This window comes from Curtobacterium sp. PhB146 (assembly GCF_004342995.1).
In the GTDB taxonomy this organism is placed as follows: Bacteria; Actinomycetota; Actinomycetes; order Actinomycetales; family Microbacteriaceae; genus Curtobacterium.
Genome location: NZ_SMBN01000003.1, coordinates 422706 through 478109 on the forward strand (window position 1 = coordinate 422706; position 55404 = coordinate 478109).

The 55404-nt window shown below is 70.3% G+C and carries 55 protein-coding genes; 23 read left to right on the forward strand and 32 right to left on the reverse strand.

What is annotated here, in order from left to right; translation table 11 throughout:
• Positions 1–463: 463 nt before the first annotated feature.
• Complete coding sequence (locus tag EDF33_RS14060) at positions 464–2857, forward strand: excinuclease ABC subunit UvrA (RefSeq protein WP_131880139.1); 2394 nt, start codon at positions 464–466, stop codon at positions 2855–2857.
• Between the two features lie 119 nt (positions 2858–2976).
• The gene (locus EDF33_RS14065; RefSeq protein ID WP_123294405.1) at positions 2977–3243 is read left to right on the forward strand and encodes a hypothetical protein; all 267 of its coding nucleotides are present in this window, start codon (positions 2977–2979) and stop codon (positions 3241–3243) included.
• 93 nt (positions 3244–3336) lie between these two features.
• On the opposite strand, the gene EDF33_RS14070 is transcribed toward EDF33_RS14065, so the two are convergent.
• On the reverse strand, positions 3337–4236 hold the full coding sequence (locus EDF33_RS14070) for a shikimate dehydrogenase (protein WP_131880137.1): 900 nt from the start codon (positions 4234–4236) through the stop codon (positions 3337–3339).
• Positions 4237–4331: 95 nt separating this feature from the next.
• Between EDF33_RS14070 and EDF33_RS20215 the strand changes: the two genes are divergently transcribed.
• The gene (locus EDF33_RS20215; protein WP_159571359.1) at positions 4332–4487 is read left to right on the forward strand and encodes a hypothetical protein; all 156 of its coding nucleotides are present in this window, start codon (positions 4332–4334) and stop codon (positions 4485–4487) included.
• Positions 4488–4639: 152 nt separating this feature from the next.
• Positions 4640–5233 (forward strand): dihydrofolate reductase family protein, encoded by a 594-nt coding sequence (locus EDF33_RS14075; protein WP_132100344.1) that lies wholly within the window; start codon positions 4640–4642, stop codon positions 5231–5233.
• A 66-nt stretch (positions 5234–5299) separates the two neighbouring features.
• On the opposite strand, the gene EDF33_RS14080 is transcribed toward EDF33_RS14075, so the two are convergent.
• On the reverse strand, positions 5300–6313 hold the full coding sequence (locus EDF33_RS14080; RefSeq protein WP_165918822.1) for an alcohol dehydrogenase catalytic domain-containing protein: 1014 nt from the start codon (positions 6311–6313) through the stop codon (positions 5300–5302).
• Positions 6314–6404: 91 nt separating this feature from the next.
• Between EDF33_RS14080 and EDF33_RS14085 the strand changes: the two genes are divergently transcribed.
• On the forward strand, positions 6405–6854 hold the full coding sequence (locus EDF33_RS14085; protein ID WP_132100345.1) for a GNAT family N-acetyltransferase: 450 nt from the start codon (positions 6405–6407) through the stop codon (positions 6852–6854).
• Between the two features lie 16 nt (positions 6855–6870).
• On the opposite strand, the gene EDF33_RS14090 is transcribed toward EDF33_RS14085, so the two are convergent.
• On the reverse strand, positions 6871–7551 hold the full coding sequence (locus EDF33_RS14090; protein WP_131880129.1) for an SDR family NAD(P)-dependent oxidoreductase: 681 nt from the start codon (positions 7549–7551) through the stop codon (positions 6871–6873).
• Between the two features lie 102 nt (positions 7552–7653).
• Here EDF33_RS14090 and EDF33_RS14095 point away from each other — a divergent pair, with 102 nt between their 5' ends.
• The 3 genes from EDF33_RS14095 (at position 7654) to EDF33_RS14105 (ending at position 9949) form a co-directional block, all read left to right on the forward strand.
• Positions 7654–8490 (forward strand): helix-turn-helix transcriptional regulator, encoded by an 837-nt coding sequence (locus EDF33_RS14095; RefSeq protein WP_131880127.1) that lies wholly within the window; start codon positions 7654–7656, stop codon positions 8488–8490.
• 63 nt (positions 8491–8553) lie between these two features.
• Complete coding sequence (locus tag EDF33_RS14100; protein ID WP_132100346.1) at positions 8554–8925, forward strand: metalloregulator ArsR/SmtB family transcription factor; 372 nt, start codon at positions 8554–8556, stop codon at positions 8923–8925.
• Positions 8906–9949, forward strand: coding sequence for a DMT family transporter (locus tag EDF33_RS14105; protein WP_132100347.1), 1044 nt, complete (start codon positions 8906–8908; stop codon positions 9947–9949). The genes EDF33_RS14100 and EDF33_RS14105 overlap by 20 nt, the downstream gene beginning before the upstream one ends.
• A gap of 72 nt (positions 9950–10021) precedes the next feature.
• Here the strand turns inward: EDF33_RS14105 and EDF33_RS14110 are convergent, their stop codons facing one another.
• Positions 10022–11005: an aldo/keto reductase gene (locus EDF33_RS14110; RefSeq protein WP_132100348.1), complete on the reverse strand. Its 984-nt coding sequence runs from the start codon at positions 11003–11005 to the stop codon at positions 10022–10024.
• A 2-nt stretch (positions 11006–11007) separates the two neighbouring features.
• Here EDF33_RS14110 and EDF33_RS14115 point away from each other — a divergent pair, with 2 nt between their 5' ends.
• On the forward strand, positions 11008–11553 hold the full coding sequence (locus EDF33_RS14115) for a MerR family transcriptional regulator (protein ID WP_132100349.1): 546 nt from the start codon (positions 11008–11010) through the stop codon (positions 11551–11553).
• Here EDF33_RS14115 and EDF33_RS14120 read toward each other — a convergent pair.
• Complete coding sequence (locus EDF33_RS14120; protein WP_132100350.1) at positions 11550–13451, reverse strand: ABC transporter ATP-binding protein; 1902 nt, start codon at positions 13449–13451, stop codon at positions 11550–11552. The two genes, EDF33_RS14115 and EDF33_RS14120, sit on opposite strands and share 4 nt — an antisense overlap.
• Positions 13452–13482: 31 nt before the next feature.
• Complete coding sequence (locus tag EDF33_RS14125; RefSeq protein WP_132100351.1) at positions 13483–14703, reverse strand: beta-ketoacyl-[acyl-carrier-protein] synthase family protein; 1221 nt, start codon at positions 14701–14703, stop codon at positions 13483–13485.
• 55 nt (positions 14704–14758) lie between these two features.
• On the opposite strand from EDF33_RS14125, the gene EDF33_RS14130 reads away from it, so the two are divergent.
• Positions 14759–15367, forward strand: coding sequence for a TetR/AcrR family transcriptional regulator C-terminal domain-containing protein (locus EDF33_RS14130; protein WP_132100352.1), 609 nt, complete (start codon positions 14759–14761; stop codon positions 15365–15367).
• A gap of 24 nt (positions 15368–15391) precedes the next feature.
• Here EDF33_RS14130 and dhaM read toward each other — a convergent pair whose 3' ends face one another.
• From dhaM to dhaK, 3 genes are all read right to left on the reverse strand, one after another.
• Positions 15392–16114: a dihydroxyacetone kinase phosphoryl donor subunit DhaM gene (dhaM, locus tag EDF33_RS14135; protein WP_132100353.1), complete on the reverse strand. Its 723-nt coding sequence runs from the start codon at positions 16112–16114 to the stop codon at positions 15392–15394.
• The gene (dhaL, locus tag EDF33_RS14140) at positions 16111–16752 is read right to left on the reverse strand and encodes a dihydroxyacetone kinase subunit DhaL (protein WP_132100354.1); all 642 of its coding nucleotides are present in this window, start codon (positions 16750–16752) and stop codon (positions 16111–16113) included. Before dhaL ends, dhaM begins: the two co-directional genes overlap by 4 nt.
• A 74-nt stretch (positions 16753–16826) precedes the next feature.
• On the reverse strand, positions 16827–17828 hold the full coding sequence (gene dhaK, locus EDF33_RS14145; protein ID WP_131920172.1) for a dihydroxyacetone kinase subunit DhaK: 1002 nt from the start codon (positions 17826–17828) through the stop codon (positions 16827–16829).
• A 318-nt stretch (positions 17829–18146) separates the two neighbouring features.
• On the opposite strand from dhaK, the gene EDF33_RS14150 reads away from it, so the two are divergent.
• Together EDF33_RS14150 and glpK are read left to right on the forward strand one after the other, a co-directional pair.
• Positions 18147–18872 (forward strand): MIP/aquaporin family protein, encoded by a 726-nt coding sequence (locus EDF33_RS14150; protein WP_123294418.1) that lies wholly within the window; start codon positions 18147–18149, stop codon positions 18870–18872.
• 74 nt (positions 18873–18946) lie between these two features.
• Positions 18947–20458, forward strand: a complete 1512-nt coding sequence (gene glpK / locus EDF33_RS14155) for a glycerol kinase GlpK (RefSeq protein ID WP_111084025.1) — start codon at positions 18947–18949, stop codon at positions 20456–20458.
• A gap of 96 nt (positions 20459–20554) precedes the next feature.
• Here glpK and trpD read toward each other — a convergent pair whose 3' ends face one another.
• The gene (gene trpD, locus EDF33_RS14160; protein WP_123294419.1) at positions 20555–21619 is read right to left on the reverse strand and encodes an anthranilate phosphoribosyltransferase; all 1065 of its coding nucleotides are present in this window, start codon (positions 21617–21619) and stop codon (positions 20555–20557) included.
• 70 nt (positions 21620–21689) lie between these two features.
• On the opposite strand from trpD, the gene EDF33_RS14165 reads away from it, so the two are divergent.
• The 5 genes from EDF33_RS14165 (at position 21690) to EDF33_RS14185 (ending at position 27068) form a co-directional block, all read left to right on the forward strand.
• Positions 21690–22328: a heme-copper oxidase subunit III gene (locus tag EDF33_RS14165; RefSeq protein WP_111084027.1), complete on the forward strand. Its 639-nt coding sequence runs from the start codon at positions 21690–21692 to the stop codon at positions 22326–22328.
• Between the two features lie 21 nt (positions 22329–22349).
• Positions 22350–23159, forward strand: a complete 810-nt coding sequence (locus EDF33_RS14170; RefSeq protein WP_123294420.1) for a cytochrome c — start codon at positions 22350–22352, stop codon at positions 23157–23159.
• Between the two features lie 33 nt (positions 23160–23192).
• Positions 23193–24257: a Rieske 2Fe-2S domain-containing protein gene (locus EDF33_RS14175; RefSeq protein ID WP_111084029.1), complete on the forward strand. Its 1065-nt coding sequence runs from the start codon at positions 23193–23195 to the stop codon at positions 24255–24257.
• Positions 24257–25945, forward strand: a complete 1689-nt coding sequence (locus EDF33_RS14180; RefSeq protein ID WP_132100355.1) for a ubiquinol-cytochrome c reductase cytochrome b subunit — start codon at positions 24257–24259, stop codon at positions 25943–25945. Before EDF33_RS14175 ends, EDF33_RS14180 begins: the two co-directional genes overlap by 1 nt.
• A 163-nt stretch (positions 25946–26108) precedes the next feature.
• Positions 26109–27068: a phosphodiesterase gene (locus tag EDF33_RS14185; RefSeq protein WP_123938020.1), complete on the forward strand. Its 960-nt coding sequence runs from the start codon at positions 26109–26111 to the stop codon at positions 27066–27068.
• Between the two features lie 525 nt (positions 27069–27593).
• Here EDF33_RS14185 and EDF33_RS14190 read toward each other — a convergent pair.
• The 4 genes from EDF33_RS14190 to EDF33_RS14205 form a co-directional block, all read right to left on the reverse strand.
• Positions 27594–29147 carry a stealth conserved region 3 domain-containing protein gene (locus tag EDF33_RS14190; protein ID WP_123294423.1) on the reverse strand — a complete coding sequence of 518 codons (1554 nt, stop codon included), beginning with the start codon at positions 29145–29147 and terminating at the stop codon, positions 27594–27596.
• A gap of 97 nt (positions 29148–29244) precedes the next feature.
• Positions 29245–29679, reverse strand: a complete 435-nt coding sequence (locus EDF33_RS14195) for a DUF6804 family protein (RefSeq protein ID WP_200849147.1) — start codon at positions 29677–29679, stop codon at positions 29245–29247.
• Positions 29679–30263, reverse strand: a complete 585-nt coding sequence (locus EDF33_RS14200; protein WP_132100356.1) for a GDSL-type esterase/lipase family protein — start codon at positions 30261–30263, stop codon at positions 29679–29681. The genes EDF33_RS14195 and EDF33_RS14200 overlap by 1 nt, the downstream gene beginning before the upstream one ends.
• Positions 30260–31792 (reverse strand): SDR family oxidoreductase, encoded by a 1533-nt coding sequence (locus EDF33_RS14205; protein ID WP_132100357.1) that lies wholly within the window; start codon positions 31790–31792, stop codon positions 30260–30262. Before EDF33_RS14205 ends, EDF33_RS14200 begins: the two co-directional genes overlap by 4 nt.
• Before the next feature lie 43 nt (positions 31793–31835).
• Here EDF33_RS14205 and deoC point away from each other — a divergent pair, with 43 nt between their 5' ends.
• The 3 genes from deoC (at position 31836) to EDF33_RS14220 (ending at position 34372) form a co-directional block, all read left to right on the forward strand.
• Entirely contained in the window at positions 31836–32567 is a 732-nt protein-coding gene (gene deoC / locus EDF33_RS14210) for a deoxyribose-phosphate aldolase (RefSeq protein WP_123938023.1), read from the forward strand.
• Positions 32568–32704: 137 nt separating this feature from the next.
• Positions 32705–33658 (forward strand): ROK family protein, encoded by a 954-nt coding sequence (locus EDF33_RS14215; RefSeq protein ID WP_132100358.1) that lies wholly within the window; start codon positions 32705–32707, stop codon positions 33656–33658.
• Positions 33659–33790: 132 nt separating this feature from the next.
• Positions 33791–34372, forward strand: coding sequence for a type IV toxin-antitoxin system AbiEi family antitoxin (locus tag EDF33_RS14220; RefSeq protein WP_165918823.1), 582 nt, complete (start codon positions 33791–33793; stop codon positions 34370–34372).
• Between the two features lie 175 nt (positions 34373–34547).
• On the opposite strand, the gene EDF33_RS14225 is transcribed toward EDF33_RS14220, so the two are convergent.
• From EDF33_RS14225 to ybaK, 17 genes are all read right to left on the reverse strand, one after another.
• Positions 34548–36872: a bifunctional (p)ppGpp synthetase/guanosine-3',5'-bis(diphosphate) 3'-pyrophosphohydrolase gene (locus EDF33_RS14225; protein ID WP_228505676.1), complete on the reverse strand. Its 2325-nt coding sequence runs from the start codon at positions 36870–36872 to the stop codon at positions 34548–34550.
• 69 nt (positions 36873–36941) lie between these two features.
• Positions 36942–37289, reverse strand: coding sequence for a rhodanese-like domain-containing protein (locus EDF33_RS14230; RefSeq protein ID WP_131920181.1), 348 nt, complete (start codon positions 37287–37289; stop codon positions 36942–36944).
• Positions 37289–38308, reverse strand: coding sequence for a protein translocase subunit SecF (gene secF, locus EDF33_RS14235; protein ID WP_132100360.1), 1020 nt, complete (start codon positions 38306–38308; stop codon positions 37289–37291). The genes EDF33_RS14230 and secF overlap by 1 nt, the downstream gene beginning before the upstream one ends.
• A complete protein-coding gene (gene secD, locus EDF33_RS14240) occupies positions 38308–40059 on the reverse strand; it encodes a protein translocase subunit SecD (RefSeq protein WP_123292812.1) in 1752 nt (583 codons plus the stop codon). The genes secF and secD overlap by 1 nt, the downstream gene beginning before the upstream one ends.
• 92 nt (positions 40060–40151) lie before the next feature.
• The gene (locus EDF33_RS14245) at positions 40152–40550 is read right to left on the reverse strand and encodes a preprotein translocase subunit YajC (RefSeq protein WP_132100361.1); all 399 of its coding nucleotides are present in this window, start codon (positions 40548–40550) and stop codon (positions 40152–40154) included.
• A 91-nt stretch (positions 40551–40641) separates the two neighbouring features.
• A complete protein-coding gene (gene ruvB, locus EDF33_RS14250; protein WP_111084041.1) occupies positions 40642–41685 on the reverse strand; it encodes a Holliday junction branch migration DNA helicase RuvB in 1044 nt (347 codons plus the stop codon).
• Positions 41682–42302 carry a Holliday junction branch migration protein RuvA gene (gene ruvA / locus EDF33_RS14255; RefSeq protein WP_111084042.1) on the reverse strand — a complete coding sequence of 207 codons (621 nt, stop codon included), beginning with the start codon at positions 42300–42302 and terminating at the stop codon, positions 41682–41684. Before ruvA ends, ruvB begins: the two co-directional genes overlap by 4 nt.
• The gene (ruvC, locus tag EDF33_RS14260) at positions 42299–42943 is read right to left on the reverse strand and encodes a crossover junction endodeoxyribonuclease RuvC (protein ID WP_111084043.1); all 645 of its coding nucleotides are present in this window, start codon (positions 42941–42943) and stop codon (positions 42299–42301) included. Before ruvC ends, ruvA begins: the two co-directional genes overlap by 4 nt.
• A gap of 2 nt (positions 42944–42945) precedes the next feature.
• A complete protein-coding gene (locus EDF33_RS14265; RefSeq protein ID WP_111084044.1) occupies positions 42946–43713 on the reverse strand; it encodes a YebC/PmpR family DNA-binding transcriptional regulator in 768 nt (255 codons plus the stop codon).
• A 141-nt stretch (positions 43714–43854) separates the two neighbouring features.
• Entirely contained in the window at positions 43855–44466 is a 612-nt protein-coding gene (pdxT, locus tag EDF33_RS14270) for a pyridoxal 5'-phosphate synthase glutaminase subunit PdxT (RefSeq protein WP_132100362.1), read from the reverse strand.
• The gene (pdxS, locus tag EDF33_RS14275) at positions 44456–45376 is read right to left on the reverse strand and encodes a pyridoxal 5'-phosphate synthase lyase subunit PdxS (RefSeq protein WP_123292809.1); all 921 of its coding nucleotides are present in this window, start codon (positions 45374–45376) and stop codon (positions 44456–44458) included. The genes pdxT and pdxS overlap by 11 nt, the downstream gene beginning before the upstream one ends.
• A gap of 13 nt (positions 45377–45389) precedes the next feature.
• The gene (locus tag EDF33_RS14280) at positions 45390–45959 is read right to left on the reverse strand and encodes an HIT domain-containing protein (protein WP_123671781.1); all 570 of its coding nucleotides are present in this window, start codon (positions 45957–45959) and stop codon (positions 45390–45392) included.
• A complete protein-coding gene (gene thrS / locus EDF33_RS14285; protein ID WP_132100444.1) occupies positions 45959–47947 on the reverse strand; it encodes a threonine--tRNA ligase in 1989 nt (662 codons plus the stop codon). The genes EDF33_RS14280 and thrS overlap by 1 nt, the downstream gene beginning before the upstream one ends.
• 103 nt (positions 47948–48050) lie before the next feature.
• Positions 48051–48593 carry an adenine phosphoribosyltransferase gene (locus tag EDF33_RS14290; RefSeq protein ID WP_123292807.1) on the reverse strand — a complete coding sequence of 181 codons (543 nt, stop codon included), beginning with the start codon at positions 48591–48593 and terminating at the stop codon, positions 48051–48053.
• A gap of 220 nt (positions 48594–48813) precedes the next feature.
• Entirely contained in the window at positions 48814–49047 is a 234-nt protein-coding gene (locus tag EDF33_RS14295) for a hypothetical protein (protein ID WP_123339624.1), read from the reverse strand.
• Positions 49048–49695: 648 nt separating this feature from the next.
• Positions 49696–52305 carry an ATP-dependent Clp protease ATP-binding subunit gene (locus tag EDF33_RS14300; RefSeq protein ID WP_132100363.1) on the reverse strand — a complete coding sequence of 870 codons (2610 nt, stop codon included), beginning with the start codon at positions 52303–52305 and terminating at the stop codon, positions 49696–49698.
• A 96-nt stretch (positions 52306–52401) separates the two neighbouring features.
• Positions 52402–52887, reverse strand: coding sequence for a Cys-tRNA(Pro) deacylase (gene ybaK, locus EDF33_RS14305; RefSeq protein WP_111084051.1), 486 nt, complete (start codon positions 52885–52887; stop codon positions 52402–52404).
• A gap of 66 nt (positions 52888–52953) precedes the next feature.
• Between ybaK and EDF33_RS14310 the strand changes: the two genes are divergently transcribed.
• Both EDF33_RS14310 and yidC read left to right on the forward strand, forming a co-directional pair.
• Entirely contained in the window at positions 52954–53259 is a 306-nt protein-coding gene (locus EDF33_RS14310) for a DUF6412 domain-containing protein (RefSeq protein WP_132100364.1), read from the forward strand.
• Positions 53260–53321: 62 nt separating this feature from the next.
• The gene (yidC, locus tag EDF33_RS14315; protein ID WP_132100365.1) at positions 53322–54065 is read left to right on the forward strand and encodes a membrane protein insertase YidC; all 744 of its coding nucleotides are present in this window, start codon (positions 53322–53324) and stop codon (positions 54063–54065) included.
• Positions 54066–54093: 28 nt separating this feature from the next.
• Here yidC and EDF33_RS14320 read toward each other — a convergent pair whose 3' ends face one another.
• Entirely contained in the window at positions 54094–54309 is a 216-nt protein-coding gene (locus EDF33_RS14320; protein WP_123671785.1) for a hypothetical protein, read from the reverse strand.
• A 95-nt stretch (positions 54310–54404) separates the two neighbouring features.
• Here EDF33_RS14320 and EDF33_RS14325 point away from each other — a divergent pair, with 95 nt between their 5' ends.
• Entirely contained in the window at positions 54405–55370 is a 966-nt protein-coding gene (locus EDF33_RS14325) for a hypothetical protein (protein WP_132100366.1), read from the forward strand.
• The last annotated feature ends 34 nt before the right edge of the window (positions 55371–55404 follow it).

The following is a 55404-nucleotide window of genomic DNA, read 5'->3' on the forward strand; positions in this document are numbered from 1 at the left end:
GCGTGGAACCGCGCACGGGGTGAGAAGGTCCGCACGGTGCTGACGGGAGGCCCGGTGCGGGCCTGACCCGTGCCTCCCGTCCGGTGGTGGGTTGCGTCCAACGCACGGTGCCGGCTCCGTCGGCCGGTGCGGGGTTGGTGGCGTGGTGCGCGCTTGTGGCGCTGCACGGTGCGTGGAACCGCGCACGGGGTGAGAAGGTCCGCACGGTGCTGACGGGAGGCCCGGTGCGGGCCTGACCCGTGCCTCCCGTCCGGTGGTGGGTTGCGCCCAACGCACGGTGCCGGGTCCGTCGGCCGGCGCGGGGTTGGTGGCGTGGTGCGCGCTCGTGACGCTGCACGGTGCGCGGAAGCGCGCACGGGGTGAGAAGGTGCGCACGGTGCGCGGAACCGCGCACCGGGTGAGCAGGCGTGCATGGTGCCGGGTTGTCTTGTCGGTGTCGGTACCCGCCGGTACGCTGATCGACATGCACACCAGTTCCGGTGACGACGCCGCCCAGAGCCGGAGCGTGCACGCCGCCGACGGCCACGACCGGATCCGCGTGCGCGGTGCCCGCGCCAACAACCTGCAGGGGATCGACGTCGACCTGCCGAAGCGTCGACTCACGGTGTTCACCGGTGTGTCCGGGTCCGGCAAGAGCTCGCTCGTGTTCGGCACCGTCGCCGCCGAGTCGCAGCGGATGATCAACGAGACGTACAGCGCCTTCGTGCAGGGCTTCATGCCGTCGCTCGCACGACCCGACGTCGACCTGCTCGACGGCCTGACCACCGCGATCGTCGTCGACCAGGAGCGCATCGGCGCCGACCCGCGGTCGACCGTCGGCACCGCCACCGATGCGAACGCGATGCTGCGGGTGCTCTTCAGCCGTCTGGGCGACCCGCACGTGGGTGGTCCGAACGCGTTCTCGTTCAACCTGGCGACGGTCACCGCCGGGGGAGCGATCACCGTGCAGAAGGGCAAGGACGCCAAGGCCGAGAAGGTCTCGTTCACCCGGCTCGGTGGCATGTGCGCCGACTGCGAGGGGCGCGGGCTCGTCAACGACATCGACCTGACGCAGCTGTTCGACGACTCGAAGGCGCTCGGCGACGGGGCGATCACGATCCCCGGCTACGGCACCGACGGGTGGAACGTCCGGATGTACGCGGAGTCCGGGTACTTCGACAAGGACACCCCGATCCGCGACTTCACCGAGCAGGAGCGCGCCGACTTCCTGTACCGCGAGCCCACGAAGCAGAAGATCGCCGGCATCAACATGACGTACGAAGGGCTCGTTCCCCGGGTGCGCCGCTCGATGCTGCAGAAGGACCGCGAGGCGATGCAGCCGCACATCCGCGCCTTCGTCGACCGTGCGGTGACCTTCACGACGTGCCCGGCGTGCGGTGGCACCCGGTTGAACGACATCGCCCGCTCGTCGAAGATCGCGGGCCGGAGCATCGCCGACGTCTGCGCGATGCAGATCACCGACGTCGTCCCGTGGCTGCGGGCCATCGACGACCCCGGCGTCGCGCCGCTGCTCGACGGCCTCCGCGACCTGCTCGAGTCGTTCGTCGAGATCGGTCTCGGCTACCTCTCGCTCGACCGCCCGACCGGCACGCTGTCCGGGGGAGAGGGGCAGCGGGTCAAGATGGTGAAGCACCTCGGGTCGTCCCTCAGCGACGTCACGTACGTCTTCGACGAGCCGAGCACCGGGTTGCACCCGCACGACATCGAGCGGATGAACGGCCTGCTGCTGCGGCTGCGCGACAAGGGCAACACCGTCCTCGTGGTCGAGCACAAGCCCGAGGTGATCGCGATCGCCGACCACGTCGTCGACCTCGGCCCGGGCGCCGGCTCCGGCGGCGGGACGCTCTGCTACCAGGGTCCGGTGCAGGGGCTGCGGGGGAGCGGGACCATCACCGGTCAGCACCTCGACGACCGCGTCTCGGTGAAGACCGCCGTCCGCCGGTGCGACGGGGCGATCGCGATCCGCGGTGCGTCGGCACACAACCTGCACGACGTCGACGTGGACGTCCCCACCGGGGTGCTCACCGTCGTGACGGGCGTCGCCGGTTCCGGCAAGAGCACGCTGATCCACGGTTCGCTCGCGCATCGCGAGGGTGTCGTGGCCATCGACCAGAGCGGGATCCGCGGCTCCCGACGCAGCAACCCGGCGACCTACACCGGGCTGCTCGAACCCATCCGCAAGGCGTTCGCGAAGGCCAACGGCGTGAAGCCCGCGCTGTTCAGCGCGAACTCCGAGGGCGCGTGCCCCGCGTGCAACGGCGCCGGTGTCGTCTACACCGACCTCGGGATGATGGCGGGCATCGCCACCCCGTGCGTGGAGTGCGACGGCAAACGGTTCGACCAGTCGGTGCTCGGGTACCAGCTCGGCGGCAAGGACATCAGCCAGGTCCTGGGCATGTCCGTCGCCGAGGCCGTGGCGTTCTTCGCCGACGGTCCTGCCGCGCTACCTGCTGCGCACACGATCCTGGCGCGCCTGGCCGACGTCGGACTCGGTTACCTGACCATCGGGCAGCCGCTCACGACGCTGTCGGGCGGAGAACGGCAGCGCCTCAAGCTCGCGACGCACCTCGGCGAGCCGGGCGGCATCGTCGTGCTCGACGAACCGACCACCGGACTGCACCTGGCGGACGTCGCCCAGCTGCTCGGGTTGCTCGACCGCTTGGTGGACTCGGGCAAGACCGTCGTGGTGATCGAGCACCACCAGGCCGTCATGGCGCACGCCGACTGGATCATCGACCTCGGGCCCGGCGCGGGGCACGACGGCGGCCGGATCGTGTTCGAGGGCACGCCCGCCGACCTCGTCGCCGCTCGCTCGACACTGACCGGCCAGCACCTGGCGACGTACGTCGGCGTCTGAAGCAGGGGACAGGTTCGTGCGCAGAACCTGAACGTTGCCGGTGCGATTCGGATAGCGTTTGATCGACGCTCACGATCGGCTACCCGGCCTGGATCGGCGTCCTGATCGAAGGAGCTCCCATGTCCAACCCCGGCAACGCGCCCGCTCAGTCCAACACCTTCGGTGTCGTCTCCCTGGTGCTCGGCATCGTCGGCGTCGTCGGCGGCATCTTCATCGCCCTGATCGGCATCATCGCCGGCATCATCGGGCTCGTGCTCGGCATCCTGGCGCGCAAGCGTGGGGGCAGCCGCGGCACCGTCCTCGCCGGCATCATCCTGTCGGCCGTCGCGATCGTCATCGGCATCGTCGGCTACATCCTGACGGCGGTCATCCTCACCCAGTCGTGATGGAGCGCGTTCGCGGGCGCACTCGGTGCGTCCGCGGGCGTGCATCGTGAGCAGAAGAGGTCGAGTCCGCCATCCGGACTCGACCTCTTCTGCTCACCCGATGGCTTCGCGCCCGGTCCGGTCACCGGCGGTTCGCCCTTCGGCGAGGAACCCGGTGAAGGCAGCGCGCACACGGTCGAGGTCCGGCTCGAGCCCGGTGATGTGTCGGAGGCTCGCGACCGCCTGCCCGACGGCCATCCAGCCACCGTCGACCACCCGGCATCCGGCCGCACGTGCCGACCGGACGAGCGGCGTCTCGAGCGGGAAGTAGACGGCGTCGGAGACCCAGGCGCCTCGGGGGAGCAGCGCGGGGTCGAAGGCCTGCCGCGGGTCGTCGTTCATGCCGAGCGGTGTCGCGTTGACGGCTCCGTCCGCCGTCGCGAGTACCTCGTCGGCATCGGTCATCGCCAGGACACGGGCGTCGACGGGGGAGTCGGTCGGTGGCTCGAGCGTCGCGACGAGCGCCTCCGTGCGGCCGACGTCCGCATCGACGACGTCGAGCCGACGGACACCGAGTCCGACGAGCGCGTGGGCGATCGCCGAGCCGGCACCGCCGGCACCGAACTGCACGACGTGCTGCCCGGCGACCGATCCGAGGCCGCGTTCCACGGCGATCCGGAAGCCGGTCTCGTCGGTGTTGTACCCGATGCGGTGGCCGTCGCGGAACAGCACGAGGTTGACCGCACCGATCCGGGCAGCGCGCGGATCGAGCGCGTCGAGCAACGGGACGACGGCCTGCTTGCAGGGGTGCGTGACGTTGACCGCGCGGTACCCCTCGGCCTCGGCGGTGGCGAGCAGTTCCGGTAGATCGGCCGCAGTCCGGCCCACCATGTCGAGGTCGAGAAGACGGTACTCGTAGTCGAGTCCGAGCAGCCGGCCCTCTGCTTCGTGCATCAGGGGAGTCAGCGACCGCTGCAGTCCGACGCCGATCAGCCCGACGAGCGTTTGCGGCATCGTTCCTCCCGTGGCGTCGACCGGCCATCCGACAGTAGCGCGCCGTGCACGGAGCCCCGATACGTCATCAGCGCGGTGAGCGTACCGTCCGGCGCATGAGCTACAGCCAGCCAGACCCAGCCGAAGAGACCACCCAGAGCGAGACGCCGGAGCAGCCGGACACCGACCAGGAGAACCTGGAAGAACAGGGCGGTGAACCGGCGGCGCTCGAGATCGACGCCGACGACGTCCCGACGAAGCCCGTCGACTGACACTGTCGCCCGACGATGTGCTTCGTGAGCAGGAAAGGTCGGGTCCGCGCGTGGGACCCGACCTTTTCTGCTCACGAAACGCTCTGGTGCCGCTCGTACCTGTGCGCCGATAATGCGTATTATGTCAACTCAGATCCGGACAGGGGCTCCCCGTGCGTGAACTCGTCCTGAAGATGTCGATGTCGTTGGACGGCTTCGTGGCCGCTCCCCGATCCGAGTCGGACTGGATGTTCCGCGGCGGGAGTCCGGACTCGATGGCCTGGGTGCTCGACGTCGTCGCTGGTGCGGGCGTGCACGCCTTCGGCCGCAAGACCTTCGAGACCATCTCAGGTTTCTGGCCGACGGCGCCCGGGCCGATCGCCGAACCGATGAACCGGATCCCCAAGGTCGTCTTCACCAAACAGCACGACTTCGATCCACGCTCGGTGCCGGTCCCCGACCCCGACTCCCCTGCGGCGGCGACCTGGACGGGTGCACGCGTCGCAGCCGGACCGCTCGAAGCCGAGGTGACAGCGCTGAAGCAGGAGTCGGGCGGGTACGTCCTCGCTCAGGGCGGGACGGAGTTCGGTCGCAGCCTGGTCCGGGCTCGTCTGGTCGACGAGTACCGGCTGGCGGTCCTGCCCGTCGTGCTCGGGTCAGGCGATGGCGTGTTCACCGACCTGACGGACGAGCTCGATCTCGAACTGATCAGTTCTCAGGCCTTCGCAGGCGGCGCGCTCGGACTGGTGTACCGACCGAAGCGCTGAGCAGTTCCCGAGACGGCGCCGAGCAGTTCAGGAGACGGCGCCGAGCAGTTCAGAAGACGGCGACGGTCATCCCGGTCGCCGTGGCGGGACGGTCCATGGCCACGACGCGCCGGGCAGGTCGTCGAAACCGATCGTCCGACCGATCGAGTCGTCCGGACGCAGTCGCCCGGTGACGACGTCGGCGAGCATCGCCGCGTACTCCCCCACGGAGATCCCGTGGCTGCCGAGCAGTTCGAGCTCATCAGCGATGACGCGGCCCATCGGGATCACCGGCTCGGCTTCGTCGTCGAGCAGCAGGCCGACCTGCACGTGACGTCCCCGAGGGCGCAGGGAAGCGACCGCTGCGACGGAGGTCGCTCGGCTGCCGAAGGCGTCGATCGAGACGTGCGCGCCGCCGTCGGTGCGAGCGCGGACTGCGGCGACTGCCGCTCCGTCCATCGGCACCGTGACGGCGCCGAGTGCCGCGGCACGTTCGAGCGCCGCCGGCGAGACGTCCACCGCGACGACCTGTGCGCCCGCCGCGACCGCGACGATGATCGTCGACAGGCCGACGCCGCCGCAGCCGAACACGACCACCCACTCCCCTGCTGCGACCCGACCTCGGGCGTGCAGGGCGTGGTACGCCGTCCCGAACCGGCACCCGAGTGCTGCGGCCTCGGCGAAGCCCACGGCGTCCGGGAGCGCGACCACGTTGACGTCGGCGTGCGGGATGACGACCGACTCGGCGTGGGAACCGGGCAGCGTGAACCCGGGTTGCTGCTGGCGCGTGCACACCTGCGTTGCGCCGTCGACGCACTCCGGGCACGTCCCGCAGGCGAACACGAAGGGCGCGGTCACACGGTCACCGACCGACACCCGGGTCACCGAGGCCCCGACGGCCGTGACGACACCGGCGAACTCGTGCCCGGGGACGTGCGGCAGCGAGACGGAGTCGTCGTGCCCCTTCCAGGCGTGCCAGTCACTGCGGCACACCCCGGTGGCCGCGACCCGGACGACGACACCGTGGTCCGGTGCCACCGGATCGGGCAGGTCGACGATCGACGGGGCGGATCCGAACTGGTCGTACTGGACTGCGCGCATCCCGCCATCGTCCCAGACGGTGGTGCCGAGTTGTCCACAGGCGACGGATTGGCCGTTGCCCGCCGGCGGCGGCCGCCGGTTCACTGGTCCCATGGACGAACCGACTGCTCTGCACTTCTCCGCCGACCCCGCCGACCTCGACGTCGACCGCGTGCACCGCTGGCTCAGCGAGCAGTCCTACTGGGCACGGGGTCGCAGTCGTGCCACCCAGGACGCGATCATCGCCGGGTCCCGCAACTTCGGCGTCTACGACACGGCGACGGGTGCGCAGCTCGGGTACGCCCGGGTGATCACCGACGGGGTGACGTTCGGCTGGCTGGCCGACGTGTTCGTCGATCCGGACGCTCGTGGCCGTGGTGTCGGCGTCGCCCTCGTGCAGGGCGTGACCGAGGCGATCGAGCAACTCGGGTTGAAGCGGTTCGCCCTGTTCACCGCGGATGCGCAGGCACTGTACGAGCGGTTCGGGTTCCGTCCGCTCCCCGACCCGGAAGGCTGGATGATGCGCCCCGGGCCGGGGTTCGGCGCCGACGTGCACGACTGAACCGGACGCCGTGACCTCAGTACTCGATGCGGCCGTCCCGGTTGTGGAACTCGCCGGTGGGCCCGTCCGGCCCGACGGTGGCGAGCGCGACGGTCGCGTCCGTGCCCTCGGTGATCGTCTGGTGGCCACCGAACCCGTTGAACTCGGTGGCGGTGTACCCGGGGTCGCTGACGTTGACGCGGAACCCCGGCAGGTTCTTCGCGTACTGCACGGTCAACGCGATCACCGCGGCCTTCGACGCGGCGTAGGGCACCGCCGGCACCGCGTACTCGTCGTGGCCCGGGGTCGTCAACCACCGCGCGAACCCGACGCCCGAGGCGACGTTCACGATCACCGGGTGGTCGGATGCCCGCAGGAGCGGGAGCGCTGCCTGCGTGACCCGGACGATGCCGGTGACGTTGGTGTCGAGCACGGCGGACATCGCGGCGGAGTCGAGGTCGTCGACGCCGAACGACGTCCCGAGGATGCCGGCGTTGTTCACGAGCACGTCGAGGACGGGGATGGTCGCGATCGCGGCGTCGATGCTGTCCTGGTCGGTCACGTCGAGCTGGACCACCTGGGCACCGAGGGCGCGTGCTTCGTCGCCGGTGGACGGATCGCGCATGCCGGCGTACACGGTGTGGCCCGCGTCGACCAGGCGGCGGACGGTCTCGAGCCCCAGGCTGCGGTTGGCTCCGGTGATGAGTGTCGTTGTCATGCCCCCACTCTCCGCCCGAGCGGCTGACTCCCCCAGGCACCGTGCGACGGTGGGACCAGCAGTACCAGGACGGACGGGAGGCGCGGGGCCAGGATGGTGGACATGAGCGAGTTCGCGAGTGTGTTGCGTTCCTGGCGCGACCGCGTCCGTCCCGAAGAGGTCGGCCTGCCGGCCGGGCCCGGCCGACGGACCCCGGGTCTCCGACGCGAGGAGCTCGCTGCGCTCGCCGGGGTGAGCGTCGACTACGTCGTCCGCCTCGAGCAGGGCCGCGCGCTGAACCCCTCACCCCAGTTGCTCGGCGCGCTCGCTACGGCGCTCCGGCTCACCGCGGCCGAGCGCGACCACCTGTGCCGGGTCGCGGGCGTCGCTCCCCCGTCGCTCCAGGTCGTCCCGCGGCACATCACACCCGGGGTGCAGCGGCTCGTCGACCGGCTCGGCGACGTCCCGATCGCGGTGTTCACGGCGACGCACGACATCGTGCTGTGGAACGACCTGTGGGCTGCGCTGAACGGTGACCCCTCGCGGGCCGTCGGGATCGAGCGCAACCTGGTGTGGCGGCACTTCATGTACGCGCACGACGGCGTCGAGTGGGACGACGAGCACCAGGAGGAGTTCTCGAGCGACCTCGCAGCGGACCTCCGTCAGGCGTCCGGACGCTACCCCGCCGACCGCGAACTGGCCGAGCTCGTCGCGCGGCTGCGCCGGGAGTCACCCGAGTTCGAACGTCGCTGGGACACCGGTCGCATCGCCGAGCACCGGGCGAGCCGCAAGCAGGTGCACACGCCCGTCGGCCCCATCGAGATCGACTGCGACGTGCTGACGGTCCCGGGCGGCGACCTGCGGATCGTCGTCTACACCGCGGTCCCCGGAACCGAGGACGCCGCCAAGCTCGACCTGCTGCGGGTCACCGGCCTCCAGCAGTTCACGACGGCGCCGTGAAGCATCCAGCACCAGCACCCTACCGATGGAGCGTCGGCCGGGTGCGCGTGCAAGAATCTGCGCATGGATGCAGATAGTAGGTGTGGCCGGCACGTCGACGGTGAGTACGTCGAGCTGGCGGTCGAGGTCTTCAGCATGCTCGCCGACGCCACGCGGGTGCGGATCGTCCTGGCGCTCTCCGACGGCGAGCTGCCCGTGAACGACCTCGCCGCGCAGGTCGGCAAGTCGCCGGCAGCGGTCTCGCAGCACCTCGCCAAGCTGCGCCTCGCCCGCGTGGTCGCGACCCGGCACGAGGGCACTCGGGTCTTCTACCGCCTCACGAACGAGCACGCTCGCCAGCTCGTGTCGGACGCGATCTTCCAGGCCGAGCACCAGCTCGAGGGGACCCCCGCCCACCACCACGACGGAGCCTCTCGTGCCGACCGCCCTGCGTAGCCGCGGCGTCCAGTCGGCACTGCTCTCCGCGGTGCTCTTCGGTGCAGGGACACCTGCGGCGAAGCTGCTCCTCGACACGGTCGGCCCGTTCATGCTCGCCGGACTGCTCTACACGGGTTCGGGACTCGGGCTCGGCCTCATCCGGATCGTCCGACGCGCTCCGCGCGTGCACCTCGCCAGGGACGAGCAGTTGCCCCTCGCCGGAGCGATCCTCTTCGGCGGCGTCCTCGGACCGGTCCTCCTGCTGATCGGCCTCGTGAACATGCCCGCCTCAGGGGCATCGCTGCTGCTGAACGCCGAAGGCGTCGCGACGGCACTGCTGGCCTGGTTCGTGTTCCGCGAGAACTTCGACCGCCGCATCGCCCTCGGCATGCTCGCCATCGTCGCCGGCGCCGTCGTGTTGACCGTCCCGGCCGGGATCGAGTTCGGCAGCGCCTGGCCGTCGTTGGCGATCCTCGGCGCATGCTTGTCATGGGGCATCGACAACAACCTCACGAGGAAGGTCGCCATCCACGACGCGTCCTGGCTCGCCGCCGTCAAGGGCGGTGTCGCCGGGCCCGTGAACCTGCTCCTGGCCTCCCTGCTCGGCGCGCAGCTGCCGGCCATCGGGAACGTCGTCGCCGCGATGGTGGTCGGCTTCTTCGCGTACGGCGTGAGCCTGGTGCTGTTCATCGTCGCACTCCGCCACGTCGGCACCGCCCGCGCCGGCGCGTACTACTCGGTGGCCCCCTTCTTCGGCGCCGTCCTCGCGATCGTGCTCGGCGAACCCGTGACCGTGCCCTTGGTCATCGCCGGCGTCCTCATGGCCGTCGGGATCTGGCTCCACCTCACCGAGCGACACGAGCACGAGCACACCCACGAAGCCGTGACCCACGACCACTGGCACCACCACGACGAGCACCACCAGCACGAGCACGCCGAACCCGTCGCGGTCGGTACGTGGCACCGACACACGCACACTCACGAACCGCTCACCCACACCCACGAGCACTACCCCGACAGCCACCACCGCCACTCCCACTGAGGTGTCTCGGTCGACGACCGGCCGTCAGGCACCACGACGCCCCCGGCCGGCGCCGAGGGTCGTCGGCGTCAGTCAGTCGCGATCTCGCGCCATCCCCACCTCGGTGTTCCGGGTACCGACGGCAACGCCGTGCGGTGCGGCCGCTTCGATCCGTCCGAGCTCACTCGTGGAGAGGACGATGTCGGCGGCGGCGACGTTCTCCTCGACTCGAGATGCCTTCGTGGTGCCCGGGATCGGGACGGTTCCTGCCTGGATCAGCCATGCGAGAGCGAGCTGGGCGGTGGTGACGCCCTTCTCGTCGGCGATGACCTTGAGTGCGTCGACGACGCGGAGGTTCGCATCGATGGCTTCGTCGGAGAACCGTGGGAGGTTCCGGCGGGCATCGCCCTCGGGGAGGTCGTCCTTGCGGGTGACGGCACCGGAGAGGAATCCGCGGCCGAGCGGAGAGAACGGCACGAAGCCGATCCCGAGTCCTGAGGCGGTGTCGAGGACGCCGTTGTGCGCGGCGTCGCGCTCGAACAGGCTGTACTCGGATTGGATCGCGGTGATCGGGAAGGTCGCGTGCGCTCGGCGCAGTGTTGCGGCGGAGGTCTCCGAGACGCCGATGTACCGGGCCTTCCCGGCGGTGACCGCGTCGCTCATCGCCCCGATGGTGTCCTCGATCGGGACGTTCGGGTCGGCACGGTGCAGGTACCAGAGGTCGACGTGATCGGTTCCGAGGTGCCTGAGGGAGCGGTCGATCGCGCGACGGGCATGCTCCGGGGAGCCGTCGAGGCCGATCGGTCTGCCGTCATCCGTGAAGTCCGTCGCGAACTTCGACGCGACGACCACCCGGTCACGGTCAGCGCCGAGGGCCCGTCCGACCAGCCGCTCGTTCTCGAACGGCCCGTACGCCTCAGCCGTGTCGAACAGCGTGATCCCGAGGTCGAGCGCCCGGCGGATGGTCTCGACCGAGCCGGACTCGGTCGCGCCGCCGTAGAACGCGCTCATCCCCATGCACCCGAGCCCCATCGCGGACGTGACGAGGCCCTGAGAGCCGAGAGGAATCTGCTGCATGCGTGTGCTCCGTTCGCCGCCGGATCGTTCCGGACAACCTGACCTTCCACCTTGGTGCGCACACCATGTCAAGCGCGATACTCGATCCCGTGCTCCTTCCCGAAGTCCGCGTCGACGAGCCCGTCACGATCAGCGCCGCCGCAGGCCTGCTCGGCATCACCGTCGACACCGTCCGCTACTACGAGAAGGAAGGCATCGCGCCGGCTCCTGATCGTGGGCAGGACGGGTGGCGCCGCTACGACACGGCTGCGCTGAGCTGGCTCGCCGGGACGGTGATGCTCCGCGGTACGGGGATGAGCGTGCAGGAGATGCGCGAGTACGCGGCCGCGTACCGGGCCGGCGCCGACGATGCCGAGCGTCTTGCGCTCCTCGAACGACACCATGCGACCGTCCTCGCCCGGCAGGCCGAAGTCCAGCGGCACCTGGCCGCGCTGGAACGGAAGATCGACGCGTACCGCCGGACCATCGCTGCAAGGCGGCCCGAGACCGCGGAATCGACGGGTCCTTCGATGAGCGGTCGGAGCCATCCGGCACAGGCGGAAGGCTAGCTCCCCCGCAGCGCTTCCTCGTCCGCCGCGACGTCCTTCTGCACGGCGAACTGGGTCCGGTGCAACTCCTCGTACCGTCCGCCCACGGCCAGCAGTTCCTCGTGGGTCCCACGCTCGACGATCGAACCGTCCTCGACCACGAGGATCAGGTCCGCGCTGCGGATGGTCGACAACCGGTGGGCGATCACCATCGCCGTCCGCCCTTCGAGTGCCTCGCTGAGGGCAGCCTGCACGGCCGCCTCGGACGTCGAGTCCAGCGCGGCGGTGGCCTCGTCGAGGATGACGACGCGCGGCTGGGCGAGCAGGAGCCTGGCGATGGTCATCCGCTGGCGCTCGCCGCCGGACAGCCGGTAGCCGCGCTCCCCGACCATGGTGTCCAGCTGGTCCGGCAGGGAGCGGATGAGCGGTTCGAGCCGTGCGCGCCGGACGGCATCCCACACCTCGTCCTCGGTCGCCTCGGGCCGTGCGAGGCGCAGGTTGGAGCGGATGGTCTCGTGGAACAGGTGGCCGTCCTGCGTCACCATCCCCATGGTGTGTCGCATGGAGGCGAACGTGACGTCGCGGACATCCGATCCCGCCAGGCGGACGGCGCCGCTGTCGACGTCGTACAGGCGGGAGAGCAGCTGCGCGATCGTGGACTTGCCGGCCCCGGAGGTGCCGACGAGGGCGACGGTCTGCCCCGGCTCGATCCGGAACGAGACGCCGTGGAGCACCTCGTCACCGCCGCGGGTGTCCAGCGTGGAGACCTCCTCAAGTGAGGCGAGGGAGACCTTGTCCGCCGAGGGGTAGGCGAAACGGACGTCGTCGAACTCGACCGCCACCGGGCCGTCGGGGACGGTGCCGGCGTCGGGCTTCTCCTGGATGAGCGGTTCGAGGTCGAGGACCTCGAAGACGCGCTCGAAGCTGACCACCGCGCTCATAATCTCCACCCGGGCGTTCGCGAGGCTGGTCAGCGGCGCGTACAGGCGGGTGAGCAGGAGGGCCAGCGTCACCACGTCGCCCGTGTTCAGCTGGCCACCGAGTGCGAGGGCGCCGCCGACCCCGTAGACGAGCGCGAGCGCGAGGGCGGAGACCAGGGTGAGGGCGGTGACGAAGACGAACTGCAGCAGGGCACTCCGCACCCCGATGTCGCGGACCCGGGCGGCGCGCACCCGGAACTCCTCGGCTTCCTCGTCGGGCCGGCCGAACAGCTTCACGAGGGTGGCGCCGGGAGCGGAGAAGCGCTCGGTCATCTGCGTGCTCATGGCGGCGTTGTGGTCGGCGGCCTCGCGACGCAGTGCGGCGAGGCGGCTGCCCATGCGCCGCGCGGGGACGAGGAAGATCGGGAGCATGACGATCGCCAGGACCGTCACGAGCCAGGACGTGCTGAGCATGACGGTCAGGGTGAGGATCAGTGCCACGAGGTTCGTGACCACGCCGGACAGCGTGCCGCTGAAGGCCTGCTGCGCGCCGATCACGTCGTTGTTGAGGCGGCTGACGAGGGCACCCGTCCGTGTGCGGGTGAAGAACGCGATCGGCATCTTCTGCACGTGGTTGAAGACGGCGGTCCGGAGGTCCAGGATCACGCCTTCGCCGATGCGTGCCGAGAACCAGCGTGTCGCGAGCGACACCCCTGCGTCGCCCACGGCGACCAGGGCGATGACGACCGCGAGCCAGACGATCGTGCTGAGCGCGCCCCGGGCGACGATGACGTCGACCACCCGGCCGGCGAGCACCGGTGTCGCGACCGCGAGGACCGCGCCCACGACGGAGAGGACGATGAAGACCACCAGCTTGGCCCGGTAGGGCACTGCGAACGTCAGGATCCGCCGCACCGACTCGCGCGAGATGCCGTGCTTGCCGTCCTTGGCGGTGGAGATCTTGTACAGCGAGCTCCAGGCCACGCCTTCCATGCTCATGGCAGTCAGGATACGTCGGTCCTCGCGTCCCTCAGACCGCGGTGAACACCAACGAGGCGTTCTGCCCACCGAACCCGAACGAGTTGTTCAGCGCCGCACGCATGGTCGCAGTCCGAGCCGTCCCCGCCACCACGTCCAGGTCGATCGCCGGGTCCTGGTGCTGCAGGTTCAGCGTCGGCGGCACGACCCCGGTCTCGAGTGCCCGGACCGTCAGGATCGCCTCGACTGCTCCCGCCGCACCGAACATGTGCCCGATGGCGCTCTTCGGCGCGGTGACGAGCGCACCGGTCCCGACAGCACGACCGATCGCCGCTGCCTCACCGACGTCCCCGACCGGGGTCCCGGTCGCGTGCGCGTTGACGTGGTCGATGTCCGCACCGGTGAGCCCGGCCATCCGGATCGCCGCCGTCATCGCGCGCTCCTGCTCGCTGCCGTCCCCGAGCGGGGCGGTGATGTGGAACGCGTCCGACGTGATCCCCCACCCGGCAAGCGTCCCGTGCGACCGCTGTGCGCGGGCGGCGGCGTGCGAGGCCCGTTCCAGGACGACGAACCCGGCACCCTCGCCGAGCACGAACCCGCGGCGGTCGGCGTCGAACGGTCGCGACAACGTGGTGGGGTCGTCACCGTCGGGCTTCGCGAGGGCCTGGGACTGCGCGAACGAGGCCATCGTGACCGGCGTGACCGCCGCTTCGGTGCCGCCCGCGATGACGACGTCGGCCTCCCCGGTGACGATGAGCCGCGCGGCCGTCGCGATCGCCTCGGCACCGGACGCGCACGCCGAGACGGTCGTGTACGCACCGGCGCGGGCGCCGTACGCGATGCTGATCTGCGCCGCGGCCCCGTTGGCCATGAGCATCGGGACGGTCCGGGGCGACACCCGACGCGCACCCGAGGCGCCGAGCACGTCGTGTGCATCGAGCAACGTCTCCACTCCCCCGATGCCGGTCCCGACGACGACGGCCAGGCGGTCGCCGTCCACCGCGGGCGCGCCGGCGTCGGCCCAGGCCTCGCCGGCGGCGACGAGCGCGAGCTGCTGGCTGCGGTCGAGTCGGTTCGCCCGGACGCGACCGAGTGCGGAATCGGCGTCGAGTGCTGCGTCGGCGCCGACCATGATCGGCACCCGTTCCCAGAGCTGCCCGTCGCGGTGCAGCACGTGCACGCCGGAGCGTCCGGCGACCAGGGCGTCCCACAGCGGCGCGACGCCGTGACCGAACGGGGAGACCGCGCCGTAGCCGGTGATGGAGATGTCCACGAGTGCTCCTTCTTGTACGTTGAACAAGTGGAGTTGTACCACGTACAATTCAGAGATGGCAACCACCGACGGCGCCGGGACGACCCGCGGCGCAGCGACCCGGGCGAGGATCCTCGCCGCGACCGCCGGACTCCTCAGCGCAGGGGCAGCCGGTGGCGCGGGCGGAGCGAGCACCGCACGCCACGCCGTCACCGTCAGCGAGATCGCCCGTGCGGCCGGGGTCTACCCGAACCAGATCACGCACCACTACGGCTCGAAGGACCGCCTCGTCCTCGACGCCGCCTTCGCGCTCTTCCTCCGCGACACCACGCGCCTGCAGGTAGCCGGTCGGCGCGCCGGGTCCGCCGACGCGTTCCGTCAGGTGCTCGCACGCACCGCGCTCGCCATGCCGTCGACACTGCTCGTCGTGCGCGCGCTGGCCGCCGCCGGTGACGACGACGCCCAGCGGGAGCGCGTGCGACTCCTGCTCGCAGTCCTGTTCCGGCAGTCGGAGCGCTACCTCGAGCGTGTCGTCGCCGAACACGGCTGGACGAGTCCGAGCGGTGTCGGCCGTGATGCCCGGACGTTCTGGAGCGCGGTGTTCGGCGCGACGCTCCTTGCCGACGCGGGTGTCACCGGCGGGCCGTCGGACCTCGACCTGGCCGGCACGGTGTCCATCCGCTGAGCGCGGGACGACGAGCCGCGACGCCTACTCGCCGAAGCCGCTCCGCACCAGTCCCACCAGCGCGTCGACCGCGACCTGCGCATCGGTCCCGCTCGCCTCGATCGACACGGTGGCGCCCTTCGGCAGCGCCAACGCCATGATCGCCAGCAGGCTCTTCGCGTCCACGCCGTTCACGCGCACCGCTGCGTCGTACTTGGCTGCCGTCTTCACGAACTCCGCCGCGGGGCGGGCGTGCAGGCCGGTCTCGTTCACCAGTTCGACGCTCTCGGACGCGGCCACGTCGTCGACGCTGGCCGCCCCGTCACCCGGCCCCGTGCCTCCCGGCTGGTCACCGGACGGACGGGAGGCACTGCTCGCGTCGTCCGCGGACCCTGCGGCGGACGCCGCTGCAGCGAGCACTGCCTCGGCGTCACCACCCGTCTGGGCCGCGACGGCCGCGGCGACCGCGCCCTCGACGAGGGGCGCCTGCGAGACGTGCACGCGTGCGCGGACGTCGTCGTCGAGGAAGTCGAGCGCCGTGTCGGTGGTCAGGTAGGCCGAACCGAGGTCGCACAGGACCACGACGGCGTCGGCGTCGCCGAGCTCCTCGATGCCGGCGGTGATCGCCTCGAACGACGTGCCGATGCCGCCGTCGTCGGTCCCGCCCGCGGCGACGAGCGGCACGTCGGCCGCCATCTGGCGGGCGAGCTCGACGGTGCCGGAGGCGATCGCAGCGCTGTGCGAGACGATCAGGATGCCGACGGTCACGCGGCGGAACCCGTCGTCGCGTCCACCGCGGCACGCAGGATGTACGCCGTCGACTGCGCACCCGGGTCGCGGTGCCCGACGGCGCGTTCGCCGAGGTAGCTCGCACGACCCTTGTGGGCGACGAGCGGTTCGGTGGACTCGGCGCCCGAGGCGGCGGCGTCGGCCGCGGCGGCGAGCACCGCTGCCGGGTCGTCACCGGCTGCGGCGGCTGCGGTGGCGGCGTCGACCGCGGGGGTCCAGGCGTCCACCATCGTCTTGTCGCCGACGGCGGCCTTGCCGCGCGAGACCACGCCGTCGCGAGCTGCGGCGAGCACGGCGACGAGCGTGTCGGCGTCGAACTCGGTCGCGTCGCCAGCAGCCTGGGCTGCCTTCAGGTACGCGGTGCCGAACAGCGGGCCGGCGGCGCCGCCGACGGTGGAGATGAGCTTCGTCGCGACCGTCTTCAGCACGGCACCGGGCGTGTCGAACGACCCGCCGTCGACGGCCTCGAGCACGGCGCGGAAGCCGCGGTCGAGGTTCTCGCCGTGGTCTCCGTCACCGATCTCACGGTCGAGCGTGACGAGCTCGGCCCGGTGTTCGTCGATCGTCGCAGCGGTGCGACGGACCCAGTCGATGGCCCATGCGGTGTCGAGCGCCAATGCGGTTCCCTTCGTGTTCCCGGCCCGGTGGGCTCGGTGTCGTGGTCGGTGGTCGAGCGGCCGTACTCGGCCGCTCAGCGGCCCCAGCGCAGTGCCGGAGTCTCCACCGGTGCGTCCCAGAGTGCCGTGAGTTCCTCGTCGAGCACCGTGACGGTGAGCGAGAACCCCTGCATCTCGAGGGACGTGACGTAGTCGCCGACCAAACTACGCGTGACGTCGTACCCGCGGTCCGTCAGCACCTCGGCGGCGCGGCGGTAGGCGATGTACAGCTCGGACAGCGGGGTGCCGCCCATGCCGTTGACGAGCAGGAGCAGCTTCGAGCCGGCCGGGGCGTCGAGGTCGGTCAGGATCGGTTCGAGCACACGGTCGACGAGCTGGTCGGCCGGTGCCATCGGGATGCGCTCGCGCCCGGGCTCGCCGTGGATGCCGATGCCGAGTTCGACCTCGTCGTCGGCGAGCGTGAAGGACGGCTCCCCCGCGTGCGGCACGGTGCCGGACGCCAGGGCCAGGCCCATCGACCGCGTGACGTCGTTGACGTGGCGGGCGATCGCGGCGACGGCGTCGAGGTCGTCACCGCGCTCGGCCGCGGCACCGGCGCACTTCTCGACGACCACGGTGCCGGCCACGCCGCGGCGACCGGCGGTGTAGAGCGAGTCCTGCACGGCGACGTCGTCGTCGACCACGACGGCCTCGACGCGGATGTCGTCCATCTCGGCGAGCTCGGCGGCGGTCTCGAAGTTCAGGACGTCGCCGGTGTAGTTCTTCACGATGTGCAGGACGCCCGCGCCGCCGTCGACGGCCTTGGTGGCCGCGACGATCGGGTCGGGGGTCGGACTCGTGAACACCGGGCCCGGGACGGCGGCGTCGAGCATGCCGTACCCGACGAAGCCCGCGTGCAGCGGCTCGTGTCCGCTGCCGCCGCCACTGACGATGCCGACCTTGCCGGCGACGGGTGCGTCGGAGCGGTGCAGGTGGATCGGGTCCTCGACCAGGACGACGTGTCCGGCGTGTGCCCGGGCGAATCCCCGGACGGTCTCGTCGACCACGGCCTGCGGGTCGTTGATGAGCTTCTTCATGCGCGTGCCTCCACGGGTACGGGGCCGAGCCGAGGCGAACTGCACACCGCCGTCGTCGACCGGAGTGCGCCCAATCTACATCCGACGCCCGGGCGCTCGTTCGTCCGGTCTGCACGTTCGTGCAGTGCGACGGGGACGCGTCACCGGCTCGCGATCCCCCGCAGCGCACGCCGGTTGCACGTTCGTGCACGATCCCGGACTTCCCTCAGGAATTCATCGCCGCGTCGTTCGCCTCGTCACTAGGCTCGGCCTCAATCACTCAACGGGGAGTGCGGCGCAGCACCACCGGACCCCCACCTCACGCACTGGAGGTCACCGATGGACGACATCGGCGTCAAGTTCCTGTCCGAGCTCGTCGGTACAGCGATGCTCATCATCCTGGGTGGCGGTGTCGTCGCCGCCGTCTCCCTCACGAAGTCGAAGGGCTTCGGGGCCGGCTTCCTCATGGTCACGATCGGTTGGGGCTTCGCGGTCTTCGCCGGCGTCCTCGTGTCCTACAAGTCGGGCGGCCAGCTCAACCCGGCCGTCAGCCTCGCCCAAGCCATCCTCGGCAACATCAGTGTCGGCACGATGCTCATCTACTGGCTCGCGCAGATGATCGGCGCGGTCATCGGTGCCGTCATCGTCTGGCTCGCCTACAAGCAGCACTTCGACGAGGAGCCCGACGCCGCTGCGAAGCTCGGCGTGTTCTCCACCGGGCCCGCGATCCGGTCGTACGGCTGGAACGTCGTGACCGAGATCATCGGCACCTTCGTGCTCGTCTTCGTCATCCTCGCGATGACGAACGGCAAGGCACCTGCGGAACTCGGCGCCGTCCCCGTCGCCTTCCTCGTGATCGCGATCGGTGTCAGCCTCGGTGGCCCGACCGGCTACGCCATCAACCCGGCCCGTGACCTCGGCCCGCGCATCGCCCACGCCTTCCTGCCCATCAAGGGCAAGGGCTCGAGCGACTGGTCGTACGCCTGGGTGCCGGTCGTCGGACCGCTCGTCGGCGGTGCACTCGCCGCCGTGCTGTCGCTCGCGCTGCTGCCCGTCGTCAGCTGAACCAACCCAACCCCGGGGTGAGCGGCCCGCGATCGCGTGCCGCTCACCGCACCGAACACCCGTAAGGAGCACCAATGGCCGACTACATCGTCGCCATCGACCAGGGCACGACCTCCACCCGAGCGATCGTCTTCGATCACTCCGGCTCGATCATCTCGACCGGGCAGAAGGAGCACGAGCAGATCTTCCCGCGCGCCGGGTGGGTCGAGCACGACCCCGCCGAGATCTGGGACAACACCCGCGAGGTGATCGGTCAGGCACTGTCGCGTGCCGACATCACGCGTCACGACGTCGCCGCCGTGGGCATCACGAACCAGCGCGAGACCGCCGTCGTCTGGGACAAGACCACCGGCAAGCCGATCTACAACGCGATCGTCTGGCAGGACACCCGCACGCAGTCGATCGTCGACAAGCTCGCCGACGGAGACACCGACCGCTACAAGGCCATCGTCGGCCTCCCGCTCGCGACGTACTTCGCCGGCACCAAGATCATGTGGATCCTCGAGAACGTCGAGGGTGCGCGTGAGAAGGCCGAGGCCGGCGACCTGCTCTTCGGCACCACCGACACCTGGGTCCTCTGGAACCTGACCGGTGGCGTCGACGGCGGCGTCCACAAGACCGACGTCACGAACGCGTCCCGCACGCTGTTCATGGACCTCGAGACGCTCCAGTGGCGCGACGACATCCTCGCCGACTTCGGTGTGCCGAAGTCGATGCTCCCGGAGATCGTCAGCTCTTCCGAGGTCTACGGCCACGTCGAGTCGTCCAACCTGCTCCGTGAGGTCCCGATCGCGGGCATCCTCGGCGACCAGCAGGCCGCGACCTTCGGCCAGGCGGCGTTCGACCAGGGCGAGTCGAAGAACACCTACGGCACCGGCAACTTCCTCATCTTCAACACCGGTACCGAGATCGTCCGCTCCGAGAACGGCCTGCTCACCACCGTCGGCTACAAGCTCGGCGACCAGGAGACGCACTACGCACTCGAGGGCTCGATCGCCGTCACGGGCTCGCTCATCCAGTGGCTCCGCGACAACCTCGGTCTCATCGGCAGTGCCCCGGAGGTCGAGGCGCTGGCCAAGACCGTCGAGGACAACGGCGGCGTGTACTTCGTGCCGGCGTTCTCCGGGCTCTTCGCGCCGTACTGGCGTCCGGACGCTCGCGGCGCCATCGTCGGCCTGACCCGTTACGTCAACAAGGGGCACATCGCGCGTGCGGCCCTCGAGGCGACGGCGCTGCAGACCCGCGAGGTCCTCGACGCGGTGAACGCCGACTCGGGCGTGGACCTGACCGAGCTCAAGGTCGACGGCGGCATGACCGCCAACAACGAGCTCATGCAGTTCCAGGCCGACATCCTCAACGTGCCGGTGGTGCGTCCGGTCGTCGCCGAGACGACGGCGCTCGGCGCGGCCTACGCGGCCGGTCTCGCGGTGGGCTTCTGGGCCAACCTCGACGAGCTCCGTGCCAACTGGCAGGAGGACAAGCGCTGGGAGCCGCAGCTCGACGCCGCGGAGCGCGAGCGCACGCTCCGCCTCTGGAAGAAGGCCGTCACGAAGACCTTCGACTGGGTCGACGAGGACGTCCAGTAGCGACGCAGGCGCACGCTGACCGCGTGCACTGAACGCACCGACGGGAGGCCCGGTGCCGGTTCCTGGAACCGGCACCGGGCCTCCCGTCAGTTGCGTCTACTGCGCGTCGGTCGCGGTCGGGACCGCGATCCAGTCCGCCAGCTTGCGGGTGCCGGCGCCGGAGTCGATCGCCTCGGCGGCCACCGCGAGCTGCTCGCGGAAGCGCTGCAGGATCGGTCGGTCGGACTCGGTCGGGTCCTGCGCCAGACGGAAGGAGACCAGTCCCGCTGCGGCGTTGAGCAACACGATGTCGCGCACCGGGCCCGTCTCCCCCGACAGCACGCGGTGCACGACGGCTGCGTTGTGCTCGGGGTCGCCACCGAGGAGGTCTTCGGTGCGTGCACGTGCGATGCCGAGGTCGCGCGGGTCGAGGTCGTGCTCGATGATGCGCCCGCCGGTGACCTCCCAGATGTGGCTGTGGCCGGTGGTGGTGAGCTCGTCGAGGCCGTCGTCGCCGCGGAAGACCAGGGCGGTCGCGCCGCGGGTCTGGAACACGCCCGTGATGATCGGCACGAGGTCGAGCTGCGCGACGCCGACGGCGTTCGCTTCGCACCGTGCGGGGTTGACGAGCGGCCCGAGGAAGTTGAACACCGTGGGCACGCCGATCTCGCGGCGGACCGGCCCGGCGTGCGCGAAGCCCGGGTGGAACGCGTTCGCGAACGCGAAGGTCAGTCCGACACGCCGGAAGGTGTCCGCGACACGCGCGGCGTCCATCGTGAGATCGAGCCCGAGTGCGGCGAGCACGTCGCTCGAACCGGACTTCGACGAGCTCGCCTTGTTGCCGTGCTTCACGACGGGCACCCCGGCGGCGGCGATGACGATCGCCGCCATCGTCGAGACGTTCACGGTGCCGACGACGTCCCCACCCGTGCCGACGATGTCCAACGCCATCGGGTCGACGTCCAGCGGAACGGCGGCGTCGAGGATCGCGTCGCGGAACCCGACCACCTCGTCGACGGTCTCGCCCTTCGCGCGGAGCGTCACGGCGAACGCGGCGATCTGTGCCTGGGTGGCGCGCCCGTGCACGATCTCCTCCATGGCCCATGTGGATTGCCTGATCGTCAGGTCCTCGCGCGCCATGAGCGCGCTGATCACTGCAGGCCAAGAGAGTGCGTCAGGCATGGCTCGATCGTAGTGAATTCGAGAGACCCGCCAGTCTCCTGCGAAAACACTGTCTGGGGTTTCGGCCATAATGGAGGACGTGACTAGCACCCCTCTCTCCAGATCCGCCAGCGGTCCGGCCCTGAACAGGCCGAACGCCGTTGCCGTGGGGACGATCGTGTGGCTGGGCAGCGAGGTCATGTTCTTCGCCGGCCTGTTCGCGATCTACTTCACGCTGCGCAGCACGTCCCCCGAGCTGTGGGCGGCCGAAACCTCCAAGCTCGAGGTGCCCTTCGCCTCGGTGAACACGATCATCCTGGTGCTGTCCAGCTTCGCGTGCCAGTTCGCCGTGTTCGCTGCAGAGCGCTTCCAGGTGCACCGCACGAGCTGGAACCCGCGCCACTGGGGCATGACGGAGTGGTTCTTCGTCACCTACGCGATGGGCGCGATCTTCGTCTGCGGCCAGATCTTCGAGTACGCCAACCTCTGGCACGAGGGCGTCACGCTCTCCTCCAGCGCCTACGGCTCGGCCTTCTACATGACGACCGGGTTCCACGGCCTCCACGTCACGGGTGGCCTCATCGCCTTCCTGCTGACGCTCGGCCGCGGCTTCGCCGCGAAGAACTTCGGTCACAAGGAAGCGACCACCGCCATCGTCGTGTCGTACTACTGGCACTTCGTCGACGTCGTGTGGATCTTCCTCTTCGCCGTCATCTACCTTCTCAAGTAGGAACTGGACACCCCCGAGCACATGTTCAACAGAACCAAGACCAAGAAGGGCCGCCGTTCACCGATGGCGACCGTCTCGCTCATCGTCGTCGGCCTCATGACCACCGGCGGTGCGTACGCGCTCTTCAGCTCCACGGCCAACGCCGACGACAGCACGAGCACCGTCGCGGCGACCAGCCAGTCGAAGGTGAACGAGGGCCAGAAGCTCTTCGCCTCGAACTGCGCGACCTGCCACGGCCTCTCCGCCCAGGGCACGAGCGAGGGTCCGTCCCTCATCGGTGTCGGCGCCGCCTCGGTCGACTTCCAGGTCGGCACCGGCCGCATGCCGATGGCCGCCCAGGGTCCGCAGGCCGAAGAGAAGCCCGCGCAGTTCACCGACGAGCAGGTCGACGCCCTCGCCGAGTACGTCGCCTCGCTGGGCCCCGGCCCGGCCGTCCCGTCCACCGAACTCACCAACGGTGAGGACGGCGACGCGGCCGAGGGTGCCGAGCTCTTCCGCATCAACTGCGCCATGTGCCACAACGTGGCCGGCGCCGGCGGTGCCCTGACCGAGGGCAAGTACGCCCCGAACCTGTCGACGGTCTCCGGCAAGCACATCTACGAGGCGATGCAGACCGGCCCGCAGAACATGCCGGTCTTCAACGACCTGAACCTCACGCCGGAGCAGAAGGCCGACATCATCACGTACCTCAAGTACGTGCAGGACAACAAGTCGCCCGGCGGGTTCGCACTCGGCTCCCTGGGCCCGGTGGCCGAGGGCCTGTTCATCTGGATCTTCGGACTCGGCGCGGTCGTCGCGATGACCGTCTGGCTGACCGCGAAGTCCAACTGATCGTCCGTGTCGAACGACACTGAAGGGAACACCATGGCAGAGCACGACGACGAGACGCTGAACTCGTCCTCGGCTGTCGAGAAGCACGGCACGACCACCTCCCCCGGGATCGCGGTGCTGCCCACCGACCCGTTCGAGAACCCGGGTGAGCCGCCGCACCGCGCGCGCCGCACCGACGTCGACCCGAAGAAGCAGCGCCTGGCCGAGCGTCAGGTCGCGACCTTCTTCTACCTCTCGATCGTCGGCAGCGTCCTCTCGATCGCGGCCTACGTCGCGTTCCCGATCGACTCGAACGACTTCGGGACGGTCCGCACCGCGAACCTCTTCCTCGGCCTCTCGATCGCCCTCGCGCTCATCGCGCTGGGCCTCGGCGCGGTCTACTGGTCGAAGTCGCTCGTCGTCGACCGCGAGATCACCGAGCTCCGCCACGGCACCCGCGGCACGGACGCGACGCGCGCCAAGGCCGTCGAGGCCTTCCAGCTGGCCGACAAGGAGTCCGGCTTCAGCCGTCGCAAGCTGATCCGCAACTCGATGATCGGTGCGCTGGCCGCGTTCCCGCTGCCGGGCATCGTCCTGGTCCGCGACCTCGCTCCGGCCGAGGACCCGAACGAGCTCCTGCGCCACACCTTCTGGAAGCAGGGCCTGCGCCTGACGAAGGACCCGACGGGTCTGCCGATCAAGGCCTCGGACGTGACCATCGGTTCGGTGTTCCACGTCATCCCGGACGGCATGCTCGACTCCGAGCACATGCTCGAGGAGAAGGCCAAGGCCTCCGTCCTCCTCATGCGTCTCGACCCGAAGGACCTCAACCCGTCCAAGGGCCACGAGAACTGGGGCTACGACGGCATCGTCGCGTACTCCAAGATCTGCACCCACGTCGGATGCCCGGTCGCGCTCTACGAGCAGCAGACGCACCACCTGCTGTGCCCGTGCCACCAGTCCACCTTCGATGTCTCGAACAACTGCGAGGTCATCTTCGGTCCGGCCGCACGCCCCCTCCCCCAACTTCCGATCGCGATCGACGACGACGGCTACCTGGTTGCCCAGAGCGACTTCCACGAGCCGGTCGGACCGTCCTTCTGGGAGCGTGAACGCTGATGACCAGCACCCCCACCACCACGGCACCGAGCAGCACGGCCAACAAGCCGGCTCCGGAGCGCGGATCCCGCATCATCGGCGGGGTCTCGAACTACATCGACGAGCGCACCAGCATCTCAGGGCTCGTCAAGGAAGTCGGCCGGAAGATCTTCCCGGACCACTGGAGCTTCATGCTCGGCGAGGTGGCGCTGTACAGCTTCGTCGTCGTCCTGCTCTCCGGTACGTTCCTGACGTTCTTCTTCCAGGCCTCCATGGCCGAGGTCGTCTACAACGGCACGTACGTCCCGCTCAAGGGCGTCGAGATGTCGACGGCGCTCCAGTCCACGCTGGACATCTCGTTCGACATCCGCGGTGGGCTCTTCGTCCGCCAGGTCCACCACTGGGCGGCCCTGCTGTTCGTGGCGTCGATCATGCTGCACATGGCCCGCGTGTTCTTCACCGGTGCCTTCCGCAAGCCGCGTGAGCTCAACTGGGTCTTCGGCTTCCTGCTCTGGGTCCTCGCCATGGGTGAGGGCTTCACCGGCTACTCGCTCCCCGACGACCTGCTCTCCGGAAACGGTCTGCGGATCATCGTCGGCATGATCGAGGGTGTCCCGGTGATCGGCGTCTGGATCGCCTACCTGCTCTTCGGTGGCGAGTTCCCGGGCACCGACATCGTCGGCCGCCTGTACACGCTGCACATCCTGCTGCTGCCGGCGATCCTCGTCGCGGTGCTCGGTGTCCACCTCGTGCTCGTCGTGATCAACAAGCACACCCAGTTCGCCGGCCCGGGCAAGACCAACGACAACGTCGTCGGTGTCCCGATCCTCCCGGCGTTCGCCGCCAAGGCCGGTGGGTTCTTCTTCATCGTCGCGGGCATCATCGCCCTCATCGCGTCGATGTTCACGATCAACCCGATCTGGAACTACGGCCCGTACGACCCCTCGCCGGTCTCCGCCGGTACCCAGCCCGACTGGTACATCGGCTTCGCCGACGGCGCACTGCGCCTGGTGCCGCCGCACTGGGAGGTCGTGTGGTTCGGCTACACGGTGTCGTTCAACATCCTGGCGCCCATCGCGGTCCTGGTGCTGCTCATCCTCGCGATCCTGCTGTACCCGTTCCTCGAGTCGTGGATCACCGGCGACAAGCGCGAGCACCACATCCTGGACCGTCCGCGCAACGCCCCGACCCGCACGGCGATCGGTGCCGCCGGCATCACGCTCTACGCCAGCCTCTGGGCTGCGGCGTCGTCGGACATCATCGCGACCCACTTCCTGGTGTCGATCGAACACGTGATCCACGTGATCCAGGCAACGACGGTCCTCGGCCCGTTCGTCGCCTTCTGGATCACGAAGCGCGTGTGCCTCGCACTCCAGAAGAAGGACCGCGAGATCGTCCTGCACGGCTACGAGTCCGGTCGCATCGTCCGACTCCCCCACGGTGAGTACATCGAGGTGCACGAGCAGCTCGACGAATACGAGCGCTGGAAGCTGCTGCAGTTCAACGAGTACAAGCCGCTCATGATCCGCCCGAACGCCAAGGGGCAGATCACCGTGGTCCAGAAGGCCCGTGCGAGCGTCTCCCGCTTCTTCTTCGAAGACCGCATCGAGCCGGTCTCGAAGGCCGAGCTCGAGGCAGCGCACGCCGCCCACCACGGCCCGGACCTCGAGGGCAGCCACCAGCCCCCGCAGGTCGAGGAAAAGCACTAAGCACGACGACAGGAACCCCCGCCACCACGTGGCGGGGGTTTCTTCGTGCGATGGGCGAAACGCCGCCCCCAGTTCACGGCTGGTTCACCGACACGTGCTGGACTCATCCAGGACGGTGTGGCAACGTGTTGCACCACGCATCCGCCAACGGAATGAGACCCCGATGGACAGCCGGACGGCCGAACACCCCAGGCCGAACCACTTCCTCCTCCACCTCAGCGACACCCACCTCGTCTCCGGCGACGGCGATCTGTACGGCGGGGTCGACTCCGCCGCACGGCTCACCGAGATCGTCGCGGACATCGAAGCATCAGGGACCCGGCCCGAGGCGATCGTCGTCACCGGCGACGTGGCCGACAAGGGCGAACCGGGTGCCTACGCCCGTGTCCGCGAGATCGTCGAGCCGGCTGCCCGCCGGATCGGTGCCCAGGTCATCTGGGCGATGGGCAACCACGACGAGCGCGGCGCGTTCCGTCAGGAGCTCTTCGGGTTGCACCCCACCGACCGTCCGGTCGACTTCGTCTACGACGTGAACGGTCTCCGGGTGATCACCCTCGACACAAGCGTCCCGGGCCACCACCACGGCGAGGTCTCCCCCGAGCAGCTCGACTGGCTGGCCGAGGTCCTGTCCGAGGCTGCGCCGCACGGCACCATCCTGGCGATGCACCACCCGCCCGTGCCGAGCGTGCAGGACCTGACCGTCCTCGTCGAGCTCCGCGACCAGCAGGCCCTGGCCGAGGTGCTGGAGGGCAGTGACGTCCTGTCCATCATCGCCGGCCACCTGCACTACTCGACCAGCGCGGTCTTCGCGGGTATCCCCGTGTCGGTCGCCAGTGCCACCTGCTACACGCAGGACCTCACCGAGTTCCAGGGCGGCACGCGTGGGCGGGACGGCGCGCAGTCGTTCAACCTGGTGCACGTCTACGGCCACAACGTCGTGCACTCGGTCGTCCCGATCGGGCACTACTCCACGGTCGGCGAACCCGTGTCGGCCGTCGAGACCGAGGCCCGACTCGCAGCGCACGGGGTCACGATCCCGCCCGCGGTCGAACCGGCTCCGGTGACCTCGAGCATCCCGGTCTTCACGCTCGACTCGGTGCCGGTCTCCCCCGTCCACCGGTAGGTCGCCGCACTTCGTGAGCAGCAATGGTCGGGTCCGCAGTGCGGACCCGACCATTTGTGCTCACCATGTGCGGTGGGCGTGCGCGCGGGGCGGACGGGAGGCGCGTGGGGGGCCGCCACGGGCCTCCCGTCCGGCCGGTGGTCGCGACCCACCGCGAGACGTGTGTCAAGCGGTCAGCTTGCGTCGTCTGACGGCGCGCGTGCCGACAGGCCGTGACCGGTCGGCGGTCGGCGGTCGGCGACGGGGCGGGGCGGTCGGGAGGCGCGTGGCGGGGCCGCCACGGGCCTCCCGTCCGGCCGGTGGTCATGACCCACCGCGAGACGTGTGTCGAGTGGTCAGCTTGCGTCGTCTGACGGGGCGGGCGCCGACAGGCCGTGACCGGTCGGCGGACGGCGGTCGGCGCCGAGCCCGGAGCGCGTGGCTGGGCTTCGGCGCCGGGCTCGCAGGCTCGCCCGGAGCCGTGGCTGGGTTTCGGCGCCGGGCTCGCAGGCTCGCCCGGAGCGCCCCGGCAGGACGCTTCGCGTCCTAAGCGCCGGGGCGCTCCCACGGCGCAGGGAAGGGGAAGTAGCGCTCGAGGAAGTCGGTCACGCGCTGCGTCCGCTCCTCGTCGCTGACCTCCGGGAAACTGCCGTCGTTCAGGCAGAAGAAGTCCGCGTTCCGCTTCTTGAGCAACTCGTCGAGCGACCGCAGCCCGGACTGCATCGTGGTGTCGATGTAGCGGACGTCGGCGTTCTCCTGCGTGATCGCCCGACCCGTGAGCAACGAGTAGTAGTGGTAGAGCGAGTTGGTCACCGAGATGTTCTCGGCTGCACGGAAGCGCGACGCCGCCGTGGCACGGAACTCGTCGGCGAACTCGTGCTCCATCTCCGTCATGATGGACGACCGGAGCGGGGTGGGCGCGTGCTCGAGGTGCCTGGTGGTGACCGCACCGAACCGCTGCTGCAACAGGCGACGGTTGACCCGCGCGGAGTTCTCGAACCCGCTGCGCGCGGCGTTGTTCACGCCGAGGCCGATGCGGGTGGTGGCGAGGATGAACTTCGACACCGACCCCGGGCTGAAGAACACCGAGGGGTCGACGGTGCGGCCGAAGAACATGTCGTCGTTCGAGTAGATGAAGTGCTCGCTGATGCCCGGGATGTGGTGCAGCTGCGACTCGACGGCCTGTGAGTTGTGCGTCGGCAGCACGGACGGGTCGGCGAAGAACTCCTCGCTGCGCACGATGCGGACCTTGGGGTGGTCGGCGAGCCAGTGCGGCGCGGGTGAGTCCGTGGCGATGTAGATCTGACGGATCCACGGTGCGAACGTGTGCACCGAGCGGAGTGCGTACTTGAGCTCGTCGATCTGGCGGAACCGTGCGGGGGCGTCGTCGCCCTCGCCCAGGACGGCCGTCGCCTGCGCAGCCTGGCGAGCGCGCTGGTACTCGATGGCGTTGCCGTCGACCCACGAGAAGACGATGTCGATCGGGAACCGGATGTCGGAGACGTGGTCGTCGAACATGTGCTCGACGGTGCGCCAGGTGCGGCCGTAGCGCTCGATGTCGACGAGCACGAACTCGTCGACCGGCAGGCTGCGGCGCATCAGGGCGTTCTCGACGGGCGCGAGCACCTCGGTGTCGGTGAGTCGCCAGAACTCGAGCTGCACGCTCGTCTCGGCGCCGTAGCGCAGGCGACCGAGGGGCTCGAGACGCGGGCGGAAGACGCGCAGCACCGGCTCGTCGACGGGCCCGAGACCGTCGTCCTGCACGAGCACGGCCGGTTCCCCGGGGGGCTTCGCGTAGAACGGCTCGTTGACGGCGGCGGCCATGACGGCGCTCTCCGCACGCTGCCGGTCGCGCTCGTCGATCGCGATGACCGGACGCTCGTCGTTGCCGCGGATGAGCAGGTGGTCGACGTCGGCCTCGGTCAGCGCGTCGTCCAGGAACAACAGGTCCTCGATCATCGACTGCTGCGGCGTCAGGTGGCCGTTGAGCAGCGTCAGGCGCCCCTTGCGGACGACGACGTCGGGCCGGTCGAGACCGCCGGAGGACGGTCGAGGGGTCAGCAGAGGACTCTCGGTCACCGGCTCGGTCTCGTCGTTCATCCATGCCCTTCGGGTCGTGCTGCCGGGTCCTGTACCCGACCCTGCGATCCTACCGTCCGCCCGCCCGGTCGGTTCCGCAGGCGGTCAGCGGAGCCGGTCAGGAGGCCCGGGGTGCGTCCGCCTCGCGCGGCACCTTGACGGCGATGCCCACCACGATGAACAGGGCGGCAGCCAGGATCTGCAACGCGGCCCACACCTGGCCGGGGATCGGCACCGTGACCAGGGGGTTCCAGCAGACGGCGACGGCGGCCATCAGCACGGCGGCCCACCACGTCTTCCCGCGCACCGCGAAGACGAGCACGATGAGGGACAGCACCGTGATGCCCCAGCGGGCGAAGACGAAGCCGGACGAGTCGATGATCGCCACGCAGGCGAGCAGGACGATTGCGGCGATGAGCGACGGCGCGAGTGCCGGCCGGGTGAACCCCGGGGTGGCACGGGTGTTCGTCGTCCCCGCAGTCGGTCGGACCGGTGTAGCGGGCACGCCGTTCTGCGACGACCCCACCGGGGGTCGTCCCTTGCGGGTAGCCATCAGGCGGGGGCCTCGTCGAGGTCGATGGCCGTGAAGGACCGGGACATCGGCGGGAGACCCCGCACACGCTCGAGCGCGGGTACCAGCTCGCCGAGGTAGGCCCGGTAGCCCTCGTCGGTGAGGTGCAGGCCGTCGTCGGTGAAGCGGTCGTCGAGGTGTTCGCCGTCCGCCAGCGCGGGCCAGGCGTCGAGGTACTGCGCGTGGCAGGTCGCGACGAACTGCCGCAGGTGCCGGTTCGCCTCCTCGATCTTCGCCGTGTACTCGGCCTGACGGGGCAGGACGGAGACGAGCAGCAGCCGGACACCGGGCAGCTCGCGCCGCAGGGTGACGAGGATCGTCTCGACGTTGCGGACGACGTGTTCCGCGCTCGCCCGGTGGTTGCCGAAGTCGTTCGTGCCGATCAGCAGCACGATCACCTCGGGCTGTTCGGCGACGACCGCGTCGAGCCGAGCGAGCACGCCGTCCGTCGTGTCACCGCTGATGCCCTGGTTCAGGGTCTGCTCGTCGGGGAGCCAGCTGTCCCACGACCCCTGGGCCGTGATGCTGTCCCCCAGGAACAGGACGGGACTGCGTTCCTCGGTCATGCTGCCTCCTCGTTCGCCGGTTCCGGACTCCCATTGTGCTGGGTCCGGTTGCGCTGCGTCGACTCGGTGTTGTCCGACTCGCGCTCGGCGGCCGCGGTGATGCGCTCGACCATGCCGGGGAAGATGATCCCGTGGAAGGGCAGGATCCCGTACCAGTACAGCCGGCCGGGCAGACCCTGCGGGAAGTAGATCGCCCGCTGGTGGTAGTCGCTGCCGCCCTCGGGGTTCGGGGTCACGGTCATCTCGAGCCAGGCGCGCCCGGGTGACTTGAACTCGGCGCGGAGCCGCAGGTAGTGACCGCGCTCGAGGCGTTCGACGCGCCACCAGTCGAGGGCGTCGCCCTGCTCGAGTCGGTCCTGGTCACGACGACCACGACTGAGCCCGACGCCGCCGGCGACCTTGTCCATCCAGCCGCGCGCGACCCAGGCCAGCGGGAACGAGTACCACCCGTTCTCGCCGCCGATCGACTCCACGACGCGCCAGACGTCCGCTGCCGAGGCGGTCGAGTGACGTTTCCGGTCGTCGACGTAGACGGTGTGGCCGGCCCAGTCCGGGTCGGTCGGCATCGGGTCGGCCGAGGCGCTCGACAGGGTGGCGCTCCGCCAGCTCGTCTGCACTTCGCCGGACCGCATCTTGTTCAGTGCGAGTCGGACCGCGCGGCGGTACGAGGTGAGCCCGCCCTCGGGCTGCGGGACGACGTCGTCGATGTCGTGCTCGCGCTGGACGCACTCGAACTGCAGCGACTCGATGATCGGCGTCGCGAGCTTGCGCGGGATCGGGGTGACGGCGTTGAACCAGTGTGCGGCGAGGCGCGGGGTGAGCACCGGCAGGACCGTGATCGGGCGCTGCCGCAGCTTCGCCTCGACCGCGTAGCCGTTGAGCATCTGCCCGTAGCGCAGGACGTCCGGCCCGCCGATGTCGAAGGTGCGGTTGACGTCGGCGGGGACGTCGAGCGCCGCGACCAGGTAGTACAGGACGTCGCGCACGGCGATCGGCTGGATGCGGTTGCGCACCCAGCGCGGTGCCGGCATCCACGGCAGGACGTCGGTCACGTGCCGGATCATCTCGAACGAGGTGCTGCCGGAACCGATGACGACGCCGGCCTGGTAGGCGATCGTCGGCACGCCGGAGTGGAGCAGGATCTCCCCGACCTCCTTCCGGCTGCGCAGGTGCTTCGACAGGTCGCCGTCGGGGTGCAGGCCGCCCAGGTAGACGAACCGGCTGACACCGGCACGCTTCGCCTCGTGCGCCATCGTCTCGGCCGCCTGCCGTTCCGCGGACTCGAAGTCGCCGTCGGCACCCATCGCGTGGGCGAGGTAGTACACGGCCTCGACGCCGTCGACCGCGGCGCGGACCGCGTCGGCGTCCTGCAGGTCTCCTTCGGCCACGTCGACGTCGCTGCTCCACGGGACGTCCTGGAGCTTCCGGGGGTTGCGCACGAACACGCGCACGGAGTGTCCGGCTTCGAGGAGACGGGGGACGAGACGACCGCCGATGTACCCGGTGGCGCCGGTGACGAGGACCTGCATGCCCGGAACGCTACGCGGCACGCCTGACGGGTAGGCTTGCCGGGTGGACAACGCAGCCTTCCCCGTCACCGCCGATGCCGTCCGCGGCCTCATCGACCACGCGATCCTGAAGCCCGAGCTCACCCGCTCGGACGTCGACGCCCAGCTCGACGAAGCCGCCGCGTACCGGGTCTTCAGCGTGTGCGTCCGGCCCAGCGACGTCGCCTACGCCGTCGAGCGTCTCCGGGGCACCGGCGTCGGCGTCGGGACGGTCATCGGCTTCCCGCACGGCACCACGTCCACCGCGGCCAAGGTCGCCGAGTCGCTGCAGGCCCTCGCCGACGGCGCCTTCGAGCTCGACATGGTGCAGAACATCGGCGCCGCGAAGTCCGGCGACTGGGAGCGCGTCGAGCAGGACATCCGCGCCGTCGTCGACGCCGCCGGGTCCACCGTCGTCAAGGTGATCCTCGAGACCGCGTTCCTGACCGACGACGAGATCGTCGCAGCCTCGCGTGCCGCGCAGTCCGCCGGTGCCGCGTTCGTGAAGACCTCCACCGGGTTCGCCGGCGGCGGGGCGACGACCGAGCACATCGCGCTGATGCGCCGCACGGTCGGTGCCGACACGGGCGTGAAGGCCTCGGGCGGTGTCCGCGGGCTCGACACCCTGCTCGAGATGGTGGACGCCGGGGCGAACCGCATCGGCACGAGTGCGTCCGCGCGCATCCTCGACGAGGTCGCGCACCGCGTCGAGACCGGGGCTGCGTCGTCGCAGGGCGACGACACCAGCTCCTACTGACCCACCGCGACACAACCTGATCCACCGCACGACGACCTGACCCGACCGACCCACCACCTGCCAGGCCGGGGCCCACCGGACGCGACGCCGCGTCCGGGAGCCGCCCCGGGCCTCCAGACCGCCGCATCGGAGCGCGCATGTCCAGCACCGCACCCCAGCCCCCCGCCCTCGCACTCGCCGTCGACCTCGGCGGCACCAAGGTCGAGGCCGCGCTCGTCACCGACCAGGGCGTCGTCCTGCCGGGCACGCGCTTCCGCAGCCCCACCGGGCCGCAGCGCACGTCCGACGAGCTGCAGGCCGCCGTCGACGAGGTCGTGACGAGGGCGCTCGCCACGGTCCCGACCGACGCGACCCTGGTCGGCGTCGGGGTCGGCTCGGCCGGCCCCGTCGACGAGGAGCACGGCCTGGTCTCCCCGCTCAACATGCCGGTGTGGCGCGGCCACCCGCTGCGCGACCGCATCGCCGCGCTCGTGCCCGAGGGCGTGCCGGTCACGTTGCGCATGGACGGCCTGGCGATCACGCTGGCCGAGCACTGGGTCGGTGCGGCCCAGGGGTACGACCACGTCATGGGCATGATCGTCTCGACGGGCGTCGGCGGTGGCCTCATCCTGCACGGCCGCACCGTCAGCGGCCCGACGGGCAACGCGGGGCACATCGGGCACGTGGAGTGCGGCGGCTACGACGACCCGTGTGCGTGCGGCGGCACCGGCTGCCTCGAGGCGATCGCCAGCGGCCCGAAGACCGTTGCCTGGGCGCAGCGCCAGGGGTTCGACGGGTCCACCGGCGAAGAACTGTCGGCGGCGTACGCGGCCGGCGACGAGATCGCGGTCGCCGCGGTCAAGCGCAGCGGCCGGGCGCTCGGGCAGGCGATCGCGGCGGCGACGAGCCTCGTCGACCTCGAGGTCGTGGCGGTCGGCGGCGGGTTCTCCCACGTCACGCCGGACCTGTTCGAGTACGCACGCGAAGCGGTGGCGGAGCGCGTCGAGTTCGGGTTCGTGACGAAGGTGCGCATCGTGCCGACGGCGCTGTCGCAGGACGGCCCGCTCATCGGCGCCGCGGCACTCGTGCACCGCGCCGACGTCCTGCGCTGACGTCCTGCGCTGAGCGGACCGCGCCGACGCCGACCTGGAGGCGCGGTGCGGGCCCGCCACGGGCCTCCAGGCCGGTCCGCGGCTTGTCCACAGGCATGTCGGTCGCGTGCGCAGGTCGGGCAGGATGTGCGGGTGCCCCGCCCGCGACTGCTGACCAGTGACGACTGGCCGGAGCCCGAGCTGCGTGCGGCGGTCCTCGCCGGCGAACTCGTCCCAGTCGGACCGTGCTGGGCCTCCCCTGCCGAGCCGCAGACGCCGTCGTTGCGTGCCGCCGCTGCCGCCTGGGTCCTGCGGGATGGGCGGCTGATCGCCTGCACCCTGACTGCCGCGTGGATCTGGGGTGCGGCGTCCAGACTGCCGGCACCGTTCGAGGCCTGCATCCCGCCGCAGGTCCGCGTGCACGTCGGGCCGGACGTGCGCCTGCGGGAGGTCCGGATCCAGGCTGACGACAGCGCCGTCCTCGGAGGGCTGCGGGTCACGATGCCGGCGCGGACCGCGGTCGACCTGCTCCGGATGCCGGGCCTCTCGGCCGGCGCGTTCGGGGAGGCCGAGGCGACGGCCGTGCACGGGCTGCTGGCGATCGGGGCGGTCACCGCGGCCGAACTGCAGGAGCGGCTGACCGCCCTCGGGACGATCCCGATGGTGCGGCAGGCCGAGCGGCGGTTGCGGGGGCTGCAGGACGCCGCTGGGGGCGCTGGGGGCGCTGTCCGGTAGTGCGTCGCGGGTGCGAGCGGTCACAACACCCCGCTCGCGTCCGCCGAGTGGTCGCGAACTGTCGGTCGGCGGGGCCGCAGCCGACGGTTTGTGACCGGTCGACGGGGCCCGCGCGACGTGTCGCGACCGACGGATGGTCGTGCCGCGCGGGGCACTGCCGCGGCGGTGGCCGTGCTCAGCCCGCGCTGACGCGGTAGACGTCGTAGACGGCGTCGATGCGTCGGACCGCGTTCAGCACCCGGTCGAGGTGGATGGTGTCACCCATCTCGAACACGAACCGACTGAGCGCCAACCGGTCGGACGAGGTCGAGACCGTCGCCGACAGGATGTTGACGTGGTGGTCGGTGAGCACCCGGGTGACGTCGCTGAGCAGCCCCGACCGATCGAGCGCCTCGATCTGGATCTGCACGAGGAACACCGACTTCGACGACGGGGCCCACTCGACCTCGATCATCCGGTCGGGCTCGTTCATCAGGGACTTGACGTTCGTGCACGACGACTGGTGCACCGAGACGCCCTGCCCGCGGGTGATGAACCCGACGATCTGGTCGCCCGGCACCGGGGTGCAGCACTTCGCGAGCTTCACCAGGATGTCCGGCGCACCGCGCACCAACACGCCACTGTCGCTCGTGCGCAGCTGACGGCTCGTGACCTGGCGCGGGAACGTGAGCTCTGGTTCGTCGGTCTCGGTGTCGCTCTGGACGCTGCCCAGGACCTTCTCGATGACGGACTGCGTCGAGACGTGCCCCTCGCCGACCGCGGCGTACAGGGCCGAGACGTCGTCGTACCGCATCGACGAAGCGACCTCGGCGATGGTGTCCTGGCTCATGATCCGCTGGAGCGGCAGGTTCTGCTTGCGCACGGCGCGGGCGATGGCGTCGCGGCCCTGCTCGATCGCCTCTTCGCGGCGCTCCTTGGTGAACCACTGCTTGATCTTGTTCCGCGCCCGCGGGCTCTTGACGAACTTCAGCCAGTCCTGCGACGGACCGGAGTCGGGGTTCTTCGACGTGAAGATCTCGACGACGTCGCCACTCGACAGCGAGCTCTCGAGCGGGACGAGGCGACCGTTGACCTTGGCGCCCATGGTGCGGTGCCCGACCTCGGTGTGCACGGCGTACGCGAAGTCCACCGGGGTGGCGCCGGCGGGCAGGCCGATGACCTTGCCCTGCGGCGTGAAGACGTAGGTCTCCTTCGCGCCGATCTCGTAGCGGAGCGAGTCGAGGAACTCCCCCGGGTCGCTCGTCTCGGCCTGCCAGTCGGTGATGTGCGCGAGCCATGCCATGTCCTGGTCGTCGGTGGTCGACGAGGTCCCGACGTCGCGGCCGGCAGCGCGCTGCTTGTACTTCCAGTGCGCGGCGACACCGAACTCGGCGCGCTGGTGCATCTCGTGCGTGCGGATCTGGATCTCGACCGGGCGCCCCTGCGGCCCGAGCACGCTGGTGTGCAGCGACTGGTACAGGTTGAACTTCGGCGTCGCGATGTAGTCCTTGAACCGGCCGGGCAGCGGCGTCCACCGCGCGTGCACCGAACCGAGCATGGCGTAGCAGTCGCGCACCGTCGGCACGAGCACCCGGATGCCGACGAGGTCGTAGATCTCGTCGAACTCGCGACCCCGCACGATCATCTTCTGGTAGATCGAGTAGTACTGCTTCGGCCGCCCCATGACCTCGCCGCGGACCTTCGCGGCCTTCAGGTCCTTCTTGAGCGTGCCGATGACGTTCTGGACGAACTGCTCGCGCTTCGGCTGGCGTTCCTTGACCAGGCTGTCGATCTCGACGTAGAGCTTCGGGTGCAGGACCGCGAAGGACAGGTCCTCGAGCTCGAGCTTGATCATCTGGATGCCGAGCCGGTGCGCGAGGGGCGCGTAGATCTCGAGCGTCTCCTTCGCCTTGCGGGTGGCGGAGGTGGACTCGACGAAGCCCCAGGTGCGGGCGTTGTGCAGCCGGTCGGCGAGCTTGATGACCAGCACACGGATGTCCTTCGACATCGCGATGACCATCTTGCGGACCGTCTCGGCCTGCGCGCTGTCGCCGTACTTGACCTTGTCGAGCTTCGTGACGCCGTCGACGAGCATGGCGATCTCGTCGCCGAAGTCGACCTGCAGCTGGTCGAGCTGGTAGTCGGTGTCCTCGACCGTGTCGTGGAGCAGCGCGGCGGCGATCGTGATCGGCCCGATGCCCAGGTCGGCCAGGATCTGGGCGACCGCGACGGGGTGTGTGATGTACGGCTCGCCGGACTTGCGCTTCTGACCGTCGTGCGCGCGCTCGGCGACCGAGTACGCGCGCTCGATGAGCGTGACGTCGGCCTTCGGGTGGTGGGAGCGCACCGTGCGGATCAGGGTGTCCACGGCGCCGGCCGGCTGGGCGCGGGAGAACAGGCGCGGCAGCAGCGACCGGAGGGAACCGAGGTTGCCCGTCGTGTTCGGTCCGAGGGGGCTGGTCGGCCGCTGGGCGGAGCCGGGGCGGCTCGGCGCGGACGGCTCTTCGCGGGTGTCCGTCATGATGCGCCTCCCAGGACTCGGTCCGAGAGCTCGATCCGAGCTCGATCCGCCAACACTACGCGTGTCCGGTCAGTGCTCGTGAACCGGTTCGCCCTGGGCGTCGCGGACCACCGGTGCGCCGGACTGCTCCCAGGCGACCATGCCGCCGGTCAGGTTGACCGCGGAGACACCGGACTGTTCGAGTGCCGCGACCACCCGGGCCGAACGAGCACCCGAGTGGCAGACGATGATCGCCGGTTCGTCGCCGCCGTCGATCTCCTGCCAGCGGTTCACCAGCTCGGACATCGGGACGAGCGTGGCCTCGGGAGCGTGGACCTCGTCCCACTCCCCCTGCTCACGGACGTCGAACAGCCGCGACCCCGACTCGAGCCGACGACGCGCCTCGGCGACGTCGACCTCGGTGATCTCGATCGGCATCAGGCGGTCGCCTTCGCGTCGGCGTCGGCGTCGGCGTCGACCTCGCGCTGGCGCTTCTCGGCCGCCTGGATCTTCTTGGCGTCGGCCTGCTTGATCTTCGGCTCGTTCTCGCGCAGCTGGGCGTACATCGGCGACGCGATGAAGATCGTCGAGTAGGTACCGACGATGATGCCGATGAACAGTGCGAGCGAGATGTCGCGGAGCGTGCCCGCACCGAGCACGTACGACCCGATGAACAGGATCGCCGCGACCGGTAGCAGCGCCACGACCGAGGTGTTGATCGAGCGGACGAGCGTCTGGTTCACCGCGAGGTTCACCGACTGCTTGAACGTGCGGATCGACTCCTGCGCGGTGTTCTCGCGCACCTTGTCGAAGACCACCACGGTGTCGTAGAGCGAGTACCCGAGGATCGTCAGGAAGCCGATCACCGCCGCGGGCGTGACCTCGAGCCCGACGATGCCGTAGACACCGGCCGTGATCAACAGGTCGTGGACCAGCGCGGCCATCGCGGAGAGCGACATCTTCCAGGTGCGGAAGTACAGCGTCATGAACACGGCGGCCAGGGCGAGGAAGATCACCAGACCGCGGATCGCCTGGGCGAGCACGTCGGCGCCCCAGGTGGCACCGATGAACGTCGCCGCGACCTGGCTCTCCGGCACGTCGTACGCCTCGGCCAGGGCGTCCTGCACCTCGGTCGTCTGACGGTCGGTGAGCTGGCCGGTCTGCACGCGGATGCCGTGTGTCCCGAGCTGGGAGACGCGCGGGATCTCGTCCGAGACGACCCGCTCGACGGTGTCCGTCGCGATGCTCTGGTCGGTGTTCTTGACGTCCGACAGGGTGAACTCGGAACCACCGGTGAACTCGATGCCGAGCTGGTACCCGCCGCGCAGCCACGGGGTGGCGAGCGAGATCACGATCATGATGAGCGCGATGAGGTACCAGGTCTTGCGTCGTCCGATGATGTCGTACGACCGCTTCCCCGTGTAGAGGTCGCTACCGAACTGGCTGAAGCTGGCCATCAGTCGTCCTTCCCGTCCGGCGTCGAGCCGTTGTCGCCGGAGGCCTGCTGGGCCTTCCGCTCCGCGATCGTCTGTCGGCGCTGCGCCTCACCGGCACTGCGCTGGCGCTTGCCGTCCACCACGGGGGCGCGGAACTGCGCACGCCCCTTGTAGACCGCACCGAGCGCCGCTGGGTCGAGCCCGCTGAACTTGTGCCCCTCGCCGAAGAACCGGGTGCGGGAGATGAGCTGCATCATCGGGTGGGTGAAGAGCGCGACCACCACGATGTCGATCAGCGTCGTGAGGAGCAGCGTGAACGCGAAGCCCTTCACATCGGCGACCGCGAGCACGTACAGGGTGACGGCAGCGAGGAAGTTCACCGCGTCGGACGCCAGGATCGTGCGGAGTGCGCGCTTCCAGCCGGACTCGACCGCACTCTCGAGCGCACGACCGTCGCGGAGTTCGTCACGGATGCGTTCGAAGTAGACGATGAACGAGTCCGCCGTGATGCCGATCGCGACGATCAGACCCGCCACACCCGCCAAGGACAGGCGGTAGTCGACGCGCCACGACATGATCGCGATGACCAGGTAGGTCAGGACGGCTGCCACCCCGAGCGAGAGCACCGTGACGAACGCGAGCGCCCGGTACTGGATGACGGAGTAGATGATCACCAGGCCGAGGCCGATCAGGCCCGCGACGAGACCACCGATGAGCTGCGCCGTTCCGAGCGTCGCCGAGATGTTCTCGTTCGACTGCACCTGGAAGTTGATCGGCAGCGCACCGTACTTGAGCTGGTCGGCGAGCGTCTTCGACGACTCGGCCGTGAACGACCCGGTGATCTGTGCCTTGCCGTTGGTGATGGCGGAGTTCGTGGACGGGGCCGTGATGACCGAGCCGTCCAGCACGATCGCGAACTGGTTCTGCGGTGCCTGCAGCGAGACGAGGCGGTTCGTGACGGTGCGGAAGTCCTTCGTGCCCTGGCCGTCGAAGGTCAGGTTGACGGCCCACTGGCCCGTCGACGTGCCCTGCGAGTCGGTGGCCAGACCCGAGGTGGCGTTGCTGATGTTCGCACCGGAGACCTCGACCGGGCCGAGGATGTACTTCGACGCACCGTCGGCGTCACACGTGACGAGGGGCTCGTCGTCCGGCGCCGAGGTGACGTCGTCCGGAGCCGCGCAGTTGTAGTTGGTGTACAGGTCCTGCAGCGCCGGGGTGATCCAGTTGACGTCGCTGGCGTTCGTCGGCTTCGCGCTCGGCGTCGCTGCGAGCGATGCGGGCGGCGAGTACGGCGTCGGCGAGGCGGTGGACTTCCCGTCGTCACCGACGGCGGAGTTCGTCGCGGCCTCGGTGAAGAGCACGGGGCGGAACGTCAGCTTCGCCGCTGCCTCGATGCGGTCGATCGTGGCCTTGTCGGGCCGACCGGGGATCGACACGACGATGTTGTTCGCACCCTGCGTGTTGATCTCGGTCTCGGAGACGCCGGTGGCGTTGATGCGCTGGCGGATGATCTCCACCGCCTGCTGCAGCTGCTGCGAGGTGACCGAGTCGCCCTCGGTGTTCTGCGCCGCGAGGGTCAGCTGCGTGCCGCCCTGCAGGTCGAGTGCGAGCTCCGGTACCCAGCTCGCGCCCTGGTACCACTTGTCCGTGTCGTCCTTCGAGCTGCCGGCGAGGATCGTCGCGGCGGTGTTCAGGCCGGCGAGGATCGCCATCAGGATCACCAACCAGGTGAGCGAGCGCAGCGCCTTCTTGACGGGTGTCGATCGTGCCACCGGTCGTCTCGTCTTTCTGTTCAGGACCGTCGGCGCTCAGGCACGACGGCAGAGGGAAGCCGCCGGGTCAGACGACCCGGCGGCCGAGGGCGTCAGTCGTCGGACTTGCGCTTCGAGTCGGTCTCGTCGAGGCGGTCGTTGTCGACCCGCTCGCCGTAGACCGGCTCCCCGTTGAGTTCGGCGATGGGCTTCGCCTCGTCCTCCGGCGTCGCGGTGGTCTCGATGTCGGAGGCGCTGTCGTCGACGACGCGCGACAGGGTCTGGCGGTGCACGGTGACGACGGTGCCGGGGGCGATCTCGACGTCGGCGGTGACCTTCTCGTCGTCGACGGAGAGGAGCGTGCCGTACAGGCCGAAGGACAGCATCACGCGAGCACCTGGCACCATCTTGGTGGCGAGCTCGCCCTGCTGCTTCTTGCGCTTGCGGCTGTTGTAGAACATGAAGGCCGCGAACGCCACGACGATGACGATGAGGATGACTTCTTGACCCATGATGCAGTTGCCTTCTCTGGTTGCTCGGTTTCGGGCCGTAGCAGTCTAGGGCACGCCACTGTGCGTGGCATGTCACCCGACCGATCGGCCGCTAGTCGGTGGTGTCGGTGTCGTCGAACAGGCCCGGGAGCGGCCCGACGCCCTGCCCGGGGGTGAGGCCGAGGTGCCGCCACGCGACCGGGGTCGCGATGCGGCCGCGCGGGGTTCGCGTGACCAGACCGACCCGGACGAGGAAGGGTTCGACGACCGACTCGATGGTCTCGGACTCTTCTCCGACCGAGACCGCGAGGGTGTTCAGCCCCACCGGTCCGCCGTCGAAGCGGGTCAGCATGATCTCGACCACGGCGCGGTCGAGGCGGTCGAGCCCGAGCTCGTCGACGTCGTACAGGTCGAGTGCACCCTGGACGGCCGCCATGCCGTCGGTGGTGCGGTGCACGAGGGCGTAGTCGCGGACCCGGCGGAGCAGCCGGTTCGCGATGCGCGGGGTGCCCCGGGAACGCCCGGCGATCTCCCGCAGCGCCGATCGGTCGATGTCGAGCTCGAGCAGGTGCGCGGCGCGGATCAGGACCTGTTCGAGTTCGTCCTTCTCGTAGAACTCGAGGTGCGCCGTGAAGCCGAAGCGGTCGCGGAGCGGGTTCGGCAGCAGGCCGGCGCGGGTGGTGGCACCGACCAGGGTGAACGGCGCGAGGTCGAGCGGGATGCTCGTCGCGCCGGCGCCCTTGCCCACCATGACGTCGATCCGAAAGTCCTCCATCGCCAGGTAGAGCATCTCTTCCGCCGAGCGCGCCATCCGGTGGATCTCGTCGATGAACAGGACCTCGCCCGGCACGAGCGACGACAGGACGGCAGCCAGGTCGCCCGCGTGCTGGATCGCCGGACCGCTCGACATCCGCAACGGACGCCCGGTCTCGTGCGCGACGATCATCGCCAGCGTGGTCTTGCCGAGGCCGGGAGGACCCGCCATCAGGATGTGGTCCGGGGTGCGGTCCTGCATGCCCGCGGCTTTGAGCAGCAGGTCGAGCTGCCCGCGCACCTTCCGCTGGCCGACGAACTCGTCGAGCGACCGCGGCCGGAGTGCACCTTCGAACGCGAGTTCTTCCTGCGACTCGGCTCCGGCGGACGTGATGCCGCTCATCGACCGGCACCGGCGGGCCGGAGCGCACCGAGCGCGGCGCGGAGCAGCGCCTGCGTGCCCATGGCTGCGGCCCCTGGCTCGTTCGCGACGGTCTCGTCGACGGCGGTCTGTGCTGCGTCCTCGCGCCAGCCGAGGCCGATCAGTGCGGAGACGACGTCGGTCGCGGCCGGGTGGGCAGCAGTGCCACGACCGGCGGTGACCACGGCGGCCTGCTCGAACGCGGCGAGCTTGCCGGTGAGCGCGAGGATGATGAGCTTCGCGGTCTTCGGGCCGATGCCGGAGACCTTGCGGAAGGCGCCGTCGTCGTCCTTCGCCACGGCGTTCGCGACCTGCGACGGGTCCATGTGGGCCAGGACGCCCATCGCGGACTTGGGCCCGACACCCGTGACGCTGCGCAGCAGGTCGAACACCTGGAGGGCGTCGGTCGACTCGAAGCCGAAGAGCAGGTGCTCGTCTTCGCGCACGATCATCGCGGTGCGGACGAACACCTCGGACCCGTGGCGCATCGTCAGTGCGTGGGCCGGGGTCACGGTGACGGCGTACCCGACTCCCCCGGCCTCGATCACCACGCCGGAACCGGCGATGTCGATGCAGGTACCCCGGAGACTCGCGATCATGCCCCGAGCCTACGGCCGCCCACCGACGCGGCCGACGAGCCACGCGGTCGGGCCGCGGCAGCGGCCGCACGGGCGAGCGGGGAGTCGACGGTGCCGCCCTGTGCGTCGCGCCACGCGCGTTGTGCCGGGGTGAGGTTCGTGGCACGTTCGCCGGCGACGTCAGGTGATCCGAGCCTCCAGGCATGGCACACGGCCAGCGCGAGCGCATCGGCGGCGTCGGCCGGCTTCGGGGCCTCGGCGAGACCGAGCACGCGCGCGATCATGGTCTGCACCTGGCGCTTGTCGGCGTTGCCGTAGCCGGTGACGGCCGCCTTGACCTCGGACGGCGTGTGCAGGCCGACGGGCAGCCCGCGGGCCGCCGCGGCGTGCAGCGCGAGCCCGGCCGCCTGGGCGGTGCCCATCACGGTGCGGACGTTCGCCTGCGCGAACACGCGCTCGACGGCGACCGCATCCGGGTGGTGCTCGTCGATCTCGGCGGCGATGCCGTCGGCGATGCGGAGCAGCCGCTGCTCGAGCGGCATGTCCGCCGGGGTGCGCACGACCGTCACGTGGACGAGCCGTGCGCGCCGGTTCGGTGCGACCTCGACGACGCCGACGCCGCACCGGGTGAGCCCGGGGTCCACCCCGAGCACACGGAGCACGGCTACTCGCCCTCGTCCTCGTCGAGCTCGGCCTGGACGTCCGCCGGCACGTCGAAGTTGGCGTAGACGTTCTGCACGTCGTCGCTGTCCTCGAGTGCGTCGATCAGGCGGAAGACCTTGCGGGCGGTCTCGGCGTCGACCGGCACCTTGAGGCCGGGGACGAACTCGGCGTCGGCCGAGTCGTAGTCGATGCCGGCGTCCTGCAGCGCGGTGCGTGCCGCGACGAGGTCGCTCGCCTCGGTGATGATCTCGAAGCCGCCGCCCTGGTCGATGACGTCCTCGACACCGGCGTCGAGCACGGCGGTCATGACGGTGTCCTCGTCGAGGCCGTCGGTCTTCGTGACCGAGATGACGCCCTTGCGCGAGAAGTTGTAGGCGACGCTGCCCGGGTCGGCCATGGTGCCACCGTTGCGGGACATCGCCGTCCGGACCTCGGCCGCTGCGCGGTTCTTGTTGTCGGTGAGGCACTCGATCAGCATCGCGACGCCGTTCGGGGCGTAGCCCTCGTACATGATCGTCGTGTACTCGATCGACTCACCGGTCAGGCCGGCACCGCGCTTGACGGCGCGGTCGATGTTGTCGTTCGGGACCGAGGTCTTCTTGGCCTTCTGGATCGCGTCGACCAGCGTCGGGTTGCCCGACAGATCGGCGCCGCCCATCTTCGCGGCGACCTCGATGTTCTTGATGAGCTTGGCGAACGACTTGGCACGGCGGCCGTCGATGACGGCCTTCTTGTGCTTGGTCGTCGCCCACTTGGAATGCCCGGACACGGTTCTCCTTGCGTCTTGCGGAAAGTCGGGGTCAGTTTACCCAGCCGGGAGGCCCGGCGCCGCCCCGCCCCGCCGGTGCGGGCACGCAGGTGGCCGGGCCCAGGGCCCGCGGGCGGTCGTGCCCAGAGCCCGGGGGCCGCGTCAGGCGCTGCGCACCATGGCGAGGAAGCGGCGGTGGAAGCGGTCCTCGCCGGCGACCTCGGGGTGGAACGCACTGGCGAGGACGTTGCCCTGCTGCACCGCGACGACCTGCCCGTCCGCCAGTGCGCCGAGGACCTGGACGCCGGGGCCGTGCTGCTCGACCACCGGGGCGCGGATGAAGACCGCGTGCACGGGGGCGTCGCCGAGCTCGGGCATCGGCACGTCGACCTCGAACGAGTCGTTCTGGCTGCCGAACGCGTTCCGACGAACCGTGGTGTCGAGCACGTCGAGGGTCTGCTGGCCGCTGATGCCGTCGGTGATCCGCGACGACAGCATGATCATGCCGGCGCACGTGCCGTACGTCGGCAGGCCGTCGCGGATGGCAGCAGCGAGGGGCTCGGCGACGCCGAACGCCCGGGACAGCTTGTCCATCACGCTCGACTCGCCGCCGGGGATCACGACGCCGTCGAGCGCCGCGACCTCCTCGGGGCGACGGAGCGGCACCACGTCGGCGCCGAGCCCCGTCAACGAGGCGATGTGCTCGCGGAAGTCACCCTGCAGCGCCAGGACCCCGATGCGGGGCCGAGCACTGCTCGTCGTGCTACCAGCCACGCTCGGCGAGGCGGTGCGGCGCGGGGACGTCGGCGACGTTGATGCCGACCATCGCCTCGCCCAGACCACGCGAGACCTCGGCGATGACCTTGGGGTCGTCGTGGAAGGTGACGGCCTTGACGATCGCCGCGGCACGCTTCGCCGGGTCGCCGGACTTGAAGATCCCGGAGCCGACGAACACGCCGTCCGCGCCGAGCTGCATCATCATCGCGGCGTCGGCCGGGGTGGCGACGCCACCGGCGGTGAAGAGCACGACGGGGAGCTTGCCGGTGCGGGCGACCTCGCGCACGATCTCGAACGGCGCCTGCAGTTCCTTGGCGGCGACGTAGAGCTCGTCTTCCTTGAGGTGGCGCAGCGCCGCGATCTCCTTGTTGATCGTGCGGATGTGCTTCGTGGCCTCGGACACGTCACCCGTGCCGGCCTCGCCCTTGGAACGGATCATCGCAGCGCCCTCGGTGATGCGACGGAGCGCCTCGCCCAGTTCAGTGGCACCGCAGACGAACGGCGTGGTGAAGTTCCACTTGTCGATGTGGTTGACGTAGTCGGCGGGCGAGAGCACCTCGGACTCGTCGATGTAGTCGACGCCGAGCTCCTGCAGGATCTGCGCCTCGACGAAGTGGCCGATGCGGGCCTTCGCCATGACGGGGATCGACACGGCGGCGATGATCTCCTCGATCATCGACGGGTCGGACATGCGGGCGACGCCGCCCTGTGCGCGGATGTCGGCGGGGACGCGCTCGAGGGCCATGACCGCGGTCGCGCCGGCTTCTTCCGCGATGCGGGCCTGCTCGGCGTCGACGACGTCCATGATGACGCCGCCCTTGAGCATCTCGGCGAGGCCGCGCTTGACGCGGTCGGAGCCGGTGATCGAGGTGCCAGGGGTGCCGGAGGTGCTGGTGCTGTCGCTCATGATGCCGATCAGTCTAGTCCGCTGCCGGCCAGCCCTCGGCGACCAGTCGGCGGGTGTCCCCGAGCATCTGGGACATCGACTTCGTCCGCGCGATGATCGGGAAGAAGTTCGCGTCGGACTGCCACCGCGGCACGATGTGCTGGTGCAGGTGTGCGGCGATGCCGGCCCCCGCGACCTCGCCCTGGTTCATGCCGATGTTGAAGCCGTCGCAGTGCGACACGGCGCGCAGGACCCGCATCGCGGTCTGGGTCAGCTCGCCCATCTCGCGGAGCTCGTCCGGCGTGGCCTCGTCGTACAGCGGCACGTGGCGGTACGGGCAGACCAGCAGGTGTCCGTTGTTGTACGGGAACAGGTTGAGCAGCACGTAGGCGTGCTCGCCCCGGGCGACGATGAGGGCGTCCTCGTCGGACTTCCGCGGTGCCTCGCAGAACGGGCAGTCGTCCGCGTGCCCGCGGCCCGTGCCCTCGCGCCCGGCGTCGATGTACGCCATCCGGTGCGGGTTCCACAGGCGCTGGAAGGCATCCGGGACGGCCGCACCGGTGGCGGCGTCCCGGATGACCAGCGGGTCCTGCTCGTCCGTCATCAGACCTGCGCGCGCTCGCGGATCGCCGTCAGGATGCGGTCGACCGCTTCGTCCACGGGTACGGCGTTGTCCTGGCGACCGTCACGGAAGCGGAACGAGACCGCACCGGCGTCGCGGTCGTCGCCGCCCGCGATGAGCTGGAACGGCACCTTCGCCTTGGTGTGCGTGCGGATCTTCTTCTGCATGCGGTCGTCCGAGTGGTCGACCTCGGCGCGGACGCCGTGCGACCGGAGCTTCTCGATGACCTCGTCGAGGTAGTCGCCGTACTCAGCCGCGACGGGGATGCCGACGACCTGCACCGGCGACAGCCAGGCCGGGAACGCGCCGGCGTAGTGCTCGGTCAGCACGCCGAAGAACCGCTCGATCGAGCCGAACAGTGCGCGGTGGATCATCACCGGGCGCTGGCGGGAGCCGTCGGCCGCGGTGTAGTCGATGCCGAAGCGCTCGGGCAGGTTGAAGTCGAGCTGCACGGTCGACATCTGCCACGTGCGGCCGATGGCGTCGCGGGCCTGCACCGAGATCTTCGGGCCGTAGAAGGCGGCTCCGGCGGGGTCGGGCACGAGCTCGAGGCCGGATTCCTCGGCGACCTCGCGCAGGGTGTTCGTCGCGACGTCCCAGACCTCGTCGTCGCCGACGTACTTCTCCGGGTCCTTCGTCGAGAGCTCGAGGTAGAAGTCGTCGAGGCCGTAGTCGCGCAGCAGCGAGAGCACGAACTCGAGGGTCGTGGTCAGCTCCTCCTTCATCTTCTCCTGCGTGGTGAAGATGTGCGCGTCGTCCTGGGTCATGCCGCGGACCCGGGTGAGGCCGTGGATGACGCCGGACTTCTCGTTGCGGTAGACCGTGCCGAACTCGAACATCCGGAGCGGCAGGTCGCGGTACGAACGCGGCTGCGACCGGTACGCCAGGATGTGCATCGGGCAGTTCATCGGCTTGAGGTAGTAGTCGGCACCCTGACGCGTGACGTTGCCGTCCTCGTCCTTCGCCTCGTCCATGTGCATGGCCGGGAACATGCCGTCCTTGTACCAGCCGAGGTGCCCGGAGGTCTCGAACAGGTCGCCCTTGGTGATGTGCGGCGTGTAGACGAACGAGTAACCGTTCTCCTCGTGCCGACGGCGTGAGTAGTCCTCCATCTCGCGGCGGATGATGCCGCCCTTCGGGTGGAAGATCGCCAGGCCGGAACCGATCTCGTCGGGGAACGAGAACAGGTCGAGTTCGGCACCGAGCTTGCGGTGGTCGCGCTTGGCGGCCTCTTCGAGGCGCACCAGGTAGGCCTTGAGCTGGTCCTTGTCGGGCCAGGCGGTGCCGTAGATGCGCTGCAGCTGCGGGTTCTTCTCGGAGCCGCGCCAGTAGGCGGCCGCGACGCGCATGAGCTTCGCGGCGTTGCCGATCCAGCGGGTGTGCGGCACGTGCGGGCCCCGGCAGAGGTCCTGCCAGACGACCTCGCCCGACTTCGGGTCGACGTTCTCGTACACGGTGAGCTCGCCGGCGCCGACCTCGACGCTCTCGCCGGAGTCGCCGTCGGTCGCCGCACCCTTGAGCCCGATGAGCTCCTGCTTGTACGGCTCCCCCGCCATCAGCTCGCGTGCCTGCTCGTCGGTGACGACCACGCGGCGGAAGCGCTGGGCCTGCTTGACGATGCGGTCCATGCCCTTCTCGATGGCCTTGAGGTCCTCGGGGGTGAAGGGCTCGGCGACGTCGAAGTCGTAGTAGAAGCCGTCGGTGACGGGCGGCCCGATGCCGAGCTTGGCCTCGGGGTTGATCTGCTGGACGGCCTGCGCGAGCACGTGCGCGGCCGAGTGGCGGAGGATGTCGAGCCCGTCCTGCTCCTGCAGGGTGACGGCCTCGGCGGTCTCGCCGGCGGCGACGTCGGCAGCGAGGTCCTTGAGGACACCGTCGACGCGGATCGCGACGACGCCGCGCTCACCGTCGAAGAGCTCGGTGCCCGTCGTGGTCGTCGTCGCGGTGCGGGGCTCGGGTGCCTGGGGCACGGCTGCGGGCTCGGCGCTCTCCGGCGCTGCGGCGACTGACTCGGTCACGATGATGGGACTCCTCGATCGAAATGGTGCGTCAAGACTAGTGCGCGCGTGGGGCTCAGGCGGGCACGGCGCCGAGCGTGGTGACGGGCAGGCGCGGCTCGAGTCGCTCGCGTCCGTTCAGCCCGTCGAGCTCGAGCAGCGCGGCGAACCCGACCGCCTGGTAGCCCGCGCGTTCGAGCAGCGTGATGGTGGCGGCGCCGGTCCCACCGGTGGCGAGGACGTCGTCGACGACGAGGACCCTGGTGCCCGCGGGGAGCTGGCCCGGACGCAGCTCGAGCTCGGCCTCGCCGTACTCGAGTGCGTACTGCTCGCTGAGGACCTCGCCCGGCAGCTTGCCGGCCTTGCGCACGGTAAGCACACCCACCTGGTGCTGCGCGGCGATCCCGCCGGCGAGGGCGAAGCCCCGTGCCTCGATGCCGGCGACGGCGTCGAACCCGGCACCGACGGCGAACGGCGCGGCGAGTGCCTCGCACACGCGGCCGAACGCGACGGCGTCCGAGAACACCGGCGTCACGTCACGGAACAGCACCCCCGGCTTCGGGAAGTCCGGGACGACGGCGGTCAGGCGTTCGACGAGTGCAGCTGCGGTTTCGGTCACCCATCAACGGTACGGGAGGCCCGGGGTGCGTCCGACACGTCGGCGCACGGTGCGGGGTCGGTCGCGCCGTGCTGGGTCGTCGGTGCGGCGCACGGTGCGGGTTGCGTCGGCCGGTGCGCCGACGGTGGCTCGGTGCGGGGCTGTCCCCTCGCACCGAGCCACCAAGCGGGCACGGGACGGCGACGGTCGCACGGTGCGACGGTCGGGTGTCCGATCCGGCTCAGCGCCAGGCGCGCATGAGTGCGGCCTGCAGGAGCAGGTCGTTCTCGCGCTGCTGCCGCTCGCGGTCGAGCTGCAGCCGTGTTGCGTGGTCGATCACCGGACGGACCCGGCGGGTCCGCCGGCTCCAGATGATGAGCGACATGCCGATGCGCAGCGCGATGCGGTCGGTGAGGGAGACCCGGTGGCGCGCTGCGCGGGTATCGGGAGGACGGGTGGCGGTCTTCGATGACACGGTGATCCCTTTCAGGGCATGACGGAGTTGCCCGGCACACGGGCAGGAGTTGACTGCCCGGAACACGGGCAGGACGAAATGAATGCGTGAGAATGCATTCCGCGGTCACCGGAGGAATGTCCGACGACGCGGTACTGAATGACTTCCGGTACCGAGAGCGTCGCACCGACCGCCGACATTCTCCAGCGACGATCGACGCAGTCCGATTGCGTGCGCGGAGCACACGGGTCGGGACCGATCGGCGATCGACGGAGCCGGTTCGACGCGAGCCAGAACGGCTCAGCGCGAGGTGTCAGGCGACGGACTCGTCACGAGACGAGGATCGAACGACACAGATGTCGGCAGAAGGCGGAACGCTCCGGGTCAGCGGACGCGGAACGGGGTGCCGACGCGTCCACGGATTCCACGGAACGGAGTGGTTGCGGTGATCATCATGGTCGGCCCCCTTTCGGTCTCGAGCTGTCGGAGTCGTTCCCCGGCTGCACTGCAGCGGTTCGCGACGAGTGAACACTATCGGCCCCGCAATTCGCAGCGCAACCCCTTTCTCCGATTTCTCCGGAATTGCATTCCCGAACACCCCGCACCGCACCCGGACGCCACGAAGGCCCGGTACCGAATCGGTACCGGGCCTTCGTGGGCGAACGGCTGCTACAGCGTCGCGGGTTCCGCCACCGCTGCCGTCAGCACGTCGTCGACGACGTCGATCCGCACGGTGTCCCCGGCGGTCACACCACCGTCGACCACGAGCGTCGCGATGCGGTCGTCGACCTCGCGCTGGATGAGCCGGCGGAGCGGACGGGCGCCGTACTCGGGCTCGTACCCGTGCTCGGCGAGCCAGTCGATCGCTGCGTCGGAGACGGAGAGCACCATGTCCTGCGCGACGAGCCGCAGCGCCGTGTCCTGCAGCAGCAGTGACACGATCGACGTGATCTGCGACCGGTCGAGCTTGCGGAAGAGCACGATCTCGTCGATGCGGTTGATGAACTCCGGCCGCATGGCCTCGCGGAGCTTGCCCATCACCCGGGCGCGGAGGTCGTCCTCGCCGTACCCGTCAGTGGAACCCACGGGCGCGAAGCCGAGGGCGCCCGACCGCGAGGCCAGGAACTCCGAGCCGATGTTCGACGTCATGATCACGACGGTGTTCCGGAAGTCCACCGTGCGCCCCTGGCCGTCGGTCAGTCGACCGTCGTCCAGCACCTGCAGCAGCAGGTTGAACACGTCGGGGTGCGCCTTCTCGACCTCGTCGAGCAGGATCACCGAGTGCGGGTTCCGGCGCACGCGTTCGGTGAGCTGCCCGGCCTCGTCGTAGCCGACGTACCCGGGAGGCGCCCCGACCAGCCGCGAGACGGTGTGCCGCTCGCCGAACTCGCTCATGTCGAAGCGGAGCATGGCGGACTCGTCACCGAACAGCGACGACGCCAGGGCCTTCGCCAGTTCGGTCTTTCCGACGCCGGTCGGGCCGAGGAACAGGAAGCTGCCGACGGGACGACGCTGGTCGCCCATGCCGGTCCGGCTGCGTCGGACTGCCTTCGCGATCGCCGCGACGGCGTCGTCCTGGCCGACGACGCGCTCGTGCAGTCCCTGCTCGAGCACGGCGAGCCGCGAGCGGTCGCCCTGGGTCAGGCGCGTCGCCGGGATGCCGGTGGCACGCGACACCACACCGGCGATGTCGCGTTCCGTGATCGAGGTGCCCACGGATTCGGGACGGGAGGCGCGGGGAGCGTCCGCCGACGTGGCGGCGGCGATCCGGGCCTCCAGTCCGACCGTCTCGTCGCGCAGGCGCGACGCCTCTTCGTACAGTTCCCCGGCAACCGCGCGGTCCTTCTCGGCGAGCAGCTCGGCGACCTGGTCCCGCAGGGCCTCGACGTCGACGTCACCCGAGCGGGCGAGCCGGCGCCGTGCACCGGCCTGGTCGATGAGGTCGATGGCCTTGTCCGGCAGGTGCCGGTCGGTGACGTACCGGTGCGAGAGCTCGACGGCGGCGCGCAGCGACTCCGGCGTGTAGACGACGCCGTGGTGCTCCTCGTACCGGGGTGCGAGGCCGGTCAGGATCGCGACGGCGTCCTCGACGCTCGGCTCCCCGACCGTGACCGGCTGGAAGCGACGCTCGAGGGCGGCGTCCTTCTCGATCCGGCGGTACTCGTTCAGGGTCGTCGCGCCGACCAGGTGCAGGTCGCCGCGGGCGAGCCGGGGCTTGAGGATGTTGCCGGCGTCCATCGAGCCGCCCTCACCGCCACCACCGGCGCCGACGACGGTGTGGAGCTCGTCGACGAAGACGATGAGCTCGTCGGCGTGCGCCGCGATCTCGTCCATGGCCTTCGTCAGGCGCTCCTCGAAGTCGCCGCGGTACCGGGTGCCGGCGAGCATGCCGGGCAGGTCGAGGGCGATGACCCGCTTGCCCTGCAGCAGCGACGGGACGTCGCCGTCGACGATGCGCTGGGCGAGTCCCTCGACGATGGCGGTCTTGCCGACGCCGGGCTCGCCGATCAGGACGGGGTTGTTCTTGGTGCGACGGAGCAGGATCTCGACCGCCTGCTCGATCTCGTCGGCGCGACCGATGACGGGGTCGATGCGACCGTCACGGGCCCGCGCGGTGAGGTCGGTGCCGAACTGGTCGAGGGTCGGGGTGTCGCTGTCGCTGTCGGTGTCGGCCGTTCCGGTCGTTGCACCGGTTCCTGGCATGGGGCGCCCCTCTCGTGCTGCTGCCGCGGCCTGCTGGGCGTAGTCCTGCATGGCTTGCGGGGTGACACCGGCGCTGGCGAGCAGCTGCCCGGTGACGGTCTCCTGGTCGGTCACGAGCGCGAAGAACACGTGCTCGGGGTCGGTGTAGGTGCTGCCGAAGCCCCGTGCGGCCTGGGTGGCCTCGACGAGGATGCGCTGCGCCGTGCCGGTCAGGGCCGGGCGGCCGGTCTGCTCGGGCTGCGGCTCGCGGGCCATCGGCAGGCGCTGCTCGATCTCGGCGGCGAGGCGCTCGGGGTCGACCCCGGCAGAACGGACGACGGCGTCGAACGGCTCGGTGCGGACGAGCACGTGCAGCAGGTGCAGCGCGTCGAGCTCGTGCTGTCCTTGCGACACCGCGTACTCGGCGGTGTGCTGGAGCAGCTCGTGGGTACGGCGGCTGAGGAGCCGCGTGATGTCCACCGGTCGGCCGAACGCACGGGGGCGCTGCGGGTCACCGGTGTTCTGCGCCGCGAGGAGGCGGGCGAGGAACTCGTCGAACGAGTCACTGCCGCCGGTCGGGCCGAACGTCTCTGGCAAAGGGACCTCCTGGGGAACTTGAGTGCCTTCGACTCAATGCAACGCAGGAGTGCCGGGGTCATTCCCGGTCGTGGGAGAAACTTGCGGCGACCCGACTCAGGTCCGCGCGATCGCTGCCGAGATCGCCTCGGTGACCCGCGCGAGGTCGGCCGGAGCCACCTCGATGTCGAACCCGCGGCGCCCACCGGAGACGAAGATGCTGTCGTACGCCAGGGCCGACTCGTCGAGCACGGTCCGGATCCGGGACTTCTGGCCGACCGGGCTGATGCCGCCGACGACGTACCCGGTGCGCTTCTCGGCGAGGGCCGGATCGGCCAGCGTCGCCTTCTTGCCACCGACCGCGGCCGCGATGGCCTTGAGGTCGAGCCGGTTCGCCACCGGCACGATCGCCACCGCCAGTGCGCCGTCGACCGAGACGACCAGGGTCTTGAAGACCTGCTCCTCGCGGAGGCCGAGTGCGGCGGCGGCCTCCTCGCCGAAGTTCGTGGCGCTCTCGTGGTGGTCGTACACGTGCGGCGTGTACGACACCCCGGCTCGGTCGAGCGCGACGGTCGCTGGGGTGCTCGGCGAACCTGCGGTCATGCGGCGATCCTCTCCCGCGCTGCCGTCCTGTCCGTGGCGGCACGCGGGCGTTACGCTGAACCGACCATGACCGTCACTCTGCTGATCCTCCGCGCCGCCGCCGCGCTGGTGCTCGGTGCGCCCACAGCGGGCGACCCCGCAGCCGGCGTCCTGCCGCTGCTGGCAGTGGCCGCGCTCGGCCTGACGGCCGTCGCCGTGGCGGTCGTCGTCGCGCAGGTAATCGCCACGGTGCTGGCGACGGTCCTCGGGCTGCGGTCGACGGGTGTCGAACACGCTGCGGTACCGGACCTGGTCACCCGCATCGCGTGGAGCCACCCCGATGCCGACGGGCACGTCCGATCGCGTGCCCCCGGAGTCGCCGCCCCGGCCTGACCACCGACCGGTGGCCGGGCCCTCGCGACCCCTCCTGCGAACCACCACCGATCGGAACCGTCATGGACCTGTCCACCCTGCCCCTCGTCGGCCCGCTGCTGCACGGCGGCGCGAACCTCGTCGCCGCCCTGACCACGGCGCTCTCCCCCACCACGGGCTCGTTCGCCGCGGCGATCGCCGTCGTGCTCCTGACCCTGGCTGTCCGGGTCGTGCTCGTGCCGCTGTCCGTCCTGCAGGTCCGAGCGGAGCGCGACCGACGTCGGCTCGCGCCGCAGCTCGCCGCCCTGCGGAAGCGCCACGGGAAGAACGCTGAACAGCTGCAGCGTGCCGTCCAGCAGCTCTACACGAGCGAGAAGGTCTCACCCCTGGCCGGATGCCTGCCCGTCCTCGCGCAGGCCCCGGTGCTGTCCCTCGTCTACGCCCTCTTCACGCACGCGTCGATCGGCGGCACGGTCAACGCGCTGCTCGAGGCCACCCTGGTCGGGGTCCCGCTCGGGCACTCGCTCGTCGTCACGCTGACGTCGCCGCTCTGGGTGCACGCCTGGGTCGTCATCCTGCTGCTGGCCGTGCTCGCCGTCGTCGTCGAGCTCAGCCGTCGCGCGAACCTGCGCTGGAACCCGGTGCCGACGCCCGAGCCGGGCGCACAGGTGCCCGGTGCGGCAGCGACCGCCGCGATCGGACGGTTCGCGCCGTTCATCACGGTCGTGTTCGCCGCGATCGCGCCACTCGCCGCCGCGCTGTACGTCGTGACGAGTGCCGCGTGGACGGCGGGCGAGCGAGCCGTGCTGCGCCGGGTGATCCGGTAGCGCGGGCGCGTGGCGGTCGGGCCCGGCGTCAGCCGCCCTGGCCCTCTTGCTGCGGCCCCTGGTCGACCGGGTCGTACTCGGTGCCGCGACCCTGCTCCTCGTCGGCGGTCGGCACGTGGCGCTCCGTGCCGGTCCCGCCGGGGCTCGTCGCCACGTAGTCGGCCTCGCCGGACTGGGTGTCGTGGCTCAGCGGCTCGAGGGTCTCCGGGTCGACGTCGTGTCGCGGTTCGGGTTCGGTGCTCATGCGTCACACCTACTCCCCTCGTTCTGGGTGCGCGCCGCCGCCCCGGCAGTGCCACGATGAAGGGAGTCCACGCGACCGGCAGATCGGGAGTGCGCATGGCCCACGACGACGTGGCAGCGGAACGGGCACGGCTCGAGGCCGTCGCCTGGGGAGCGGCATCGAGCCCCGCCGACGCGGCGCGCGCCCGGATCGCGCTGCAGGACCTGGCGAGCGGGCGGCGGTCCGGTGGTCGGCGAGCGGTCGCGGGCGTCGCCTCCGACACGGGGCCGGACGGGCGGCCGGGAGGCACGGCCCCGGCCAGCGGGCAGGTCGCGTCCCCCGAACGGTCGGCTCCACTGCCCGGCTCGCCGCCGGAACTGACGGCTCCACAGGTCGGCTCGTCGCCGGAGCGGTCGGTTCCGGAGCGCGCGACGGTTGCTGCCGAGCCGGACCCGACCCCGCGAACGGAAGCCGGACCGTGGGCGGCGACCGAAGCCCGAGAACCCGACCATCCCGACGACGCGGGTGACGGCGGCGGGGGTGAGCCGGGCCTCCCGGTCGGGCCGACGCGACGGTCCCGGTGGCGCACGCTGCTCTGGACGGAGCGGCCACGCGTCTGGATCGCGCTCGGCGCGGCAGCGGCGGTCGGTGTGGCGTTCGCCGCCGGCACCGTCGTCGGGCCCGTGCGCGGGGACGTCGCAGCGGCACCGAGCGTCACGCCGACGGCGGGAACGGTCACGCTCGAGCAGCTGCTCGACGTGCCGCAGACCTACGCCGACCAGCTGCCGGGGCCGGTGGAGGCACCCGTGAGCCTGCACTCCACGCGGCTCGTGTTCACGAACCGGGCGCTGGACGGCGGCTCGTTCGACACACCGTGGGCCGTGTGGGCCGGGGTCGGCACGGACCGGTCGACGATCTGCCTGGTGGCGACGGCGAACCGGATCGAGTCGTCGACGGCGTGCTTCCCGCGCGAGGCAGCGCTGCACGGCTCGGTGTCGATGTCGGCGCAGTCGATGAGCGGGACGTTGACGATCGCGCTCCGGGGTGGCGGCGTGCAGGGTCGGGTGACGAACGAGAACTGAGGCGCTGATTGTTGGAGCGCTCCGAGAATCTCCG

What these genes read in the sequence shown, in the direction of transcription:
- EDF33_RS14190 (WP_123294423.1), bottom strand. Translation starts at nt 29,147, where the DNA reads ATGAACGACGAGACCGAGCCGGTGACCGAGAGTCCTCTGCTGACCCCT.
- EDF33_RS14185 (WP_123938020.1), top strand. Translation starts at nt 26,109, where the DNA reads ATGGACAGCCGGACGGCCGAACACCCCAGGCCGAACCACTTCCTCCTC.
- secF (WP_132100360.1), bottom strand. Translation starts at nt 38,308, where the DNA reads ATGGCCAGCTTCAGCCAGTTCGGTAGCGACCTCTACACGGGGAAGCGG.
- EDF33_RS20215 (WP_159571359.1), top strand. Translation starts at nt 4,332, where the DNA reads ATGAGCTACAGCCAGCCAGACCCAGCCGAAGAGACCACCCAGAGCGAG.
- EDF33_RS14170 (WP_123294420.1), top strand. Translation starts at nt 22,350, where the DNA reads ATGTTCAACAGAACCAAGACCAAGAAGGGCCGCCGTTCACCGATGGCG.
- EDF33_RS14225 (WP_228505676.1), bottom strand. Translation starts at nt 36,872, where the DNA reads ATGACGGACACCCGCGAAGAGCCGTCCGCGCCGAGCCGCCCCGGCTCC.
- EDF33_RS14090 (WP_131880129.1), bottom strand. Translation starts at nt 7,551, where the DNA reads ATGACAACGACACTCATCACCGGAGCCAACCGCAGCCTGGGGCTCGAG.
- EDF33_RS14080 (WP_165918822.1), bottom strand. Translation starts at nt 6,313, where the DNA reads ATGCGCGCAGTCCAGTACGACCAGTTCGGATCCGCCCCGTCGATCGTC.
- EDF33_RS14165 (WP_111084027.1), top strand. Translation starts at nt 21,690, where the DNA reads ATGGAGGACGTGACTAGCACCCCTCTCTCCAGATCCGCCAGCGGTCCG.
- EDF33_RS14060 (WP_131880139.1), top strand. Translation starts at nt 464, where the DNA reads ATGCACACCAGTTCCGGTGACGACGCCGCCCAGAGCCGGAGCGTGCAC.
- EDF33_RS14310 (WP_132100364.1), top strand. Translation starts at nt 52,954, where the DNA reads ATGACCGTCACTCTGCTGATCCTCCGCGCCGCCGCCGCGCTGGTGCTC.
- EDF33_RS14120 (WP_132100350.1), bottom strand. Translation starts at nt 13,451, where the DNA reads ATGAGCATGGAAGGCGTGGCCTGGAGCTCGCTGTACAAGATCTCCACC.
- EDF33_RS14065 (WP_123294405.1), top strand. Translation starts at nt 2,977, where the DNA reads ATGTCCAACCCCGGCAACGCGCCCGCTCAGTCCAACACCTTCGGTGTC.
- EDF33_RS14070 (WP_131880137.1), bottom strand. Translation starts at nt 4,236, where the DNA reads ATGCCGCAAACGCTCGTCGGGCTGATCGGCGTCGGACTGCAGCGGTCG.
- EDF33_RS14200 (WP_132100356.1), bottom strand. Translation starts at nt 30,263, where the DNA reads ATGACCGAGGAACGCAGTCCCGTCCTGTTCCTGGGGGACAGCATCACG.
- EDF33_RS14110 (WP_132100348.1), bottom strand. Translation starts at nt 11,005, where the DNA reads ATGCAGCAGATTCCTCTCGGCTCTCAGGGCCTCGTCACGTCCGCGATG.
- EDF33_RS14195 (WP_200849147.1), bottom strand. Translation starts at nt 29,679, where the DNA reads ATGGCTACCCGCAAGGGACGACCCCCGGTGGGGTCGTCGCAGAACGGC.
- EDF33_RS14180 (WP_132100355.1), top strand. Translation starts at nt 24,257, where the DNA reads ATGACCAGCACCCCCACCACCACGGCACCGAGCAGCACGGCCAACAAG.
- EDF33_RS14230 (WP_131920181.1), bottom strand. Translation starts at nt 37,289, where the DNA reads ATGCCGATCGAGATCACCGAGGTCGACGTCGCCGAGGCGCGTCGTCGG.
- trpD (WP_123294419.1), bottom strand. Translation starts at nt 21,619, where the DNA reads ATGCCTGACGCACTCTCTTGGCCTGCAGTGATCAGCGCGCTCATGGCG.
- yidC (WP_132100365.1), top strand. Translation starts at nt 53,322, where the DNA reads ATGGACCTGTCCACCCTGCCCCTCGTCGGCCCGCTGCTGCACGGCGGC.
- EDF33_RS14245 (WP_132100361.1), bottom strand. Translation starts at nt 40,550, where the DNA reads ATGGGTCAAGAAGTCATCCTCATCGTCATCGTCGTGGCGTTCGCGGCC.
- pdxS (WP_123292809.1), bottom strand. Translation starts at nt 45,376, where the DNA reads ATGAGCGACAGCACCAGCACCTCCGGCACCCCTGGCACCTCGATCACC.
- EDF33_RS14320 (WP_123671785.1), bottom strand. Translation starts at nt 54,309, where the DNA reads ATGAGCACCGAACCCGAACCGCGACACGACGTCGACCCGGAGACCCTC.
- glpK (WP_111084025.1), top strand. Translation starts at nt 18,947, where the DNA reads ATGGCCGACTACATCGTCGCCATCGACCAGGGCACGACCTCCACCCGA.
- EDF33_RS14175 (WP_111084029.1), top strand. Translation starts at nt 23,193, where the DNA reads ATGGCAGAGCACGACGACGAGACGCTGAACTCGTCCTCGGCTGTCGAG.
- EDF33_RS14280 (WP_123671781.1), bottom strand. Translation starts at nt 45,959, where the DNA reads ATGACGGACGAGCAGGACCCGCTGGTCATCCGGGACGCCGCCACCGGT.
- EDF33_RS14085 (WP_132100345.1), top strand. Translation starts at nt 6,405, where the DNA reads ATGGACGAACCGACTGCTCTGCACTTCTCCGCCGACCCCGCCGACCTC.
- EDF33_RS14150 (WP_123294418.1), top strand. Translation starts at nt 18,147, where the DNA reads ATGGACGACATCGGCGTCAAGTTCCTGTCCGAGCTCGTCGGTACAGCG.
- EDF33_RS14130 (WP_132100352.1), top strand. Translation starts at nt 14,759, where the DNA reads ATGGCAACCACCGACGGCGCCGGGACGACCCGCGGCGCAGCGACCCGG.
- ruvB (WP_111084041.1), bottom strand. Translation starts at nt 41,685, where the DNA reads ATGAGCGGCATCACGTCCGCCGGAGCCGAGTCGCAGGAAGAACTCGCG.
- dhaK (WP_131920172.1), bottom strand. Translation starts at nt 17,828, where the DNA reads ATGAAGAAGCTCATCAACGACCCGCAGGCCGTGGTCGACGAGACCGTC.
- ruvA (WP_111084042.1), bottom strand. Translation starts at nt 42,302, where the DNA reads ATGATCGCGAGTCTCCGGGGTACCTGCATCGACATCGCCGGTTCCGGC.
- EDF33_RS14215 (WP_132100358.1), top strand. Translation starts at nt 32,705, where the DNA reads ATGTCCAGCACCGCACCCCAGCCCCCCGCCCTCGCACTCGCCGTCGAC.
- ybaK (WP_111084051.1), bottom strand. Translation starts at nt 52,887, where the DNA reads ATGACCGCAGGTTCGCCGAGCACCCCAGCGACCGTCGCGCTCGACCGA.
- EDF33_RS14205 (WP_132100357.1), bottom strand. Translation starts at nt 31,792, where the DNA reads ATGCAGGTCCTCGTCACCGGCGCCACCGGGTACATCGGCGGTCGTCTC.
- EDF33_RS14325 (WP_132100366.1), top strand. Translation starts at nt 54,405, where the DNA reads ATGGCCCACGACGACGTGGCAGCGGAACGGGCACGGCTCGAGGCCGTC.
- EDF33_RS14095 (WP_131880127.1), top strand. Translation starts at nt 7,654, where the DNA reads ATGAGCGAGTTCGCGAGTGTGTTGCGTTCCTGGCGCGACCGCGTCCGT.
- EDF33_RS14100 (WP_132100346.1), top strand. Translation starts at nt 8,554, where the DNA reads ATGGATGCAGATAGTAGGTGTGGCCGGCACGTCGACGGTGAGTACGTC.